This is a genomic window from Syntrophales bacterium (assembly GCA_026417625.1).
Taxonomy (GTDB): Bacteria; Desulfobacterota; Syntrophia; order Syntrophales; family UBA8958; genus JAOACW01.
Map to the genome: position 1 here is coordinate 1 of JAOACW010000003.1, position 57,671 is coordinate 57,671.

General features: G+C 43.7%; 56 protein-coding genes (1 of these 56 running past the window's edge). 12 read left to right on the forward strand and 44 right to left on the reverse strand.

Annotated elements, in window-relative coordinates:
- The 5 genes from N2317_02750 to N2317_02770 form a co-directional block, all read left to right on the forward strand.
- On the forward strand, window positions 1-849 hold an 849-nt coding region (locus N2317_02750), incomplete at its 5' end, for a hypothetical protein (GenBank protein ID MCX7816418.1).
- Between the two features lie 12 nt (window positions 850-861).
- Window positions 862-1,146 carry a 4Fe-4S dicluster domain-containing protein gene (locus N2317_02755; GenBank protein MCX7816419.1) on the forward strand — a complete coding sequence of 95 codons (285 nt, stop codon included), beginning with the start codon at window positions 862-864 and terminating at the stop codon, window positions 1,144-1,146.
- Between the two features lie 43 nt (window positions 1,147-1,189).
- On the forward strand, window positions 1,190-2,329 hold the full coding sequence (locus N2317_02760) for an acyl-CoA dehydrogenase (GenBank protein ID MCX7816420.1): 1,140 nt from the start codon (window positions 1,190-1,192) through the stop codon (window positions 2,327-2,329).
- Window positions 2,330-2,345: 16 nt separating this feature from the next.
- Window positions 2,346-3,110, forward strand: coding sequence for an electron transfer flavoprotein subunit beta/FixA family protein (locus N2317_02765; protein MCX7816421.1), 765 nt, complete (start codon window positions 2,346-2,348; stop codon window positions 3,108-3,110).
- 24 nt (window positions 3,111-3,134) lie between these two features.
- Window positions 3,135-4,082, forward strand: coding sequence for an electron transfer flavoprotein subunit alpha/FixB family protein (locus N2317_02770; protein ID MCX7816422.1), 948 nt, complete (start codon window positions 3,135-3,137; stop codon window positions 4,080-4,082).
- A gap of 26 nt (window positions 4,083-4,108) precedes the next feature.
- On the opposite strand, the gene N2317_02775 is transcribed toward N2317_02770, so the two are convergent.
- The 20 genes from N2317_02775 to N2317_02870 form a co-directional block, all read right to left on the reverse strand.
- Window positions 4,109-4,981, reverse strand: a complete 873-nt coding sequence (locus N2317_02775; GenBank protein MCX7816423.1) for a D-alanyl-D-alanine carboxypeptidase — start codon at window positions 4,979-4,981, stop codon at window positions 4,109-4,111.
- Between the two features lie 3 nt (window positions 4,982-4,984).
- Window positions 4,985-5,605 carry a carbonic anhydrase gene (locus tag N2317_02780; protein MCX7816424.1) on the reverse strand — a complete coding sequence of 207 codons (621 nt, stop codon included), beginning with the start codon at window positions 5,603-5,605 and terminating at the stop codon, window positions 4,985-4,987.
- Complete coding sequence (gene coaE, locus N2317_02785; protein ID MCX7816425.1) at window positions 5,602-6,270, reverse strand: dephospho-CoA kinase; 669 nt, start codon at window positions 6,268-6,270, stop codon at window positions 5,602-5,604. Before coaE ends, N2317_02780 begins: the two co-directional genes overlap by 4 nt.
- A gap of 6 nt (window positions 6,271-6,276) precedes the next feature.
- Complete coding sequence (locus N2317_02790; GenBank protein ID MCX7816426.1) at window positions 6,277-7,044, reverse strand: type III pantothenate kinase; 768 nt, start codon at window positions 7,042-7,044, stop codon at window positions 6,277-6,279.
- A 14-nt stretch (window positions 7,045-7,058) separates the two neighbouring features.
- A complete protein-coding gene (locus N2317_02795) occupies window positions 7,059-7,835 on the reverse strand; it encodes a biotin--[acetyl-CoA-carboxylase] ligase (GenBank protein MCX7816427.1) in 777 nt (258 codons plus the stop codon).
- Window positions 7,832-8,674: a carboxylating nicotinate-nucleotide diphosphorylase gene (nadC, locus tag N2317_02800; GenBank protein ID MCX7816428.1), complete on the reverse strand. Its 843-nt coding sequence runs from the start codon at window positions 8,672-8,674 to the stop codon at window positions 7,832-7,834. Before nadC ends, N2317_02795 begins: the two co-directional genes overlap by 4 nt.
- Complete coding sequence (locus N2317_02805; protein ID MCX7816429.1) at window positions 8,667-11,327, reverse strand: valine--tRNA ligase; 2,661 nt, start codon at window positions 11,325-11,327, stop codon at window positions 8,667-8,669. Before N2317_02805 ends, nadC begins: the two co-directional genes overlap by 8 nt.
- A gap of 35 nt (window positions 11,328-11,362) precedes the next feature.
- On the reverse strand, window positions 11,363-12,565 hold the full coding sequence (locus N2317_02810; GenBank protein ID MCX7816430.1) for a tetratricopeptide repeat protein: 1,203 nt from the start codon (window positions 12,563-12,565) through the stop codon (window positions 11,363-11,365).
- A gap of 70 nt (window positions 12,566-12,635) precedes the next feature.
- A complete protein-coding gene (miaA, locus tag N2317_02815; protein ID MCX7816431.1) occupies window positions 12,636-13,571 on the reverse strand; it encodes a tRNA (adenosine(37)-N6)-dimethylallyltransferase MiaA in 936 nt (311 codons plus the stop codon).
- A gap of 9 nt (window positions 13,572-13,580) precedes the next feature.
- On the reverse strand, window positions 13,581-15,341 hold the full coding sequence (gene mutL / locus N2317_02820; GenBank protein MCX7816432.1) for a DNA mismatch repair endonuclease MutL: 1,761 nt from the start codon (window positions 15,339-15,341) through the stop codon (window positions 13,581-13,583).
- Between the two features lie 15 nt (window positions 15,342-15,356).
- A complete protein-coding gene (locus tag N2317_02825) occupies window positions 15,357-16,088 on the reverse strand; it encodes a J domain-containing protein (GenBank protein ID MCX7816433.1) in 732 nt (243 codons plus the stop codon).
- Between the two features lie 82 nt (window positions 16,089-16,170).
- Window positions 16,171-17,082, reverse strand: a complete 912-nt coding sequence (locus N2317_02830) for a hypothetical protein (protein ID MCX7816434.1) — start codon at window positions 17,080-17,082, stop codon at window positions 16,171-16,173.
- A gap of 56 nt (window positions 17,083-17,138) precedes the next feature.
- Window positions 17,139-17,405 (reverse strand): hypothetical protein, encoded by a 267-nt coding sequence (locus tag N2317_02835; GenBank protein ID MCX7816435.1) that lies wholly within the window; start codon window positions 17,403-17,405, stop codon window positions 17,139-17,141.
- Window positions 17,402-19,912: a DUF799 family lipoprotein gene (locus N2317_02840; GenBank protein MCX7816436.1), complete on the reverse strand. Its 2,511-nt coding sequence runs from the start codon at window positions 19,910-19,912 to the stop codon at window positions 17,402-17,404. Before N2317_02840 ends, N2317_02835 begins: the two co-directional genes overlap by 4 nt.
- 41 nt (window positions 19,913-19,953) lie before the next feature.
- Complete coding sequence (locus tag N2317_02845; protein MCX7816437.1) at window positions 19,954-22,254, reverse strand: hypothetical protein; 2,301 nt, start codon at window positions 22,252-22,254, stop codon at window positions 19,954-19,956.
- Window positions 22,255-22,285: 31 nt separating this feature from the next.
- A complete protein-coding gene (locus N2317_02850; GenBank protein MCX7816438.1) occupies window positions 22,286-24,277 on the reverse strand; it encodes a tetratricopeptide repeat protein in 1,992 nt (663 codons plus the stop codon).
- A gap of 28 nt (window positions 24,278-24,305) precedes the next feature.
- Window positions 24,306-25,400 (reverse strand): flagellar assembly protein T N-terminal domain-containing protein, encoded by a 1,095-nt coding sequence (locus N2317_02855; protein MCX7816439.1) that lies wholly within the window; start codon window positions 25,398-25,400, stop codon window positions 24,306-24,308.
- 58 nt (window positions 25,401-25,458) lie between these two features.
- On the reverse strand, window positions 25,459-26,331 hold the full coding sequence (gene rfbD, locus N2317_02860; protein MCX7816440.1) for a dTDP-4-dehydrorhamnose reductase: 873 nt from the start codon (window positions 26,329-26,331) through the stop codon (window positions 25,459-25,461).
- Window positions 26,328-27,077, reverse strand: a complete 750-nt coding sequence (truA, locus tag N2317_02865; GenBank protein MCX7816441.1) for a tRNA pseudouridine(38-40) synthase TruA — start codon at window positions 27,075-27,077, stop codon at window positions 26,328-26,330. The genes rfbD and truA overlap by 4 nt, the downstream gene beginning before the upstream one ends.
- Before the next feature lie 14 nt (window positions 27,078-27,091).
- A complete protein-coding gene (locus tag N2317_02870) occupies window positions 27,092-28,279 on the reverse strand; it encodes a phosphoglycerate kinase (protein ID MCX7816442.1) in 1,188 nt (395 codons plus the stop codon).
- Between the two features lie 191 nt (window positions 28,280-28,470).
- Between N2317_02870 and N2317_02875 the strand changes: the two genes are divergently transcribed.
- Entirely contained in the window at window positions 28,471-30,039 is a 1,569-nt protein-coding gene (locus N2317_02875; protein ID MCX7816443.1) for an acyl-CoA carboxylase subunit beta, read from the forward strand.
- Between the two features lie 51 nt (window positions 30,040-30,090).
- Here the strand turns inward: N2317_02875 and gltX are convergent, their stop codons facing one another.
- The 9 genes from gltX to N2317_02920 form a co-directional block, all read right to left on the reverse strand.
- A complete protein-coding gene (gene gltX, locus N2317_02880) occupies window positions 30,091-31,518 on the reverse strand; it encodes a glutamate--tRNA ligase (GenBank protein ID MCX7816444.1) in 1,428 nt (475 codons plus the stop codon).
- A 4-nt stretch (window positions 31,519-31,522) separates the two neighbouring features.
- Window positions 31,523-32,005 (reverse strand): 2-C-methyl-D-erythritol 2,4-cyclodiphosphate synthase, encoded by a 483-nt coding sequence (ispF, locus tag N2317_02885; protein ID MCX7816445.1) that lies wholly within the window; start codon window positions 32,003-32,005, stop codon window positions 31,523-31,525.
- A complete protein-coding gene (ispD, locus tag N2317_02890; protein MCX7816446.1) occupies window positions 31,998-32,705 on the reverse strand; it encodes a 2-C-methyl-D-erythritol 4-phosphate cytidylyltransferase in 708 nt (235 codons plus the stop codon). Before ispD ends, ispF begins: the two co-directional genes overlap by 8 nt.
- A 40-nt stretch (window positions 32,706-32,745) precedes the next feature.
- Window positions 32,746-33,792, reverse strand: a complete 1,047-nt coding sequence (locus N2317_02895; protein ID MCX7816447.1) for a TRAM domain-containing protein — start codon at window positions 33,790-33,792, stop codon at window positions 32,746-32,748.
- Between the two features lie 142 nt (window positions 33,793-33,934).
- A complete protein-coding gene (locus tag N2317_02900) occupies window positions 33,935-34,420 on the reverse strand; it encodes a CarD family transcriptional regulator (protein MCX7816448.1) in 486 nt (161 codons plus the stop codon).
- A 69-nt stretch (window positions 34,421-34,489) separates the two neighbouring features.
- Window positions 34,490-35,641: a radical SAM protein gene (locus N2317_02905; GenBank protein MCX7816449.1), complete on the reverse strand. Its 1,152-nt coding sequence runs from the start codon at window positions 35,639-35,641 to the stop codon at window positions 34,490-34,492.
- A 43-nt stretch (window positions 35,642-35,684) separates the two neighbouring features.
- Window positions 35,685-36,521 (reverse strand): M23 family metallopeptidase, encoded by an 837-nt coding sequence (locus tag N2317_02910; protein ID MCX7816450.1) that lies wholly within the window; start codon window positions 36,519-36,521, stop codon window positions 35,685-35,687.
- Between the two features lie 36 nt (window positions 36,522-36,557).
- Window positions 36,558-37,214 carry a protein-L-isoaspartate(D-aspartate) O-methyltransferase gene (locus N2317_02915; GenBank protein ID MCX7816451.1) on the reverse strand — a complete coding sequence of 219 codons (657 nt, stop codon included), beginning with the start codon at window positions 37,212-37,214 and terminating at the stop codon, window positions 36,558-36,560.
- Window positions 37,215-37,216: 2 nt separating this feature from the next.
- Window positions 37,217-37,600 carry a hypothetical protein gene (locus tag N2317_02920; GenBank protein MCX7816452.1) on the reverse strand — a complete coding sequence of 128 codons (384 nt, stop codon included), beginning with the start codon at window positions 37,598-37,600 and terminating at the stop codon, window positions 37,217-37,219.
- Window positions 37,601-37,728: 128 nt separating this feature from the next.
- Here N2317_02920 and N2317_02925 point away from each other — a divergent pair, with 128 nt between their 5' ends.
- A complete protein-coding gene (locus tag N2317_02925) occupies window positions 37,729-39,312 on the forward strand; it encodes an alkaline phosphatase family protein (GenBank protein MCX7816453.1) in 1,584 nt (527 codons plus the stop codon).
- Between the two features lie 20 nt (window positions 39,313-39,332).
- On the forward strand, window positions 39,333-39,863 hold the full coding sequence (locus tag N2317_02930) for an O-acetyl-ADP-ribose deacetylase (GenBank protein MCX7816454.1): 531 nt from the start codon (window positions 39,333-39,335) through the stop codon (window positions 39,861-39,863).
- On the opposite strand, the gene N2317_02935 is transcribed toward N2317_02930, so the two are convergent.
- From N2317_02935 to N2317_02945, 3 genes are all read right to left on the reverse strand, one after another.
- Entirely contained in the window at window positions 39,849-40,520 is a 672-nt protein-coding gene (locus N2317_02935) for an endonuclease III domain-containing protein (protein ID MCX7816455.1), read from the reverse strand. The genes N2317_02930 and N2317_02935 overlap by 15 nt on opposite strands.
- Before the next feature lie 23 nt (window positions 40,521-40,543).
- On the reverse strand, window positions 40,544-42,013 hold the full coding sequence (locus tag N2317_02940; GenBank protein ID MCX7816456.1) for a DegQ family serine endoprotease: 1,470 nt from the start codon (window positions 42,011-42,013) through the stop codon (window positions 40,544-40,546).
- A gap of 87 nt (window positions 42,014-42,100) precedes the next feature.
- Complete coding sequence (locus N2317_02945) at window positions 42,101-42,904, reverse strand: fumarylacetoacetate hydrolase family protein (GenBank protein MCX7816457.1); 804 nt, start codon at window positions 42,902-42,904, stop codon at window positions 42,101-42,103.
- A 122-nt stretch (window positions 42,905-43,026) separates the two neighbouring features.
- On the opposite strand from N2317_02945, the gene N2317_02950 reads away from it, so the two are divergent.
- From N2317_02950 to N2317_02965, 4 genes are all read left to right on the forward strand, one after another.
- Window positions 43,027-43,827, forward strand: a complete 801-nt coding sequence (locus tag N2317_02950; GenBank protein MCX7816458.1) for an ABC transporter permease — start codon at window positions 43,027-43,029, stop codon at window positions 43,825-43,827.
- A 155-nt stretch (window positions 43,828-43,982) separates the two neighbouring features.
- Entirely contained in the window at window positions 43,983-44,297 is a 315-nt protein-coding gene (locus tag N2317_02955) for a hypothetical protein (GenBank protein MCX7816459.1), read from the forward strand.
- The gene (locus N2317_02960) at window positions 44,282-45,208 is read left to right on the forward strand and encodes an MlaD family protein (protein ID MCX7816460.1); all 927 of its coding nucleotides are present in this window, start codon (window positions 44,282-44,284) and stop codon (window positions 45,206-45,208) included. The genes N2317_02955 and N2317_02960 overlap by 16 nt, the downstream gene beginning before the upstream one ends.
- Before the next feature lie 161 nt (window positions 45,209-45,369).
- On the forward strand, window positions 45,370-45,912 hold the full coding sequence (locus tag N2317_02965; GenBank protein MCX7816461.1) for a hypothetical protein: 543 nt from the start codon (window positions 45,370-45,372) through the stop codon (window positions 45,910-45,912).
- Between the two features lie 16 nt (window positions 45,913-45,928).
- On the opposite strand, the gene pdxT is transcribed toward N2317_02965, so the two are convergent.
- The 12 genes from pdxT to N2317_03025 all read right to left on the reverse strand — a co-directional run.
- Window positions 45,929-46,567 carry a pyridoxal 5'-phosphate synthase glutaminase subunit PdxT gene (gene pdxT, locus N2317_02970; protein ID MCX7816462.1) on the reverse strand — a complete coding sequence of 213 codons (639 nt, stop codon included), beginning with the start codon at window positions 46,565-46,567 and terminating at the stop codon, window positions 45,929-45,931.
- 5 nt (window positions 46,568-46,572) lie between these two features.
- Complete coding sequence (gene pdxS / locus N2317_02975; protein ID MCX7816463.1) at window positions 46,573-47,457, reverse strand: pyridoxal 5'-phosphate synthase lyase subunit PdxS; 885 nt, start codon at window positions 47,455-47,457, stop codon at window positions 46,573-46,575.
- Between the two features lie 84 nt (window positions 47,458-47,541).
- Entirely contained in the window at window positions 47,542-48,564 is a 1,023-nt protein-coding gene (locus N2317_02980) for a zinc-dependent alcohol dehydrogenase family protein (protein MCX7816464.1), read from the reverse strand.
- Window positions 48,565-48,569: 5 nt separating this feature from the next.
- Entirely contained in the window at window positions 48,570-49,349 is a 780-nt protein-coding gene (gene hisF, locus N2317_02985; GenBank protein MCX7816465.1) for an imidazole glycerol phosphate synthase subunit HisF, read from the reverse strand.
- Entirely contained in the window at window positions 49,339-49,992 is a 654-nt protein-coding gene (hisH, locus tag N2317_02990) for an imidazole glycerol phosphate synthase subunit HisH (protein ID MCX7816466.1), read from the reverse strand. Before hisH ends, hisF begins: the two co-directional genes overlap by 11 nt.
- A complete protein-coding gene (locus N2317_02995; GenBank protein MCX7816467.1) occupies window positions 49,947-50,960 on the reverse strand; it encodes a TIGR01212 family radical SAM protein in 1,014 nt (337 codons plus the stop codon). Before N2317_02995 ends, hisH begins: the two co-directional genes overlap by 46 nt.
- 5 nt (window positions 50,961-50,965) lie before the next feature.
- Window positions 50,966-51,433 (reverse strand): MGMT family protein, encoded by a 468-nt coding sequence (locus N2317_03000; GenBank protein MCX7816468.1) that lies wholly within the window; start codon window positions 51,431-51,433, stop codon window positions 50,966-50,968.
- A gap of 122 nt (window positions 51,434-51,555) precedes the next feature.
- Complete coding sequence (locus N2317_03005) at window positions 51,556-53,265, reverse strand: DUF6178 family protein (GenBank protein MCX7816469.1); 1,710 nt, start codon at window positions 53,263-53,265, stop codon at window positions 51,556-51,558.
- A gap of 22 nt (window positions 53,266-53,287) precedes the next feature.
- Window positions 53,288-54,238, reverse strand: a complete 951-nt coding sequence (locus tag N2317_03010) for a glycoside hydrolase family 130 protein (GenBank protein ID MCX7816470.1) — start codon at window positions 54,236-54,238, stop codon at window positions 53,288-53,290.
- The gene (locus N2317_03015) at window positions 54,225-55,577 is read right to left on the reverse strand and encodes a glycosyltransferase (protein MCX7816471.1); all 1,353 of its coding nucleotides are present in this window, start codon (window positions 55,575-55,577) and stop codon (window positions 54,225-54,227) included. The genes N2317_03010 and N2317_03015 overlap by 14 nt, the downstream gene beginning before the upstream one ends.
- Before the next feature lie 10 nt (window positions 55,578-55,587).
- Complete coding sequence (locus N2317_03020; protein ID MCX7816472.1) at window positions 55,588-56,529, reverse strand: glycosidase; 942 nt, start codon at window positions 56,527-56,529, stop codon at window positions 55,588-55,590.
- 60 nt (window positions 56,530-56,589) lie between these two features.
- Window positions 56,590-57,671, reverse strand: partial view of a hypothetical protein gene (locus tag N2317_03025; protein ID MCX7816473.1) — the 3' portion only. 124 nt of this gene lie beyond the right edge of the window; the window shows 1,082 of its 1,206 coding nt (coding positions 125-1,206); the start codon falls outside the window, past its right edge; the stop codon is at window positions 56,590-56,592.

Below are 57,671 nucleotides of genomic sequence, written 5' to 3' on the forward strand. Positions count from 1 at the left end.
GATGAGTTGAGGGCTGATGTGGTAATGGCGTGTGATGGTGTTCTTTCAGTGATTGCGGAAAAGGCAGGTATCGGTAAAGAAGCGCATGTTAGGAGTTTTGCTATTGGTGTTAAAGAGGTGATAAAACTCGATGAGGGAACCATAAATGAGCGTTTTAACCTCAAAGGTTTGGATGGTGCTGCCCATCTTTACATAGGAGACGTAACCCAAGGACGTTTTGGAGGGGGCTTTTTGTATACGAACAGGGATAGTCTCAGTTTGGGTATTGTTTTGGGTCTGGGTGTTGCTGAGGAAGATGTGTTGGATTTTGATATCCCATCGCTATTGGAAGATTTTAAGTTGTCACCGGCAGTGGCGCCCTTAATTAAGGGTGGAACAACTGTGGAATATGCGGCCCACCTGATCCCGGAAGGTGGCTTTTGGGGTCTGGGTAGATTGTTCGGTGATGGGATAATTGTGGCAGGGGACGCTGCTGGGTTCGCGCTTAATCTAGGGTTTACAGTGCGAGGCATGGAATTTGCGATGGCCTCCGGTTGCCTGGCGGCAAAAGCGTTCCTGGAGGCTAGGAAAAAGGGAAGGTTTGATGCGGATGCCCTTTCGTGCTATAGGGAGTTACTCGAAAACTCGTTTATTATGAAAGATTTTAAAAGGTTCAGAAACAGTGCCAGAGTTGTTATGAACCCCCGATTTTTTACCTACTACCCTGAGAAACTCACTCAGATTGCAAGGGAAATGTATACAGTAAGTGAGACAGGGAATGTTAGACTTTTCGATCTTGTGAGGAAACATTTTACTTGGCGGGATCTTTGGATGGTAGCGAGGGATGTTCGCGATTTTATGAAAATGTGAGGCAGTAAGTGGATGGACGAGGGAATTTTGAAAGCAAAACTCGGTTTGAATGTTTTTAAGCTGGGTGGTGGTCCACCCCATATCAGTATTAGAAAAGGAATGGAAAAGACCCGCAGACTTCGTCATATGGTTTCCCTGTGTCCCGCAGGTCTTTATCGAGAACAACCTTCTGGAGAGGTTACCCTTCAGCTTGAAGGCTGTTTAGAATGCGGTACATGCCGTATTGTGTGTGGGAACTCGGTGCTTGAGTGGGATTATCCGGAAGGGGGTACTGGTGTGCAGTATCGTTTTGGATAACAACCGTAAATCGCCATACAAATAGAAAAGGGAGGGTATAAAGATGAACTTCAGGTTAACGGAAGAACAAGAGCTGATAAGAAAGAACATGAGGGAATTTTGTGAGAAGTATGTTGATCCAATTGCGGCAGAGATTGACGAGAACAGTCGTCATCCAAAAGAGGTGTTTGATAAACTTGCTGAGGGTGGTTGGATGGGTATTCCTATACCAACGGAATACGGGGGGGGAGGATCGGATTATCTCACTCACATAATAGCTGTAGAGGAACTTTCACGTTCCTGTGCGTCAACAGGGTTTACTCTCTCTATCCATGTCGGTATTGCGTGTATGCTCCTTTTACTTTTTGGCAATGAGGAACAGAAGAAGAAATATCTCGTTTCTATGGCGAAGGGGGAAAAGTTAGGAGCGTTTGTTCTTACGGAGCCGGGAGCGGGCACGGATGTTATGGCTGCCCAGTCGACGGCTGTAAAAGATGGTGACTTCTATGTCATCAATGGTAACAAGACTTTTACATCAAACGGTCCCATCGCCGATGTTTACTTCGTTTTTGCCTGGACAGACAAGAGTGCGGGACGGAAGGGAATGAGTGCTTTTATAGTTCCTCGGGGAACAGAGGGTATGACGGCGGGTAAGCATTTTGCGAAGATGGGTCTGCGATCCTCCCAGACCTCCGAGATGATATTCAAGGATTGCCGTGTGCCAAAAGAAAACCTCTTAGGGGTAGAAGGAAATGGCCTTGCAATGGCGATGACTGGATTTGATCACGGACGTGTGGGTATTGCAGCACAATGTGTGGGTATTCTTCAGGCAGCTCTGGATGAGTCCATACGATACTCAAAGGAGAGGGTGCAGTTTGGTCAACCTATTGCTCGTCATCAGGCTATATCCTGGATGATTGCGGATATGGCAACTGATCTCGCTGCAGCCAGAATGCTTACTTATCATGCCGCTTGGTTAAAGGATCAGAATCAGCCTTTCACGAAAGAGGCTTCGATGGCTAAGCTTTTCGCGTCTGAAGCAGCCATGCGCCACACTATCAAAGCAGTGCAGATCCAGGGTGGTTATGGCTACTGCAAAGGTGCTAAAGTGGAGAGACTGATGCGGGATGCGAAGGTGACAGAAATTTATGAAGGAACCTCCGAGGCCCAGAGAATGGTGATTTCCGGTAATTTACTACGGTGAGTGGAAGAGATTCGATATGCTTAACATAATAGTTTGTTTCAAATGGGTTGTTGATGAGTTGTACATCAGGAGAACGGCCCGAGGTGAATTAGATTTTTCTAACGTTGATTACAAGATAAGTGATTACGATCGTAATGCTATAGAGGAAGCCGTTCGGCTAAGGGATGTTCATGGTGGTAGGATTCTGGGTGTGACTGTGGCTTCCACCGACATAGGAAAAGGGGTAAAGGATGCGTTATCTAGGGGTTTAGATGAGGTTTTTGTAGTGGTGGACGAACGCCTGACCGGTATCGATCCCCACGTTACTGCTTCCATTATAGCGCGTGTGATAAATTCTCGAATGAGTCCTTTCGATTTGATCCTGTGCGGGGAAGGGTCGAGTGATGTGTATGCACAACAAGTGGGTCCAAGAGTGGCAGAACTCTTGAACATCCCTTGTGCAACTTCTGTGTCTTCACTCAAATTCTATGATGGTAAAATCTATGTGGATGTGCGGACTGAAGAAGGTTTGGAGGAATGGGAAGTCGAGTGCCCAAGTTTGGTCACAGTTTTGCCCGAGATTAACACACCGCGCATACCCGGAGTCAAAGATACTCTTTTAGCTTCAAAAAAGCCTTTTGTGAGGTTGAGTTTGGATGATCTTAACCTGCAAGAAGAAGCACCTTTGAGGACGCTGCATATGGTGGGCGCACCAATTGAGCGCGTTTGTGAGAAATTTGGCACAAAAGATGAAGATATCAATCGATTTATCGATGCTTTGAAACGAAAGGGTGTTTTATGACCACGGATTTTCAATGGTGATTATATGGCTGGGGTTTGGATTTTTTCGGAAGACAGACGTTTGGTTTTGGAGATGCTTCACATTGGCCGTAGGCTTAATGATGCCTTTGGGTCAGCAATTACCGTTTTTACTCCGGCTTCTCGTGAGGAGACACAGGTTTTCTTTGAATATGGTGCCCATGAGGTGGTTATTCTTCCCCCTCTACCTGAGAAACGGACCATCAGAGACTATGCAGTATCTCTAGCTGATGAGGCTGAAAGATGTAGTCCTAACGTTTTTCTCTTCGGTTCTACGTACATAGGGAGAGAAATGGCGGCCCGGGTTGCGGCAAGATTGAAAGCTGGGCTCTGTAGTAACTGCATTCATGTAGAATGTAATCGGGAGTCAGGAACGATCATTATGGAACGTTATCTTTACGGTGGTATGGCTATACAGAGGCTCGTCTGGGATCGGGTTCCGATAATGGCCACTGTTCCGCCCCGTGTTTTCCCTTCTGCCACACCTTTGGAAGCGGGCGAGGGTACAGTTAGAGAGTTGTTACCTCCACCTGCTTCTTCAGTTAAGGTGTTGACGAGAAAAATAAAACCAAAGGAAACACGAGATATTACGGGGGCGAAGGTCATAGTCGCAGCCGGGAGGGGTGTAGAGAAAAAAGAAGATCTTGATCTTGTGCAAAAACTTGCGGATTCTTTGGGTGGTGAATTGGCCTGCACTCGCCCCCTTGCAGAGGAGTTAAACTGGTTACCTGCGGAACTCTGTATCGGTCTTTCGGGTGTTACGGTAAAACCAGAATTGTACGTTGGTGTAGGTGTTTCAGGTCAGGTACAGCATATGACAGGTGTTAGAAATGCGAAAGTAATTTGTGCAATAAACAAAGACCAAAATGCCCCGATTTTCACGCAGGCTGATTTGGGGATAGTTGGTGACTTATACGACGTTTTACCCAAACTGATCGAAGCGTTGAGGAAGTGAGTAGGTGTATGGGAGTGGGGCTGACATCACGCCCCCTTGCCATTCATTCTCAGGAATCCTAAGTCAAGAAGGCGTGTTGTTTCTTTCACTCTTACCCATGGGTCAGATGCACCCATCACAACTGCGATTATTCTTACATTGCCTCTTTTTGCAGTGGCGGATATGTTGTAACCTGCTTTGGCTACGTAACCAGTTTTTATTCCATCCGCACCCGGATAGGTACCGAGAAGGCGGTTTCGGTTCCTTAGCCTTACTCCTGCGTATGTGAAGTACTTAATGGAGTGGATGTGGAGGGAGTTGGGAAACCTCTTCAGATAAGCCCGCGAAAGTATCAATAGATCTTTGGCAGTTGTCACTTGGCCTTTTGCTGGAAGTCCATTTGAGTTTCTGAAACAGGTGTTGAGCATACCTAATTGTTTTGCTTTTTCATTCATGAGAGATACGAAATTTTCCACACTTCCGGATAAGTGTTCGGCTATCGCAGTAGCTCCATCGTTGGCAGAGGCAATGGCAATACCTTTGATGAGGTCATTTATCGTAACCAGATCATGGGCCCTTAGATTCATTCTTGTGCCTTTTGTATTTGCAGCTCTTTGACTGACATGCACGAGGTCGGAACCTTTGATTTTCCCGGATTCGAGGCTTTCGAATACTAAGTACAAAGTCATGATTTTCGTCAAAGATGCTGGGGGAATGGGTTTATCTGGGTTTTTTGAGTAAAGGATCGTCCCTGTTTCCATATCGGCAACAATAGCTGATTTAATGGAGGGTGAAGAGTGGGTTTTCGCTTTGTGGTGTTTTGTACATTTTTCTCTGCGTATTTCCCGTTTCCCCCAAGCATCTGGGACGCCAGAGGTTATCAGTAGAGTAATAACCAGATAGAATGCCCACCGTTTCATTGGTTATTTGTTGCTTTCCTGTTCGCTGTATCCTTTTGCGAAGGCAGTGTTTACGTGCACTACTCCTTTGTTAAGATTTAAGAATGGGTAATCTTCGGTGATGATGGGAAGGGAGTCAGCCTGATTCTGCGTTGTAACTGTACTTCCTGCAGGAACATATCTGTTGTCACTTATGCGAACGCCGATTATGGTACTTCCCGGTTCAAGAACACAGTTTTTCCCCACGAAGGATCGGAAAACAAGAACCTTCATACCCACGAAAGTGTCATCCAGAACGACGGCTGGACCGTGAATTTGGCATTGATGGGCTAGAGATACCCGATTGCCTATAAACACCGCATATTTTTTTCCTTCTATTTCGTATAGATTTTTCTCAACAGGTTTACCATCAGTCTCCGTTTCTAAAGCATGAATCACCACGCCATCCTGCACGTTGGAATTGTCTCCAATGTAGATGGGTTGTCCTTCGTCCCCTCTTATGGATGCAAAAGGTGCCACAAATACATGTTTACCGATTAATACGTTTCCTATAACAGCGGATAAAGGATGGATAAATGCTGATGGATCTACGGAAGGAGTGGAGATTTTTGAGCTGAAATCCGTTAATACGTTTTTCCCAATCATCTACTATACCTCCTTGTTGTTATGATATTTTTAGGGACCGGATTTTTTCCATGTCTTTTCTTTTCTTCTAACGCGAGGAGATGTTGCCAAACCGTATTTACTGTTTCCTTTGTTTCTTCAATGGATCCGTTGTTGTCAATCACAATGTCTGCTCGTTTAATTTTTTCGTAAATGGGTAACTGGGAGTTCAGACGTGCTCTGGCCTGTTCTAATGTGTATCCATTGCGTGACATCAGTCGTCTGATCTGTTCTTCGGGCGAGGCGTAGACAACGATCACAACGTCAAAATAACTTTGCATGTTTATCTCGAAAAGAAGAGGGACGTTGGAGATCACAATTGCGGTGGGGTGTTCCACCTGAATTGCTTTAAGCCGTTTTTCCCATATATTGATAACCGCAGGATGAACGATGGTGTTCAACAGTTTAAGTTTATCCCAATCTCCAAAAACGATCTCCCCCAATTTTCCCCTGTTGATGGATTTATCTTCTCGCAGTATTTCTGTCCCGAAATTGTTAACTATGGTGTACCACACTTCACTGTATGGTTCGGCTACTTCATGTGCTATTCTATCGAAATCGAGGTGAAAAGCTCCTTTTTGGACAAACATATCGGCTACTGCGGATTTCCCAGAGGCGATTCCTCCCGTAAGACCCACGTTAAGCACTTTGATTCACCTGTTCCGCTGGTAGATTATTTTCAGGCCTTCAAGTGTAAGCAGATCATCCACGACCTCTATGGTTTTTGTCTCAGGGGCAATGATTCTTGCCAGTCCGCCTGTGGCGATTACTTTAGGATTTCCTTTTGATTCGCTACGCATACGTTCTACTATCCCGTCCACCAGACCAGCATATCCGTACATGATGCCCGCCTGCATGCTGGTCACTGTGTCTTTGGCGATTACCGTTTTTGGTGTGCACAGTTCCACCCTGGGAAGTTTTGCAGCTTTTTGAAAAAGGGCTTCGCAGGAAATCATTATTCCCGGTGCTATACATCCACCCATGTACTCTCCCTTTGGTGAGATGTAGTCAAAAGTGGTTGCTGTGCCGAAATCCACTATAATGAGTTCTTGGCGGTATTTTTCATATGCGGCTACAGCATTGACGATACGGTCAGCACCCACTTCTTTGGGGTTATCGTAATATATAGGCATTCCTGTCTTTATCCCAGGTCCTACAATGAGTGGCTTCAGGTTAAAGTACTTCTCACACATGGGGATCAGTATGTTTAGCATTGGTGGGACAACACAAGAGATGACGATCGCAGAAACTTTACGGGAGGTGCTTATACGGCTTGATTTGTACAGATTGTATATCAGCATGCCGTATTCGTCTACTGTATGATCCGTTACCGTTCGTATACGCCAGTCATGTATAAGAATATCACCGTCAAAAAGCCCGAGAACTGTATTTGTATTTCCTACGTCAACGACGAGAAGCATCATTACCTCCATCTTTATTCAAAGAAAATATCGCCTGATGTTATTTTATGGACTTTGCCTGTATCATCCTGAATCATAAGACAACCTTCGTTATCTATTCCCAGAATGTTCCCGCTTAGTGTTTCTTGTCCGTAAGTTGCCCGGATTCTTCCACTTCTTTTTGCATATTTTTCCCATTGTTCCTTTATGCATCCGAAACCTTGAAGGATGAAAACTTTATACCACTTTCCCAAGCCGTTGGCGAGTCCTTCTGTGAGCTTTAACAGGTCAATCACTTGTCCAGTTTCTATAATCAGAGATGTAGCTTTAGATTTAAGCTCTTCCGGCATATCTGCATAAACCATGTTTACGTTGATACCTATACCGATTATCACAAATTCCACTTTCGAGGCAGTAGTTTTACCTTCTGTGAGAATTCCACATATTTTTTTCCCCTTCACAATTATATCGTTGGGCCATTTTATTTCTGCTGCACAAAATGAAGATAGGAGTTCGGCGACAGCTACCCCTGCCACAAGTGTGAGTAGCGGGGCGTCTTTCGGTGGCATGTCCGGCCGTAGGAGGAACGATCCGTAAAAGTTACCCTTGGGGGGAGATTGCCAGGAATGACTAACTCTCCCTCTACCTTTTGTTTGCTCCTCAGCGATGACTACTGTTCCTTCGGGAGCTCCTTCTAGAGCGAGACGGTAGGCCTCAAGATTTGTGGAGTCTATGCTTTTGTAGAAGTGAACGTATGGAAAAGGGGTTGCCCTGAGAACTTTAGTAAGGTTTGGTCCGTCGAATGGTCTCACGGTACAATTTTTAGCGATATATCAGCAGCTTTCACGGAGTGTGTCAGAGCACCCACAGATATAAAATCCACACCAGTCATGGCAATATCCCTTACATTTTCAAGAGAAACATTACCAGAGGCCTCCAGTAGCACTCTACCTCTAGTAATCCGCACTGCTTCTCTCATTTCTGGAACGGTCATGTTGTCCAACATTACGATATCTGCTCCGGCTTCAATGGCTTCCACCAGTTCCTCCGTATTCTTAACTTCCACTTCTATCTTAATATCTGAGTGTACAGCCGCTCTTGTTCTTTTGATCGCTTCACTGATACCACCGGCCGCGGTGATGTGGTTGTCCTTTATCAGAACACCGTCGTAAAGCGCAAACCGATGGTTCATTCCACCACCACAACGGACTGCGTATTTGTCCAGGATTCGTAACCCCGGATTTGTCTTCCTTGTATCGAGTATTTTCGCATTTGTTCCTACAACTGCCAGGCAAAACTGCCTTGTAAGGGTAGCAATGCCCGACATCCTTTGTAGGAAATTTAGGGCTGTGCGCTCTGCCGTTAAGATGGACGCTAATTTTCCTTCCACGTATGCAAGTACGGTATCTGAAAAGACTTCCTGACCGTCCTCAACTTCGGTTTTTACCGTGAGAGTATTGTCCATTGTAAGAAATACTTCACGGAATATGTGAATTCCTGAAACTACGAGGTTTTTTTTTGCGATGGCTTTTGCTCTTCCCTTTTCTCTGCCAGTGAGGATAGACTTCGTGGTTATATCACCACTTCCTATATCCTCCTCGAGAGCTTTTTCGATAAGTGGGCGAACGGAATTTATGTCAAAATTAACCATAAAGTTCTGTAACCTTACGCAGGGCTTCCTCCAGTATTCTAAGTTTTTCCGTTAATTCCTTATGTCTTTCTTCTTCTCTGGTTACAACTGAAGCTGCTGCCCGTGTACGGAACTCCGGGTTCTCCAGTTTTTGTGAGCAAATTTTGAGGTCCTTTAAAACTTTGTTTAGTTCTTTTTCGAGACGGGTTTTTTCCATTTTGGGGTCAATGACACCTTCTAATGAAACATGTACTTTTACGTTTGAACCAGCCACGCCTGTAGCTACATTTGGTGGTTCCGGTAAATTTTGTCCGATTTGAAGATCTTTCAATCCGGCTAGGTTGAGAATGTAAGATCTTCCATCTAAAAGAATTTTCTCTGTGAGCCCATCGTTGGTCGATAAAACAACCTCAAGTTTCTTTGAGGGGGGTATCCTCATTTCTCCCCTAATGTTGCGAATCCTTGTGATGACATCCATGATTAGCTCCATATGCTGTTCTGCTTCTTCATCTACTTCAAAGCCATTGGGTACTGGGAAAGGACTCACCATAATTGAAGTTCCATCACCTACAATATTTTGCCACAATTCTTCAGTTACAAAAGGCATGAATGGATGAAGTAGTTTGAGAGATGTTTTTAAGACTTGGTATAGGGTATCCTGAGCTGCAAGGCGCTTACTTTCATCCTCACCACGGTACAGGACTGGTTTTATCATCTCGAGATACCAGTCACAAAGTTCGTACCAAATGAAATGGTAGGTGGTGGAAGCAGCTTCGTTGAATTTGTATTCATCTAGACCTCTGATGACACCACTTATTGCCCTGTGCGCTCGAGAGCGAATCCAGCGATCGTGGAGACCAAGGTCTTTTTTATGTATAATTTCACCTTCATTGTAGTCACTCAAATTCATCAGGGCAAACCGGGCAGCATTCCATACTTTATTAACGAAGAATTTGTAGCCCTCTATCCGCTCTTCAGACATGCGGATATCCCGACCCTGAGCGGTAAATGCGGCAAGTGTAAAACGAAAGGCATCCGCACCGTATTTCTCTATCATTTCTATGGGGTCAATGATATTTCCTCTAGATTTACTCATTTTCTCGCCGTGCTCATCACGCACAAGAGCATGGAGGTACACATCCCTGAAAGGAACATCCTTCATGATATATAGACCCATCATCATCATTCTGGCTACCCAGAAGAAGAGTATATCAAAACCTGTGATGAGCAAGGAAGTTGGGTAGAACGTTCTTAATGCAGGTGTGTCATCAGGCCATCCGAGAGTGGAAAAAGGCCAGAGGGCGGAACTGAACCATGTGTCTAGGACGTCTTCGTCTTGCCTCAGATCACTGTTATTACAATTTGGGCAGTAATCGGGATCCTCCACTTGAACTATGGTATTACCGCAATTATCGCAGTACCAGACTGGTATCCTGTGTCCCCACCAAATCTGGCGTGAAATGCACCAGTCACGGATATTTGCCATCCAATCGAAATACGTGGCTTCCCACATCGAAGGTACTATTCGCGTTTTTCCTGTTACCACAGCAGCTGTTGCCTCACGGGCGAGAGGACCAACTTTCACAAACCACTGTTTTGATATGAAAGGCTCGATCACAGTTTTGCAGCGGTAACAGTGACCTATGTTATGGGTATATGGTTCAACTTTAATTAAATAGCCCTTTTCCTTGAGATCCTGAACCACCTTTTCTCGGCAGATGTATCTGTCCAAACCTCTGTACGGTCCACCATTTTCATTAATTACAGCGTTACCATCCATTATCTTTATGATTTCCAGGTTATGACGCCCCGCAATGAGAAAATCAGCGGGGTCACAGGCAGGGGTAATTTTTACAGCTCCAGAACCAAAATCCATGTCCACGTATTCATCGGCTATTACTGGGATAGGCCTATCCATTAATGGTAGTATAACTTTCTTACCAACTTTGTCTCTGTAGCGAGGATCTTTGGGATTTACCGCAACCGCCGTGTCACCAAGCATCGTTTCAGGCCTGGTTGTTGCAACCACAATACTTCCACTTCCGTCTGCGAAGGGATAGCGGATGTGCCAGAGATGACCCGCTTCTTCCTCGTACTCCACCTCCAGGTCGGAGATCGCAGTGTGGCAACGGGGACACCAATTTACAATGTAGTCTCCCTGATAGATTAGACCATCGTTGTATAGGCGAACAAACACCTCTCGTACTGCACGTGAGCAACCTTCGTCCATTGTGAAACGCTCTCTGTCCCAATCACATGAACAGCCTAGACGTTTAAGCTGGTTGATGATTACGTTTCCATATTTTTCCTTCCACTGCCAGACCCTCTCCAAAAACTTTTCCCGACCGAGATCATTCCGTGTAAGTCCTTCCTTAGCCAGTTCCTGCTCCACTACGTTTTGGGTCGCAATGCCCGCATGATCGGTTCCTGGCAGCCATAGGGCATTGTAACCCTGCATTCTCCGGTACCGTGTCATGATGTCCTGAAGGGTGTTGTTGAGAGCGTGTCCCATATGAAGCATGCCTGTTACGTTGGGAGGTGGTATAACTATACAGAAGGGTTTTTTCTCACTTACATCCTCAGCACGGAATAGTTTTTTTTCCAGCCAGTATGAATACCATTTAGCTTCCGATGTATGGGGATCGAAATTATTGCCTAAGGTTCCTCGTGCCATTTATGCACTCCTTGTTTTCAGTTTTTATCCTGGATTTAGAAGATCTTAAGCTCTTCCTTGAATTTCTTTATTATTAGAAGTGCTTCTACACCCGAGACCTTATCCAGCGGAGCAAACTCACCTGTGGATATGTTTTTCGCCTGCATAACGCCCCTTGAGGTGACTACCATTACAGCGTTGAAATAGGGTAAATCGGAGCGTAAATCGGGGAAGGGTGAGGGTGAACCAATGTATTTTGTAGCCAGCGTATTGTCGCCTGTAATCTTTATGAGGATATCTTCTATCATCATAGCATAGGTAGCCCTGTCCACAAATTCATTGGGGTAGAAGTTTCCATCGGGATAATTTTCCAATCCTCGAACGCCAATCTGGAGTATACCTTCAATATCGGCCTTTAATGGATGTTCCGCAATGTCATTGGCTGTTACTGGTTTCTTGGTTTCCGATTGGTATTTTTCTGGTTCTTTAAATGAGGTATCAAAGGTCTTTGGTGTTCTTTTTTTGTACAGCACATCGATTTTCATTTCCTCCATAAAAAGTGCAGCCGCATCGGCACGAGTTATTTTCTCCAAAAGGGCGATTTTTTTACCAGTTACAGTTCCAGGCATTGCACGTTGTATATCTTGAACGATTTTCCACTGTTTTTCCGCTTCTGCCGTTAACTCCCCTTTTAAATCCATGACTTTGGAGAACATCTCTCCGGCTCGATGGAAGTCCAGTGCTGTTTTATAAGCAAATCCCATCCAGTAAAATGCGGGTGCGTATTTTTGATCAAGTTCTATTGCTTTGTGAAATTCCTCTTCACATTTATCGAGCCAGCTTTTATCCTGTTCGCAATCAGTTCCGATCTTTGTGCACGCTATTTTGCTCAATGTGTTTACTCTTATGAATCCAACGTGAATAAAACACTTTTCTTCATTTGTCTTCGCATATTTCCACCCTTTTTTCAGGTTGTCAAAAGCAGCTTTATAATCCTGAAGATAGGCCTTAACTAGAGCGAGTCCTCCGTAAGCTTTTGAAAAACTTGGTGATAGTTCAATGGCTCTGTTAAATTCTTTTTGTGCTTGCTCGAATTTTTCCTCGTCGAGAAGTTTCATCCCTGTGTAAAAATGATGCTCTGGTGTGTCCATTTCTGCCAAAGGTTTTGCTGGTTTTGGGGGTGCACAGGAAATGAACAAAAGAAAAAATCCCAAAAGACATAGCACTGATAAGAGATGGGTTTTACGGAGATTTGACATATTATTCTCCTTTCTAAGGTAAATGAAATTGATTTTCTTTTAAACTTTGACTATTTAGGTGGAAGCGATTTTATAATTCGCGGTCTATGAAGTCAAGGATTTTCCCCATTATTTTTTCTGTATCTTCTACGTGATACCATTGTATGTCGCTTTCCTTGTTGAACCAGGTCCACTGTCTCTTTGCAAGGTGCCGGGTGTCTCTGGACATGAGATGTATGGCTTCATCCAAGGAGATTTTCCCTTCCAGATAAGATATAATATGCTTGTAGCTGAGGGACTGGAGTGGTTTTAGTTGAGGATCGTACCCCATAGATAACAGGCATTCAGTTTCTTCGACCAATCCTCTACTCACCATATCTTGACAACGTTTTTCAATACGTTTGTAAAGCTTCTCTCTCTGTATATTTAGACCGAGGAATAGATAATTGTATCGTTTGTTTTTAAAACCGTGCGCTTTTTGAAACGTCTTTATGGATATACCCGTCGATAGAATCACTTCCAGTGCCCTTATAATGCGCACCCAGTCGTGGGGGTGGATGTGTTTGGCTGCTTCAGGGTCTTCCTTTTTGAGAAGTTCGAAGAGGGAATGCGTTCCTTCCTTTTCCATAAGTTCTTTCAGATGTTGCCGCAACGTTGGGTTTTGACCAGCTCCCCAAAATATACCCTTGATAAGGGCTCGAATGTAGAGGCCTGTTCCGCCAACGACGAATATATTCTTTTTTTCGTTCCACAGTTTTTCGATAGTTTTATCCGCCTCTTTGACGAAGCGTGCCACATTGAAATCATCACGGGGATCAGCAACATCTATTAAGTGATGGGGTACAATGGCGCGTTCTTCCGGAAGAGGTTTTGCTGTGCCTATATCGAGATAGCGATAAACTTGCATAGCATCTGCGCTGATTATTTCCCCTCCAATCTTTTTGGCAATAGATATGGCCAGTTCTGTCTTTCCAACGGCGGTTGGACCCGCAATGATAATGAGACGGGGAGATGATTTCTCTGCCATATTGAGTGCTTAACGGCGTAGGAAGGATGCTTCAATATTCCGTAAAGATAGATGAATTAAAGTGGGTCGACCGTGGGGACAGGTTAAAGGAGTTCTCGCATGGGAGAGTTCTTCCCACAAATTGCAGGCCTCTTCGGGAGACATGGGTTCTCCCGCTTTAATTGCACCTCTGCAGGCAAGGATACGGGTGATATCTAGTTTGATTTTTTCCAACCTGTTCTCAGTCTCTAGACCGTTTTCACATTCAGCAAGTATATCAAATATTGCATGCTCGATGTTTAAATTTGGTGTTTCTGATGGAACACTCCTTACGATCAGGGTATTTTCTCCGAAAATTTCCACGCTTAACCCTATTTTTTCAAACGTGGGTAAAATTCGTGTTATCTTTTCCATGCAGTGGGGAGGAAGGGTGATTGTCTCCGGGATGAGCAAGTGCTGAACCATGCCTGGAGATGAGGTAAGTTTTTTGTTGAGTTTGTCGAAGATGATCCGTTCATGGGCGGCATGTTGGTCAACTAAAATGATTCCCCGGTGGGTTGTGAAGACGAGATACGTGTTCTGGAGACTGCCGAGGTACTGTACATCAGAGGAAAAAAGCGTAAATACATCCATATCGGTTGGGGTATCAGGGTTGGGTAGCAACTCCAGTGACTGAAAGGAGAGAAAGTTCTCAGTGTTCAAGTAGGAGGTCTTTGGTTCGCATACGCTATCAACGTCTATTTTGGAGTGGGTAGTGTATTTCTCTTTTTGAAGTGGATAAACGTTACCTTTAAGTGAAAAAGTGCTACTAGAGAGGGCTTGAGATACGAGTTCCAGGATCAAGGAGTAGACTGTAGAGGGGTCACGGAAACGAACTTCTGCCTTTGCAGGATGAACATTGACATCAACTTCTTGAGGAGAGATGTTGACATGCAGGATGGCGACGGGATAACGCCCTGTGGTGAGGTATCCCCTGTAGGAGTTCATAAGGGCTTGGAGTAAAATATTATCTCTAACAGGCCGGCGGTTTACGAAGAAGTGGATAAACCGTGTGGAGTTTCGAGAGAGAGATGGATGGCCAATGAAACCTTTGAGATGGATTCCTTTTTTTTCGCCTTGTATTTCTAAGAGTTTCTTTGATATTTCTGGTCCTAAAACGAAGAACACTCTGTCCGCTAAGTTATAAGCGGTAGGTATGGTGAGGATGGTTTTGCCCTTACCCTTTACCTCAATACGTACATTCGGTACTGCTAGTGCTATTTTCGTGATCCTATCGAGACAGTAGCTCTGCTCTGTTGCCGCGGATTTCTGGAACTTCCTACGGGCAGGGACATTCTCGAAGATTTTGTCCACGGAGATTCGTGTTCCAAAAGGAGCATCCACGTCCCACACATCTATTATTTTTCCATTTTCTACCATAACACGGACCCCAAGGGGCATGTTTCTTGGTCTGGTTGTCATCTCCACACGGGCTATGGCTGCAATACTCGGTAAAGCTTCGCCTCTGAAGCCGTACGTATTTATGTTGAAAAGATCATCCACTCGGGAGATTTTACTTGTGGCAAAACGCTCAAATGCCAGAATTGCTTCTTGACGTGTCATTCCCTCTCCGTTGTCAATAACACTGATACTTTCCAGCCCACCATTTTCCAGAGTTATACTTATGTTTGTGGCACCTGCATCCAAAGAATTTTCAAGAAGCTCTTTTACAATGGACGCGGGTTTTTCTATAACCTCACCTGCGGCTATTTTGAGGGTCAGGTCATGGGGAAGAATTTTAATACGCGTCATATGTGAGTATAAATTTCAGCGTGTTTTTTTAGAATTTTTTATAGACGTTACCATCCAATTATGTAAAATATGATCTCTTAAGAGTTTTTTCAACTGTTCATGGGATATCAGCCCGTTTTTGACGAAGTATGATCCTATCTTTGGTTGGAGTAGTTGCTGTTTTCTCAGAAGTATTTGCAGTTGACGTTCGCTTAGGTACCCCAATCTGATAGCGCAAGCTCCGAACTTTTCTCGAGGTTTCTTAATTTTTAGGATGTGTGTTATTTCCCGATCGGAAATCAAACCGGCATTTCGGGCAAGTTGTCCAAGAGGAGGTCTTTGCCTTCTCTGCCAAGTGATGGCGTTTATCAGGGACTGAAAACTTACAATACCTGCGAAATAGAGATATCGACCGAACGGTAGTATTGTCTGTGGAATGCGACCTGTATAATAGTTTTGACTAGAGTTCCAATGGATGTTCTTTGTGAAGTTTTTGAAGCGATTTTTTTGGTCACGAGCCAATATGAATTTTTTTAGCTTTTCAAATGCTTCGTTTAATCGTTTTGTTTTTTCCTCCAAAATGGTGTTATCAATCTGCACGCTTTGGAAGAGATCTGGGTGACATTCCTTGATACGTTGCCGATAAGCGCTTTTTAAGCCTGAGAGTTGAAGCGAATGGTAAAGGAAGTTAGTGGGAAGATCATGTTCAATCCCAAATACTATTTTGCAGGCCTCTTTTAAATCGCTTGATGAATGTACAACACTCATGCGACAAACAGTTCATCCGTTTAAAGAAAACGATCCCCCTTGTGGGGATGAACAAGGGGGTGGGTTTCTAAGTTGTTTTGTTTTAGTCTAGTACGATCATAACGCGGCATTTTTTCATGAAGTCTATATTTTCTTTTGACGCTAGAAGTTTTGCTGCATCTTGATTGTTGATCTTTAGGTCAGATTTGGAAGCACCTGCTGTAGAAATTGCTTTGATTGTTATGGGATTTGTGGCAACTCTGGGGTTTATCTGCGCAGCTGTAAGATCTCTCGCGTATCCGCTTATTCCCTGCTGTACGGCGTACTCTTTGCTGACGAGCAAGGATCCGTATACCTCTCTTCCTTCTTCGTCAAATATTTTGGGGGACATGGCTGGACGAGCGCCTAAGCCACGGGCATCGATTACAAGGCCTGTATACACTTCCGCACCGGGAGGTGTTTCTATAGGCTTTACTTTGGGCGGAGGAGTGGCTGTTTTTTTAGCGTCGTCTATAGCTTTAGGAATGATCGTCTGCATGAATGGACCTCGCATAGACATACGGTATTTGACCTCACAGGTACCATCTGAAAGGTAGATAGGTTCGCCAACCTGCTGAATATTTTTCACAATTCCATTAACCGTAGCTTTAATGGTATCAGATTCCACGACATAGTCCTTCACAGTAGTTTCGGAATCGATTCTAACACCCTGGATGATTTCGAGAATGTCTCTCATAGCCACCACCTTAGAAGCACGTATGCACATTGGTCGAGCTTGAGGTTTACCATAGTATCTTTCTGGTGGTGCACCAATGGCGATTACTTCTATGTACTGATCCTCGTAGTTAACAAGCCCCTTATCCCCAATCCTTTCAGCAACTTTGTTCTCTAGAATTGTTGTCCACTCTTTCATACTCACCTGGGCATCTTTTTCCTGTGCCCAGATGTTGCCAAATGCCAGTGTTAAAATGATCATTGTCAGACCAATTGATAAACCAAAACTTCTGCGCTTCATGCGAGCCTCCTTCTTTTTTTAAATCTTATTAAAAGAAAAGCACGGGCAATGCAATGCTATTTTTCAGCTTTCTCTTGTTTGCCAGAATATGCTCTCTCTTCTCGTGCTTCGAGCCATGGTTTTATGTTTACATTTGTTTCCAGGTCACCAATAATCATGGATTCATCAGGAGGGGATTTTCCCCACCAGTTGTTGCGGGCATCGATGTAAATGGTAGAGCGGGCCTGTATGGCGAAGTCATTTTCATAGATGTTGTTGTAATTGATTTTGGGTCTTGAATTCCCAACACAGGTTATTGCCCCTTCGCCGTGATTTCTGGTCAACGTGTTGTAGGTGATCGGGGGGCCGCGTCGTTCCGGCAGTAAATTCCTGTTTGTCCATTGTTTGCAATAAAGCAATTTGTAATCTCTAGCTCACCGAAGTGGATGTCAAAGGCTGTCTCTGCATATTGAACGTCACAGTAAGCGAAGTAGCTGCTGAGTTTGGTTTTTTTGGTAAACCGCGCCGCTGCAGAATAAAAACCAGGAGCTGGGCTTGTTGCTGCAGCGGTAAAAACTATGGGTCTATCAGGTTGCCCTTTAGCATGAATGGCCCCATCTTCTATGATAATTGCTGCTCGTTGATCGTATTTGATAACCACACCCGGTTCAATGTAAATTGTGGCACCACCATCAACTGTGACGTTACCTGTAACAAGGTATGGACTGTTAGACAAGATTAAGAATCCATCGGATTTGATTGTTCCCTCCAACTTCGAAGGTAAAATGGGTATGTTAATTTGTTTACCCTTGGGGTAGGGAGCATCAAGAACCGAGTCAATTCTGATGCGTCCTTTGAGGTTATTGAGGATCGCCAAGACATCCTTTGTGCCCCACCAGTTGTTAATGGCGTTTACGGGATCACCGGTCATTGACGTGAGCATATTCAGCGGCTCGTTATCGTAGATGTTGTTTTCCTGAACTGACGCTTGACTCTCGTAGACGGTTATACCTGTACCTTTATTGCCCACTATTTTGTTGCCCGAAAGTGTAGGAGCTGCGCCTTTTATGTAGATACCCTCTTTTTCGTTTTCCTTTATAGTGTTGTGCTGTACAGTGGGGTGGGCTCCGTCAGTTATAGTTATACCTGTTCCTCTGTTTTTTTGAATGACATTTTTGGTTATCATGGGAGATGAAAAAGCCCCAGTAATGAAGATAGCAGTATCGTTTTCTGTGAATTCAGATTCATTGATCACAGGTGATGATGAAAGGCATTTAACACCATGGTGGGCATTTCTTATTCGATTGAAGCGTAATATGTTTGTTTTATCCTTAGTATTTCTAAAGACAATGCCACCCCATCTTGTTCCTGTTTCAGCCGTATCCCATGTGATTATATGCTCTCCATCTCCTTCTGCAATGAGGCTGCCTTCGACAATGAGCGACCCCCCTTTTGCGTGTATTTCTGTTCCTGGTTCAACTGTCAGTGATGCTTTATCCATTATCTTCACATTTCCTTCCAATATGTAAGGACTAGCACCGGCAAACCAGGTTGCATTGTCTTCAATATTATCTTTCACAAGTGTTGGCCCTGGCGCTACAGGAGTACCTATTCCTATTGTCTTTTCGCTCTCATTTCCCGCAGCGTCTATGGCGGTCACTGCATAGTAGTACCGAGTACCATTCGTGAGCCCTGTGTCCTTGTGTTCTGTTGTTTCAGTTTTCGCAATTTCCTGATATCCAGTTATCGGTGTGAGACTTCTGTAAATTTTGTACCCTACAAGCTCCAAATCCTTAGAAGCTCCCCAGTTCAATAGAACGGTACCGTTACGACCTACCGTTTTCAGGTATGGCGGTTTCTCAGGCGGTGTTGTTTTAAGGGTTACCGTACCGATCGCATCAACCCATTGGGCAGTACCCCCCGCTTCGTCTCTTAAATAACCTGTGATTACTGCCTTTCTGACGTTGTCGCCAGGTACGACCCGATAAACACCTAGATATACTCCGGGAGTGTCAGGTTGTTCGTACATTTCAATGTGTTTTTTATAATCCCCAATATCGAACCAGGCTTGCTTTTTAGGTGTTCCCTGAATTACAACCCGTATCTCATCACCAGCCTTTTTAGGGATGTTCTTTGTATCCTGTACAAGTAGGGTAATCTCTGGGGGTCGGAGTGCGTCTGCAATACTAGGAGTAGGAATTGTCTTCACCATATCCCGGAATAGGTCATCACAGGCCCGAAGTAGTTGGATATCTCTAACGTTCATCGCCGTTGCCACAATCGTGGCAGCGATTCCAATAGGATTCAATGAAATGCCACCTTCGTGAAGCCGGACAGTGTGTTCTCCTGTCCAAAGGAGTTCCCCTGATTTTGTATCGTACATCTTAATTTTGGCGCCGACAGCTACTTGAGAGTACATCACGGCAAACAACTTGTCGAAGTTAGATATTTCCCCATAAATGACAGCGTCCACCCCTAAGATTGCTCCCAATTCCTGAGGTGTTTTCTTGTTTATCTCAATGGGATCTGTAAGTCCTGCTTTTTCGAGTAGATTGTCTACCTGTTTTAGTTCCATATCTTTGAAAGGTAATGAACTGAAATGATTGTAGAATCCCTTCCGAACTGCAGTAGCACCCTGTTGGCTTTGAGAAACATCTACAAAAGGTAATACGGCCACAGTTTTGGGCATGTGCTTTTCCATATACGGGTAAACCTTATATGTGCCGAGAAAAAAAGATTTTATTTCGGGAGAGATGACGGTTTCTTTGGTAGCAACGACACAACCATAAGTGATTAAGGTGAGGAGACAAACTGTGGCAAAAATCAACTTTAAAATATATCTTTGAACCATCTTATACTCTTCACTTTCCTTTTTGTTCTATCTATGATTTGTTAATCTCTTTTTACTACAATGTCCTCACTTAGGTCACTTTCTAAACCATCCGCATCCACGGCGGTAACCACATAAGTTCTCTCTTTGCCTTTTTTCAAGGGCCGTTCGTCTTTATATATGGTATCTTTTAGCCCTTGAGCCAAAAGTTCAACTCTTAGGAAACCTTTTTCATAGATATTATAACCCACAATATCCTTTTCCTTCCCGTGTTGCCATCTCACTTCAATGAAACCGTTTTTGATTGTTCCCGAAATTGGCTTTGGAGGTTCAGGTCGCGGCTTCGTTGTTGCCACTACTTCTTCAGAGTATTCACTTTTAAGCTCGTCTTTGTCTTCAGCTAGTATTCTGTACCTATAAGTGCGACCGTCTTTAAGTTCCTGATCGACGTATGACGTTTTGTTTTTTACCTTTGCGATTAGGTTGAAGTGGTTTCCTATCTTCTCTTCAGTTCTGTATATGTGATAAACTGCAATATCCTTTTCAGGGTTGGGTTCCCAATGAAGAGGAATCATGCGTACTTTGCCACTTTCTGCCTTCAATCCTTTGGGTTTAACCGGTTTCGGTTTTGTGGTTGCAGATACGACGTTGGAAATGTCGCTTTCTACGGCTACTTTATTGAAACTTTTAAGTACATAGTGATAGGTAACGCCATCTTCTAATTTAGATGAACCTTCTTCTTCATCTGTGTAACTTGAGACTTCTCGCCCTCTTATCCTTTTGACCTCCAAAAATTTACCGCTTCTATCCCGTGAACGGAATAGGATGTAACCTTCTACATCGGGATCAGTGAGGGGCGTCCAAGAAAGTTCAACCTTTTTGACGAGGCCGCTAACTGCAGTGAAACCTGTTGGAACTGGTGGTTTGCCTTTTGTTATGGCGGAAACCGTAATTGACGGGGTAGTTTCTGTATCAGGAGTTTCAAAGGCTGTAACACGGTAGTAGTACCGGGTTGCGTCGGCAAGACCCTCTTTATCCATATATACGATCTTTTTTACATCAGTTGATGGCGCATCGAGACGTTTTATTTTGATGAAGCCTGAATCTGGTGACGTGCTTCTGTATACGTAGTACCCTTTTATGTAAGGATAATTGAGATTATTCCAGGTCACTTCTATTTCGCGAATCATATCTCCCTTTGCCGAAAGACCTTCTACTGGCGGGATCGTTGTCCCTTTTAGAGCCTTTGAAAAGTCACTCTCTATTCCTTTCTCGTTGTAGGCTGTTATTTTGTAATAGTAATCTTCCCCGTCGGCGAGATTGCGGTCAGTGTAGGACACTCGTAGTAGTTTGTCTAAAGCGGTATCGAGACCAAGTCCTACGTCTCTACCCATGATATTACCGATTTCTTGATATGGCCCTTCTTCCACCTTTGACCTGTAGATTTTGTAACCTTTCAGTTGTAGGGGATCATCCGAAGGCATGGGGTTGGGAGACCAGGTTATTGTTATACTTTTTACGTGACTTTCCGTTAACAAAATCACTGGGGGATTTGGCGAGGGAGCTGTTTCCGCTGTCACGATATTTGAGTATTCACCAGTAACACCTTGGATGCTTATCGGTCGAATTTTATAGTAATACGTTTTGTTCCTCTCAACGTTCTCATCAGTAAATTCAGGTTTCACAACTTGTCCCACTTTAGCGAAAGGTCCTGCCTCTTTGCTTGCGCGAAATACTTCATAGCCACTCACCTGGATGGGCAGTGGATTCCATTTAAGAAATACACGTTTGCTTCCGGGTCTAACTGTAATCCCCTCGGGACCTTTCAATCCTTCTTTTTCCTCTTCGTGTTGTACCCGTAAATTATGGGCTACAGCCTTTTTAATATCATCACTTAGCTTCCTTACTTCCGATAGAAGGGCTGCATCGCCTAAAACATTGATTTTTCTTCTGTAGATCGGGCGCCTTTTAGCGATGTCTATAACACTTGCCCTTATATCAATTATGGTTCCTCTTTTCTCAACTGATCCTGTTATTATAATATCTAACCCGAGGCGGGAACCTATGTTGAGAACATTCTGAAGGTCATCGTTTTGCTGTAAGTCATTTAGTGCGAGGAAGGATTCCAGTTCTTTTTTTTCCAAGATGTTAAAAGTAGCTTCACTACTCAAGGAGTTTGTTAACATATTCGATACTGTAGTTCCATAGCCGGCAGCTTCTATGTTAGTTGCCACAAAATTGAAAATGGATATTTTGACCTGCGCAGGCTGTGGATGGGCTGCTCGGGTAAGTGGCCAGCTTAGGAAAAAAATAAGAGATATTAATGTGGTTACAATCTGTACTTTTCTGTTTGTAAGTATCACAACCCATCCTCCCTTTTTGTGAGGGACTACGTCAGATTCTCAGCGATGATTTGATAATCTCATCGATCGCTTCCTGGGATTTTTTGGATATTGGGGTATTTATACCTTTGAGTTTTTCATCGTATACAGCGTCAATGTACTTTTCGATAGCGGATTCGAAATCCCTCCTTTTTTGGAGCAACTGTGCTTCGTTAAAATAAACTGTTTCTAGACTCTGAAAGTGTTTGAGGACACTCTGTCCAATTTCCTTGATCTTTTCGTTGGTTAGATCATCAAGAACCTCTGTTTCGGTGGGTAGTTCTAGTGGATCATGAGGAATATTGGCTACAGGTACGGCGTCTTGGTATTTATCCTCTTTAACCACTCTGCCTGATATGGTGTTCGTAAAGATATTTTCTCCGGTGAACGTATCAACTAATTTGTAGGACACTTCTATTATAGCGTTTACCTTTGCCACACCTTGCCTGTATGAGATAAACTGATAGTTTCTCTTTTTAATCGTTTTGGGTGGGGCAAGTTTCCACTCTTCCTCAGTAGGTTTCGGATGTTGCATTAACCATAGACTAAAGTCGGGGTTCGCTACATCCTCCTCGTCCACGAGGACTTTGGCCACAGAAGTACTCGGAGTATCTGTCATTTTGGAGGAGTAGTGAAGGACGTTTCCCATGATAAATGTATCAATTCCTCTCATCTTACCCACTGCCTGGGCTGATTTTATGTCCACAATGCCCGTTTGACCAAGTTGAAGTTCTCGGAGGATGGATTGTAAACTTTCCCTTTCGATAATGCGTATGTCGCCACTTGCGTTTTTATGCAAAAAAGATATCAGTTTGTCCGCAACAATACGACCGGCGTCTTTATTTGTGGCTGGACTCCCAAAGTCCACCACTGCTATGGATCTCCTGATACGTTTGTTTATTCTATCCTTCACGTCGATTATCTTCTGAAAGAGATCGGGATCTCCTGGGTTTAGTAATTCTGCCTTTTGCAACCAGACAAGGGCGTTACCCCACATTTCTCTGTCAATGTATTTGTTTGCCCTTTCTTTTAATTTATCGACAATAAGCTTCGCGGTGCTTTTATACAATGGATCATGAGTAATCACTGGTACATAAGACTTAGCCAATTCCATCTGCTTTACAGCCTCAGATAGCGGTCCCGTTTTTGCGAGCTGCACACTCTCTTCGAGGCATGTTTTACCTGCTTCTTCCTTGATTTTGTCTAGTTCAGATGCTAGTTCACCATTTTCGGGCTGGTACTCCAATGCCTTCTCCATAAGTGTAACAGCACGGGACCATTGTTTTTTCTGGGTGGCAGTTTTGGCTGCATTTCTGTAATAGTCAACATTGTCCTTATTTTTTGCATCTTCGTAGAGTTTAGCTGCATCCATATAATTGGGGTTAATGTCCAAAATGGCTTTAAAGGATTGCGCAGCTAATCTCCATTCCTCCTGAGATGCCATTTGAAGGCCCTGTTTGTACAGTTGCTTACAGCCCTCCTGCTCAGCCTTCGATAACTGAGTGCTAGTATCTTCATAGTTGGGAAACACCTGGTTTATTCGGCGGAGCTTTGTTATAGCGGCAAGCCAGTCTTCTTTTGATATGTCTTGCATTGCCTGGGCGTAGGTGGTTTTCAAAAATTCCTGCGTGCTTTTTATTTTGTCCTGAATTTTTTTGTTAAGGGCTACAATTTCCGGATTTCTGGGGTCGTAACTAAGAGCTTTATCGGAATGTTTCGCTATAGTTTCCAGATCTGCCATTGTGGGATCTGCAATCGATTCGAATTTCTCTTTTGCCCTTCTGTGAAAAATTATTGCTGCCTCCATCTTTGCTTTTGCAAGAGCGGCTTTGTACTCCTCATTTGCTGGGTCTTCTTTTAGGGCCTGTTCGAAATAACCAACAGCTTCATCTGGTCTGTTCTGGGCCATCATGTCCTGCCCTATTTTGTAAAGTTCACTCGGTGCACAGGCAAAACACATCAAACTAACGGAAATAAGAAGCAAAATTCTAAAATAATTTTTCATTTTAGCCCCCATTTGGCTTTGTACTTTTTTACTGAAGTTTCATTTCAGCATTTATTCTGTTTGATGAAACTCCCGTAATAAAAATTTTCTTGTTACCGATCTGGACCTGTAATAGATCATCTGCCAGTCCCTGTAGTGTTCCCCTTATCTCCAGATCCATCTCGAGCATACCGTTACTGTAGTTGCGCTGATAAATTGCTTTTAGTCCCTTGACCTTTTCATTTAGCTCGCTTTTGAGCTTATAAATATCAGAGAAGTCATTAAGTCCGGAAAGGACAAGCTGTACTTTTAGAACGTTTGCTAATTCTGACGACCACCGTTCTATTATATCTTCGTATATCTGTTTGGAGGCATTTTTACTGGCTGTCTCTATGGCTGTTATGAAGTCACCCTTTGCATTTTTACTTCCGGCGGTTATTATTTCACCAGTGTCCCCATATATGATCTTGTAAGAAACGGTTACATCATGAGTGGTTAGTTCTATTTCACCCATTTTGAAAGTCTTTGAAGTGTCATCGGATGAGAGCAGAACAAGCACCTCTGCCCCATGACGTTTTGCAAAATCTGTGGCGAAATTGCGATTCGCTGTTATAGCTTTATAATCATCAACGCCTCGGGAGGTGTAGTCTTTTAGAGTGAAACCCCTTTCAATAAAGAACTTGGTTACAACGGCCTCTGTATGTAGGTCCTTCTTCTCTTTGCCGTGTGTAATGAACATCAGACGAGGTTTGTCCTTGCGGACAGTTATTAATTGCGCTGCCTCTAATTTATCTTTCAATCTACCACTTTCCACCTCCGCCTCCACTGTAACTCTGTACACGGATCCTTCTCGTCCCTCGGAGATTATCCGGTAATTCTTTATAAAACCCTTTGATTCAGCGAGGATTTGGTCCATTTTTACCTGAAAGTTTTCCACTTCTGTGAAGCCTGAGATCATCGTGCCTGCTTTCTGCTCGACGGCGTTGCGGAGGGCGTTGTCTAGTGCTTTGTCACGGGCAATATCAATTAAATTTCCCGTAATGGTAGCCATGCCTGTGGACTGCACAATTTCCTGGGTGAGCGCAATTTTGGGCAAGTATGGTACTATGAAGAGAATGAAGGCAATGATTAGGCTCTTTTTCATTTTAGTAAAATACCATTTAGGGTGTTTTGGTAAACAGTATACGATATGAACCTTAATGTCAATGAGGTAGAGTATTGACCCTAAAATTTTTTGTGAATTTTTTTAAAAATTCTTCCAGTGCGAATTGCCAAAATCGTAGTGTTTTTCCTGTTGCTTCCGCAAATTTTCGGTTACTCAACACGCTGTACTGAGGTCTACGGGCAGGTCTGTTGAGTTGCACCGAAGAAATGGGTTCTACTTGTACGTCTGTTACTCCAGCGAACGCAAGTATTTTTTTGGCGAACTCATACCAGCTGCACGATCCGCGATTTGTTATATGGAAGATCCCTCTTTTGTTCCCTTCTAGGAGGAGCTTCACAGCACCTGCAAGATCCCATGTCCAGGTTGGGGATCCGAATTGATCACTAACAACCCTTAAGTTTTTCTTTTTTTGCGCCATTTCCAGAATAGTTTTCACAAAATTGCGCCCGTTTTGGCCGTATAGCCAGGCTGTTCTTATAATAAGGAAGTCTTTACAGTATTGAACTATGTATTTTTCACCTGCTGCTTTTGACAAGCCATATACGTTTACAGGATTAGGTGTATCCTCTTCTGTATAAGGTATGGACTTGGTTCCATCGAAAACGTAATCGGTGCTGAAGTGTACAAGAGGGATCGCTTTATCACCACATAACATCGCAAGATGCTTTACACCCTGAGTGTTTACTTGAAAACAATTTTCTCTGTCATTCTCTGCTTTATCAACGTCTGTATATGCCACTGCATTGATTACAATATCAGGTTTTGCCTCTCTTAAAATTTTTTCACATGAAGGCAGGGAGGTGATGTCAAAATAATCTCGGCCTATACCTGTCACTTCATAGTCAATCGACAGTCTCTTTGTAAGATCACTTCCTAACATTCCTCTGTGACCAAGAATGAGAATTTTCAATAGATTACCTCTTTTAGAAATAGTCCTTTAGCTGGGGCTGTAGGTCCTGCCTTCGTTCTATTACGAGCGGCGAGTATTATGGGTATGTCATCAGGCGGCATTTTTCCTCTGCCCACTTCTACGAGGGTTCCGGTAATGATGCGCGCCATGTAACGTAAGAATCCATTTGCTTCCATTGTGATATGTATTCTGTTGTCGTTGAGCTTATGTATTTCTAACTTACTTAGAGTTCTCGTTGAGGAGCAGAGATGTGTATGGGTGGAACAGAATGAGGAGAAGTCGTGTGATCCAACCAGGTAAGAAGCGGCAACTTGCATTGCTTTCAAATCCAGGGGATACAGGACGTACCAGCTGAAATTTCTCCAGACAGCCGAACGGGTTGGTCCGTTGTATATCTGGTAGAGGTAAACTTTTGCCCTTGCATCTTTTCGGGGATGAAAGGTAAGTGGTGCTTCTTCTGTTTGTTTTATAACTATATCTGAGGGGAGCAGACTGTTAACACCGGCCGTTATATTTTTGCAGGGAAGATTGGATTGTGTCCGGAAGACTGCCACCTGATTCAAGGCGTGAACACCTGCATCAGTTCTGCCCGCACCAATTATTTTAACCTGTTCACCAGTGACGATTGCAACTTTTTCTTCCAGCACCTGTTGAATTGATAAACCCGTTTTCTGCCGCTGCCACCCCTGGTAGTTTGTTCCTTCGTATTCGATGATCATCCTGATGAGGCGTTCCTTTGTCGCCATGGGGCTAATGCTTATTATTCAGTACATTTCTCAAGTGCAGCTACAGCTGGAAGCTTTTTTCCTTCAAGTAGTTCCAGGAAGGCACCTCCTCCCGTTGAGATATAGGTGATTTTGTCACTTTCTCCTGTTTTGTGGACGGCCACGTCTGTGTCTCCGCCTCCCACTATGGTTATCGCATAGGAATTTGCTATGCTATGAACAAGTGCCGAAGTTCCGCGACTGAAAGCGTCAATTTCAAAGACGCCCATCGGACCGTTCCAAACTATGGTTTTTGCGTTACTGAGTGCTTCTGTGAACAGCGTTATAGTGGCGGGACCGATATCCAGTCCCATCCAATTTGCATTCATCTCCTGTATGGGAACGATTTTAGTTTCTGCGTTGGGACTCATATTTTCGGCCATTACGCAATCGACGGGAAGATAGAAACGCACCCCTAATTCTTTTGCTTTGTTCATGACCTCTTTTGCCGCTGGGATGAGGTTGTCCTCCACAATTGACCTTCCTACTTCGTATCCCTGTGCTTTTAGGAATGTGAACGCCATCCCACCACCGATTATCATTTTATCCACCTTGGTTATTAGGTTAATTAGAGTCGCAAGTTTGTCTGATACTTTAGATCCACCAATTATGGCAACGAAGGGTCTTGCGGGATTTTCAAGACAGCGCTGAAAGTAATTCAGTTCTTTTTTCATTAGAAAACCACCAGCGCATTCTTTGACGAACTTTGTAATAGCCACGTTTGACGCGTGGGCTCTATGGGCGTTGCCGAAGGCATCGTCAATGTAAACGTCCGCTAATGAGGCGAGTTTCTTCGCAAATTCGTCGTCGTTTTGTTCCTCTTCAGGGTGAAATCGGAGATTTTCCAGCATTAACACATCCCCTGGTTTCATAGATTCAACGAGATGTTCTACCTCTGGTCCAATGCAATCGTTTGCCATTTTTACTTCTTTTTGCAGAAGCCGGGACAGACGTTTACATACGGGGAGGAGGCTTAATTCGGGTTTCCTTTTACCCTTGGGACGCCCTAGGTGGGAGATTATTATCACCTTTGCTCCTTCGTCGAGAGCATAGTTTATTGTTGGTAAACTTGCACGTATGCGGGTGTCATCCGTTATGTTTTGCATGGCATCGAGGGGTACATTGTAATCAAATCTGCACAGCACTCTCTTTCCTTTGAGATCCAATTGATCTATGAACTTCATAAGGCCTCCTTATTTAATCTTCGTTGCATAATTGGGAAAAACTGGATATTATAATTTTCAAATTTGGCTTAACGCCCTGTGGGGATTTGGGCCACATACTTTCGAACTTTTTGTTCCTATACCTAAATACGGTAATAGGTCAAGCGTATATATGCAAAGCGGTCAAAAAATAATTAGGAGAGGGTTGTTTTATGGCGAAAGAGGTACTTAAGAAAACGGAAGAGAAAATTCGAGAATTCGAAGCCCGCAGGGATGCCCTTATGCGTATGGGTGGCGAAGCAATGATTGCCAAGCAGCATGAATTGGGCAAATTAACAGCGCGTGAACGTCTGGATCTGCTTTTTGACAGGGGATCGTTTCAGGAAGTTCAGCTGTTTGTGAAGCACCGGTCCACACTTTTTGGGCTGGACAAGAAGGTGATTAACGCCGATGGAGTTATCGTGGGTTTCGGTACTGTGAATGGAAGAACAGTTTTCGCTGCAGCACAAGATTTTACGAGTGCCGGTGGTAGTCTCGGTGAGATGCATGCAAAGAAAATATGGAAGATAATGGATATGGCAATGGCAGCTCGTAAACCCTTTGTCTCTCTGAATGATTCAGGAGGAGCGCGCATTCAAGAAGGCGTACCAGCTCTTGATGGTTACGGCGGTATCTTTTACAGGAACACGCTGTGTTCGGGGTATATTCCTCAGATTACCGCTATAATGGGGCCAACAGCGGGAGGTGCTGTGTATTCTCCAGCCCTCACCGATTGGGTCTTTATGGTGAAAAAAACATCATACATGTACATTACTGGGCCTGATGTCATCAAAGCTGTGATCGGTGAGGAGGTGACCCATGATGAGTTGGGAGGAGCTCTGGCCCATGCGACAAAGAGTGGGGTATGTCATTTTGCAACAGAAAACGATGTGGATTGCATTGAGAAGATAAAGAAGCTGTTATCATACCTGCCCGATAGTTGCCACAGTCCTTTGCCCGTTATACCAAGCACGGATAATCCCGATCGGGAATGTCCTGAGCTTGACAAGATCATTCCCGACAGACCCACACGCGGGTATGATATGAAGGAGGTTATAAAGGCAGTGGCTGACAATAATGAGATTTTCGAGCCCCATGAACTCTGGGCACGAAACATCATTGTTGCATTCATAAGGATCATGGGTATGCCAGTTGGTGTGATCGCAAATAATCCACGATACAATGCAGGTGTGCTTGATGTTAATGCTTCTGACAAGGCGTCCCGTTTCATCCGATTTTGCGATGCCTTTAACATTCCCCTTCTTACTTTTGCCGACGTTCCCGGATATATGCCCGGCACTGAGCAGGAATGGTCGGGTATTATAAGCCACGGGGCAAAACTCCTTCATGCCTATTCGGAAGCCACTGTTCCTAAGATTACAGTTGTAACTAGAAAGGATTACGGTGGCGCGTACATAGGTATGTGCAGCAAATATCTAGGTGCGGATTATGTTATGGCCTGGCCTACTGCAGAAATCGCCGTTATGGGAGCGGAGGGAGCTTGCAACATCATATACAGAAGGGAGATTGCCAGTGCGGAGGATCCCGAGGCGAAGAGGTCAGAGTTGATTGAGGCATATGAAGAACAGTTTAATAATCCCTACTTTGCCGCGAGCATCGGTAGTATTGACGAGATAATCGCCCCACGAGATACACGCAAGAGAGTAGTTGTGCTACTTGAGGCGTTAAAAGACAAAAAAGAAATTAGGCTTCCCAAGAAACACAACAACATTCCCCTTTGATAGAATTGACATATGAATGGGAGAGGGGCTTCGTTAAGCGTGCCCCTCTTTTTATTGCTTAAGCGACATTTCAAGGCGTTTTTTTATCAAGTCGAGAGGGAGAAGGGGGAAAATCCTATCTAGTTCAGGCCCGTGGAGACGTCCGGTAAGCACAACCCTTATGGGAAGGAGCAAATCTTTACCTTTTAATCCTGTTTTCTTGGTGAGATACTCAACTAACTTTTGGAATGTCGGGTCACTTGTTTCCTCTAAATACTCTTTCATATGAGAGATAACCATGCGAGATGAGATGCTTTTTATAATGGGTAACGCACCGGTTTCAATGGAATAGGATTTATCGCTGAATATTTGCATATAGGATTCCACATCTCTCAATGTTGCAGCATTACCCAAAACAACGCTAACCATCTTTTCAATTTTCTCGTTTTCGTTCGAGAAAAATTCTGTGTTTTGTTGGTTCAGGGCCAATAATCGCCGCAAAACTTCCTGTGGCTTCAATTGTCGTAAGTGCTGAACATTGAACCATTTTAACTTTTGTTCATCAAATATCGCTCCACTTTTACCTATGTGTTTCAGATTGAACGAATGAATTATCTCCTGCAAATTCTTTATTTCTTTCCCGTTTTTCGAAGCAACTCCCAATGTAGACAGATAGTTCACGAAAGCTTCTGACAGGATTCCTTTATCGCGAAAGTGGTGAACTGATGTTGCTCTCTCACTTTTGCTGAACTTCGTTCCGTTTTTATCTAGAATTAGTGCATGGTGGGCGAAAAGGGGAGGGACCCAATTAAAAGCCTTGTATATCATTAATTGATAAGCGGTGTTGGTAAGGTGGTCCTCTCCTCTGATTACGTGAGTTATTTTCATGAGATGATCATCTACTACACAGGCGAAATTGTAGGCAGGCGTTCCGTTGGATCGGATGATTATAAAGTCGCCCAGGGTTTCCGAGTGAAATCTCATCGATCCGCGGATGAGGTCCTGGAAGGTGATTGCTCCCCCATCTATTTTAAATCGCCAGGTGTGTTTTACTCCTTTTTCCGTCAGTTTTAATCTTTCGTGATCGCTTAAATTCCTGCATTTACCGGAATATCGCGGTGGTTGCCCACGGGCTAGCTGTACTTTTCTTTCCATTTCCAGTTCTTCTTCTGAGCAGTAGCATGGATAGACTGCGTCCTTTTCCTGAAGTTGGCGCAGGTACAGTTTGTATATGGGTAGTCTTTCGCTCTGGCGGTATGGACCGTAAGGCCCACCGATATCTGGACCTTCGTCCCAAAACAGACCCATCCATCGAAGGTCTTCCATGATCTGCTTTTCATAAAGAGGGTCTGTGCGTGTTTGATCTGTGTCTTCGATGCGAAGTATGAATTGCCCGGTGTTTTTTTTAGCGAACAACCAGTTGAAGAGGGCTGTTCTTGCGTTGCCAATGTGCAAGTTCCCTGTGGGAGCGGGTGCGAAGCGAACTCTGACCTTTTCCATGGAGTCAATCATTTTCACACTTTACGGTAACCACGGCCATGGCTGCAACACCTTCACCTCGACCAATGAAACCCATGCCTTCGTTAGTTTTTGCTTTAATGCTGATGCGGTTCTTATCAATCATCACGATTTTAGACAGACTATCGATCATTTCTGGTATATATTTTTGAAGATGGGGATGTTCAAGAATAACAGTTACATCCATATTGTTGATACGGTAGCCTTTTTTTCGCGCAATGTCACATATTTTGCTGAGGATTACCGTACTGGGTGCATCTTTCCAACGGGGATCATTAGGTGGGAAGTGAGATCCTATATCACCTTCACTGATTGATCCTAAGATGGCATCACCGATAGCATGACAGATCACATCGGCATCGGAATGACCCAACAAACCCGAATTTGAAGGTATTTCTATACCGGCCAAAATCAATTTTCTTCCAATTTGCCAGCGGTGGCTGTCGTATCCAATGCCAACCCTAATCATGATATTTCTCTAATCCTGAAAGTATCAAATTCGCATGTATCAGATCGTAGGGAGTGGTGATTTTGATGTTTGTCGATTCACCTCGTATTATCTGTATGGGGAAACCGATTCTCTCCACTAGACTTGCGTCGTCCGTCCCATATATCCCATTTTTTAGAGCCTGGGTATACGCTTGCATAATGATCTCCCGACGGAAGGCTTGGGGGGTCTGAGCGATCCACAGGTTGTCGCGTGGTACTGTTCCCACAACAATCCCTTCATTAGAGCAGGTTTTTATGGTTTCATGGACGGGCAAACCCACGATTACTGCTCCTTTAACAGCGGCCAGTTTTATGCATTCTTCAATTGTCTTAGCGGTAATCAGAGGCCTAACTCCATCATGTATAACTATCACATCGGCATCAGGATCTGTTGCAAGAAGTCCATTCCACACGGAATCCTGCCTCTTTTTCCCTCCAGGTACTATTGCTCTTATTTTTGATAGGTTGTGAGGGATAACTATGTCTACTTTGAATTTCTCTTCATCTTCAGGGGGCACTACCACTATCACACTTTCGATTGATGGCGACGATTCAAAGTGTTTTAAAGTATGAGCTAATATGGGGATTCCTTTTAGAAGAAGATATTGTTTAGGTTCCAGTGAACCCATCCTCTCACCGGAACCCCCTGCAACTACTACCGCAACAGCTTTTAAATTCACGTGACTTAATGTATTATACTCTTCTCCTTTGCAGTAAAATTCAAGATTTAACCGCGGCGAGCCCCATTGTTTTCTTATCAGCTGGCGACGATTTGAGCTCTGTGAATATCATCCTTCCCGCTGCTGTTTGTAAAACACTTGTAACAGTTACTTCAACGGTCTGACCTATGTAATTATGGCCCTGGTCAACTATGATCATTGTGCCATCGTCCATATAACCAACACCCTGACCTGGCTCTTTACCTTCCTTTATAATTTTAACACTCATGGATTCACCCGGTAGGACTACAGGTCTTAGGGCATTTGCTAATTCGTTTACGTTCAGTATTTTGACTCCCTGTAATTCTGCCACCTTATTGAGATTGAAATCATTTGTTAAGATCACACCCCTCAGCTTCTGAGCCAATGCTACAAGTTTAGCATCAACGCCCTTGATTTTGGGAAAATCCTGATCAACTATCTCTATGCTTATTCCGGGAATCTTCTGCATGCGGTTCAGTATGTCTAATCCTCGGCGTCCTCTTGCTCTTTTAGTAGAGTCGGAAGAATCAGCGATGTGTTGTAGCTCGTTCAACACAAAACGAGGTACAAGCAATGTCCCTTCTATAAATCCAGTGGCGCAGATATCCGCAATTCTCCCATCGATAATCACGCTCGTATCCAAAATACGGGCCTGTTGTGGACTTTGGAGGCGATCCAGCACGAAGATGTTTATCTCCTCTACCTTTTTTGCGCCTATGACCAATCCTAAATAAGCCATAATTCCGGATAGAAGCACGTAAACCCAAGGTATTATAGCTTGATTCTCCTTGATTTTCCCAACGAAGTTCAGTCCGTGTGCTAAAAGAAGCGCTATGACTAAACCAATGATCATCCCACTCACACCACCCAGGATTACCCTGAGGTTGAGTTTTCTGATATCCTTTTCAAGTTTAATTACAAAGAGTGCTATTAACAACCCTGCAATGAATCCAATGGGTTTTGCCCACCAGCCCAACGTAGGGAACGGACTGGACGGGGATGAAAAATAAGCGATAAAAAAGCCACTAATAGAGCATGCCAAAACAAGAATTAAACGTATTACCACCCCTATTCACCTCCTTTCTTGGAATTTTCTTCTAAATAGCATGTTATTGTATTGAACTTACTCCTCTTTGGGTTAGTTTACAAGTGAATATTTGGGTAGGAATCTTACTAATTAACTCTTTAATATCGTTGCAATCTGGGGTTCATTGCAATGTGAAGATAGACTTTATATCCTGTTCTACCTTTTCCTCGTCAGAATTTGTTGCAATTGATATTTCTTTTACGAGAAGTTTTTTAGCTGTGTCTAACATTTTCCTCTCTCCGAAGGAGAGATTCTTGTCATTTTTCAGAATCGCAAGGTCCCGGAGAACCTTTGCAATTTCATAAACGGAACCTGATTTTATCTTTTCTAGATACGATCTGTAACGCTTATTCCAGGTTTGTTTATCAATAGTTACGTCTTTGCTTTTTAGAATCTCGTAAATTTTTGGTATTTCAGATTCAGATATGACTTCTCTGAGGCCTACAGATTTCGCACTTTTCACAGGTACCATTATCTTCATGCCATTTCCCATTATCTTTATTACATAAAACTCTTCTTTGTTTCCCATGATTTCCTTTTTTTCGATTGCTTCAATTACACCCACGCCTTGGGCTGGATAAACAGCTAAATCTCCTACCTTAAACATCCCCTAACCACCGAATTTTATTTATTTCGAATTAGCTATTTTATAATTAAAATCCAATAATTGTCAAGATCATATATACCTCTCTTTTATGTAATCCAGATCTCTATCCAAGCGTTCAGGCTCCCCGCTGCTGTAAGAATCTATTATATTTTTTATTCGCTGGTAGATGTATTTGTCGTTAATATCGGATAGTTTTCCCCATACCCCCATACGTCTTCCCACGCGGAACACCAGTCTATCCTCGGGGGATAAATCAAAGTATTTGTCAATAACCTCGATCATTTTTTCTTTGTCTCCCGGCAGTTTCCCCTCTATCTCTTCAAGAAGGTTAAGGATATGATCACTTACGACCCAACTTGTGATGCCTTCTAGTCTTGTTAGAAAATCTTTTATTTCCAGGAGTGTTTCATCCTCATTCAATTTTTCGAACTCTCCTTTCTGGAACTTCTCGTAAAGGGGAGTTCCCTTTACTATCTGGAGTGTTCTGAGTCTTATGAAATCGGGATTAATAGCATTTAGCACTTTTGCTGTGTCTGCAGCGTGGGCAGCGCTCCACGTTTTGCCACCAAGGCCAGGCATAACGTATTCCGAAAGTTCAATTCCTGCTTCTTTTATTTTTCTGCTCCCCTCAATGATTTCCCTTGCAGTTACACCTTTGTTGATAAAGTTAAGTACCTCATCGTTCCCGCTCTCCATCCCTATGTGGATTCGGGAAAGACCTGCGCTTTTTAAACGTTTCCACTCTTCTGTGGATTTCCGTGAGGCTGTTTTAGCACGGCAGTAAGATGTTATACGTTCCACGTAAGGGAAGGATGTTCTTATGTACTCAAGTATCTCTGCCAGATCGTCAGTTTTTATAATCGGGGAGTCAGCATCTTGAATGAATACAGTTTTTCCCCCTGAGTATAGCCAAAAACAGACGTATCTGTGAGGTTCACCGTACTTTTCTTCGTTAGTGTACACTCTCCTGAGAACGGAGTTGGTGATGTGACCACCTTCACCTATACTCCATGAGAGTGTTTTTATTTCATCAACTATAGCCTTCACGGTATCTATATCTCTTTTTATTTCCTGAACGGTACGTAGTTCAAAGCGTTGTCCTTTGTATGTATGGCAGAAGGCACATCTGTTCCACGGGCAATTTCTCGTTACTCTTATTAAGAGACTTTCCGATTCACTGGGTGGGCGAATTGGACCAACCTCAAAAGATAAATGACACAATTATTCATCCCTCCCTATCTTCGATATTTAGACTAATATAAAGTTATCCCGGCAAAAAGGAAAGGGGGTTTTGAGGTTTGTTGTTGTACCTTATTTCGAAGTGAATGAACGATTCTCCTTTTCTATTTGAGGGACTTGCTGTCCCTATTATCTCACCCTTTTTCACTCTCTGTCCTGTTCTAACTTTCAGATGCTTAAGGTGGGTGTAGACAGTAGCATAGCGTTCATCATGCTTAATAATAATGGTACCACCGAAGTCTTTAAGGAAATTTGAAAAGATTACTTTACCAGATGCAGCAGCATGAACCGAATTGTCAGACTGTGTCGTGATACAGATGTGGTTGTGGATGGTTCCATCTGGTTGGAGACCGTAACGGGATGTTACCTTCCCTTTGATGGGCCATATAAATTCTACCTTTCCTGGAGATTCCCGCCTCGTTTTATCAACCTCTGGTGTTATTTTTGGAGGTTTCTCTTCTGGTAGTTGTGTATGATGTTTATTTGATACCGCATCTGAAACAGCTTGTTTTTCCTTTGTATGAACTGTCGAATTTGTTTTCTTTGCTGTTACCACCTTCTTTGGGGTTTGGGGATCTTTTTTCTGTGGCTTGCCATTTGTGATACGACTCCCCGTTTGGGGTATGAAAAGTACCTTACCTTCCTTGAGTGTTTCTGTATTTTTGATTCTATTAATCCGGGAAATCTCTTCGGGACTTACGTTATAATTCTCTCCTATATCCTTCAGAGTTTCGCCGCTTCTAACCACGTGGTAAATTCCTTTTACATTTGAACTGCAGCAGGCGATAGGAACTGTGAAGATAACTATTAGTAAAGCTTTTGCGAATTTTGATATGATCTGATTGAAGTACTTGCTTTTCAAAGATTTTGCACTCATCAGAAAAGGGAAAGGTGGTTTTCAGCCTTTCCATCCGTATTCGCCTATAAGGTCCACGAAACGGCATCCACAGAGGTGTTCTTTAATTATATCATCGGAGTTTTCCGATTTTTTTGTTATCTTTATGAGCTCCTGCGAGAACCTTCCACCAACAGGGATGACCATTCTCCCCCCAGTGACCAGCTGTTCCACTAAGGTTTTGGGGATACGTGGCGCTCCTGCGGTGACTATTATCGCATCAAAAGGGGCTTCCTCTTTCCAGCCGAGTGTGCCATCCCCCACCCTTATAGCAACGTTATAGTAACCAAGCTGGTCGAGTATCTTTCTGGCTGCATTTGCCAGGGATGCAATTCTTTCAATACTGAATACGGAATCGCAGAGTTCAGCCAGAATAGCTGTCTGGTAACCTGAACCAGTGCCGATCTCGAGCACCTTTTCCTTCCCCGTGAGGGCGAGGGCTTCTGTCATTAGAGCAACTATATATGGTTGAGATATGGTTTGCCCTTCTCCAATTGGGAGGGGATTGTCGTTATAAGCTTGATCTGCAAGGGCTTCCTCAACAAAGAGATGTCGGGGAATTTTTTCCATTGCAGAAAGTACCCTCTCATCCCTTATGCCCCGGGCCCTGATCTGTGTTTCTACCATTTTTTGGCGCTGTTTTCGGAATCGGTCAATCATTATTATTTTTTTTCAATGTATCTCATTTTCGGTGGTATCTTATAAATCTCTTCTACTCTGTGGTGGCGTCGAAAACCCAGGGCCTCTCTCGTTACAATTAAATAGTAGTAGCGTAGTTTGGCGTATTCCCTCTGCTTATTGTATACTTGTATATCGCGATTAATCGCTTCGATTATCTTTCCCCTCAATTCTTTTACTTCTAGATCGCTATTCGCATGGATTTCTTCTAGCTTCTCGAGAGCTAGTTTTCTTTCCTTGATAATTTCTTCAATTTGTTTGAGCTTTAAAAGGGCTTCGTCTAATTTTGAACCTGTACGGCCGAGGACCTCCGCTTTTTCTTTTAGAATTTCTTCCTGGATTTTCTCCTCTGGAGACTTGTCTGTCATTTTACATTATGATTTTTTTAAGATTACTAACATTTTATAGTGGAACGTTCAACCCCAAAACTCATTCTTCACTCTTTTGGGGATCTGTTGTATTGCAAAATAAAACTTTGAGGAATCTTTGGTGGGTTATGGTGTCTTTTCACTCTAAGTGTGCAATGGCTGACGCAGTTAAAAGAGCTTACATGATGGGAGAAGAAGATGAAACGCTTGAGCCGCGGGTGCTCGTAGGGGATTCAGGTCCTTTAGGACGAGTTAGGGATGGTGACGCAGTTATTTTTTATAATATAAGAGGGGAGAGGGAGATAGAACTAACAAGGTGTTTTGTGGATAGAAATTTCGATGTTTTCCCCATTGTCAAGTTTAATGATCTACTATTCGCTACAATGATAGAGTATGCACCAGAGCTGCCAGTAGAGGTTATTTTCCCAAGCGAAGGGCCAATCTGTGAAACACTATGTGAAGTTTTGTCCATTGCCGGCAAGAGGCAGGTCAAGATCACGGAAGCCGAAAAGGCTATTCACATAGGTTATTTTTTTAATGGTAAGAGATGGGAACATTTTGAGGGAGAGGATCGAATTATAGTTCCTACGAGGAAGGATGTGGTTCTTTTCGATGAGGCACCAGAAATGTCTATTCATGGAATAATTGAGAAAACGTTAGGGGTCCTCGAAGATTCTATTTACGACTTTATTGTGGTTAACTTTCCGAATGTGGATGTAGTAGGACACGTGGAGAACAGAGAAGCGATTTTGAAGGCTGTAGAAGCGGTTGATAAAGCGACAGGTACACTTGTCGAAGCGGCAAAGCAACAGGGAGTATGGGTAGTCATAACAGCTGATCACGGTACCGTGGAAAAATGGTTATATCCCGATGGAAGTGTTGACACGGGACACACGGATAGTCCTGTACCGTTTATCATTGTCCCGCCCTCTGGTATTGTAGATGTCATACCTGAAGGGTCTCTGATTGATGTGGCTCCAACGGTTCTAAGCTTGTTTGGTCTTGAGAAGCCCCGCTTAATGACGGGTAGGTCGCTTATTAGAGGCTCCTACGGATGTTCTGGTTTTAAGTGTATTTTGATGATAATACTCGATGGATGGGGATATCGGAAAGGGAAAAAGGGTAATCTCATTGCATCCGCCCACACTCCTGTTATGGATCATCTCTTGAACAGCTATCCTTTTTCACTGCTTAAGGCAGCGGGCGAATATGTGGGACTACCCCCTGGCACTGTAGGAAATTCTGAGGCTGGTCATCTCCACTTGGGTGCGGGGAGAGTGATTCTATCGGACCGCCTCAAAATTGACAGATCGGTGGAGCGGGGTCATATTTACAAGAATGAAACCCTCAAGAGGATAATGGCTGCTGTAAAGGAAAGAGCATCGGCGCTACATCTTATGGGTATAGTTTCTTTTTTCAGTTCCCATGGTTCACTTAAACATCTTTATGCTCTGTTGGAAATGGCAAAACAGGAGGGTATTGAAAAAGTGTACATCCATGCTATGCTGGGAAGGAGGGGAGAGCTGCCAGAGAGTGGGACGCGGTACATCCGTGATCTGGAAATGTTTTGCAAAAAGATAGGTGTGGGTAAAGTAGTGTCCGTGATTGGTCGCTACTGGTCATTAGACAGGGAGGAGAATTGGGATCGTATTGAAAAGACGTACAGAATGTTAGTCTATGGTGAGGGTTTTCCCGTTTTTGAATCAAATTAAATTATCGAAGGGGTGAAACGGTGGAGTTTAAAGTTGGAAAAGCGGTGATTTCACTTGTTCAGGGTGATATTACCAAAGAGGAGACAGAGGCAATTGTAAACGCGGCAAATTCCAGCCTTGCTGTTGGTGGGGGGGTAGATGGAGCCATCCATCGCGCTGGCGGGCCGGCTATCATGGAGGAATGCAGAAAGATTGGAGGTTGTCCTACGGGACAGGCTGTTATTACCACTGGGGGGAATTTAAAAGCGCGTTACGTGATACATGCCGTTGGTCCCGTTTATCAAGGGGGGAACAAGGGGGAAGCAGAGCTTTTGAGTAGTGCCTATCGCTCGAGTTTAAAAATTGCGCAGGAGAGGAACCTTAAGAGCGTTGCATTTCCTGCTATTAGCACAGGAGCTTATGGCTATCCCGTGGATGAGGCAGCCCGGATCGCTCTTAAGACAGTTATTGAGTTTCTTAGGGAACACGAAGGTATTGAGCTGGTCAGGTTTGTTCTGTTTGATAAAAAGACGTACGATGTTTTCGTTTCAGAACTCTCAAAGTTGATTTGAAGGCAGGAGGTCATTTAGGGGACAACTTTCACATTTAGGTTTCTTATTGCAGTACTGTTTGCCTGTCTCTACGAGAAGGGCGTGGTATTGTTTGAAGAGCTGGGCATCTAGGGGCAAGTTTTCCGTAAATAGCAATTGAAGAGTTCTATAGGGTGTATTTTCTGGCATTATTTTGTGTCTATCCAGTATCCGTCGGGTATACGAGTCGATTACAAAAACTGGTTTCTCACCTGCATATAGAAGAATGCTGTCTGCTGTTTCGTCACCAATGCCTTTGATTTGGAGGAGCTTTGAGCGAAGAACAGGGGCATTTTCTTCAAACATCTTCTCTAACCTTCCTTCGTAGTGTTCGTAGAGCCAGTGCACAAAATTTTTTAACCTTATAGCTTTTACGTTGTAGAACCCGGCAGGGCGGATGAGATTTTTAAGCCTTTCGAGGGAGATATCCAGGAGTGACTGGGGGAATAAGACTTCGTGTTTCTTGAGATTTGTTATGGCTTTTTCCACGTTACTCCACGCGGTATTTTGCGTAAGTATAGCACCTACTATTATCTCTATTTTAGAGTCTCCAGGCCACCAGTGAAGATTTCCAAAGTGCGCATCCATCCTATTAAAGGCGACATTGATCCACCTTTTTATCTTTTGACTCTCTGACATGGTTCTGGAGAACCTCAAGAGGTCTATCTTTTCAGGACTACGTAGAAGGTTGCCGATCCTCTCTGTATGCGCAACATTACTGATTTTTTGGCCGCCGGTTTTGATATCTCCCGGTTGTATTCTTTTGTGGAATTAACTTTCACTTTGTTCACTTCAAGTATGACGTCACCAGGTTGGATTCCCACTTCGTCTGCGATACTGTGCCTTTTCACTTTGACTACAACTACTCCACTTTTTCTAGAGATGCCGAAGTATTGGGCGATTTCCGGTGAAATGTCCTCCACTATTAATCCCAAATCATCCTTTGTACCCTTAGAGATAACTAATTCAGGGTGTTCCGGTCTTTCGGCCACCACAACGTTCACTGTGAGTTCCTTACCATCCCTAAGTACTTTGACGTTTATAGTTTCACCAACACGACAAGATGCGATTATTAAAAGCAATTCGTGGGAATTTTTTATTTTTTTGCCGTTGATCTCTGTAACTATATCTCCGGCTTTCAAGCCGGCCCGTTCGGCTGGCTCACCTTGAAAAACTTCCGAGATTATTGCACCTCTGTTTTCTTTTAGATTTAAGGCACGGGCTATGTCATCGGTTACATCCTGGACTGAAATGCCGAGCCAACCGCGGGTCACTTTGCCCTTCGATTTCAAGTCCGCAAGGATGTTCTTTGCCATGTTTATGGGGATCGCGAAACCTATGCCCTGGGCATTGGCGACTATCGCTGTGTTGATACCTACGACCTTACCTTCCATGTTAAAAAGTGGACCCCCGCTGTTTCCGGGGTTAATGGAAGCATCGGTTTGAATAAAATCATCGTACGGTCCTGCTCCAATTACGCGCCCTTTAGCGCTTACTATGCCGGCTGTAACTGTGTGTTCTAGACCGAAGGGATTTCCGATGGCGATTACCCACTCACCTACACGGAGTTTATCCGAGTCTCCCAATTCTGCTACAGGCAACGTCTCACGAGGCTTGATTTTTATGAGAGCTATATCTGTTTTGGAATCACGGCCAATGATCTTGGCCTCGTATTCCTGTCCGTTAGACAGTTTTACAATTATTTTGTCAGCTCGCTCCACAACGTGATTATTCGTGAATATGTATCCATCGGAGCTTATGATGAATCCTGAACCTAGACTGTGTTGTTTGAATTGACGTCTAGGTACGTCGCCAAAAAACCGTTCGAAAAATTCATCGCCGAAAAAGAATTTATCAAAAGGGAAATCCCAGAAAGGAGAAGGGTAACGGCGTTCCTTTATGATCTTGGTTGTGCTTATATTTACCACCACAGGCTTTACTTTTTCGGCGAGATCGGCAAAAGACAGGGGCCTGCTACTGTCCCCAGATATAGCCGAAGCTGACTGAACATCAGGGCCTACTGGAGTCTGGAAGGTTGATCGGAGAACCTCAACAAGGGACACAATAGTGAACCCAACGAGGCACGCCAGTAGAAACATCAAAAAGGTAGTTTTTTTATTGCGCTGAGACATACTGTTATTTTCCTCACCAGCAGATAAATATATTTAAACAAAATATATGCACGTTACTTGGCATGTCAAATACTCATATATTTGTTTTCATTTTTCTCGAACCACTGGGTTAGTAAGACTACCAAGGTGTTCGATCGATACCGTCACTGTATCCCCCTCTTTCAGAAAGACGGCTGGTGTTCTCGTGAAACCTACGCCTTCGGGAGTTCCTGTGAGAATGACGGTTCCTGGAAGCAGGGTTAGGGAACGACTCAAGTCTGATACAATCGCAGGGATGGAGAACAAAAGTTCGGCTGTGGAGGCATCCTGCATAACCTTTCCGTTTAGTATTGTTTGAATTCTCAAATTGTGAATATTTTCTATCTCGTCTTTAGTAACAAGGAAAGGACCTAAGGAACAAAAGGTATCAAAACTCTTACCCCTAGTCCACTGTCCCTCCTGTTTTTCGAATTGCCAATCTCTTGCACTAATGTCATTTGCACACGTAAATCCCAAAACATAATCCATTGCTTCCGAAGGATTTACGTTTTTTGCACGCCGGCCTATAACGACAGCCAGTTCACCTTCGAAATCTACCTTTTCCGGGCCAGCCAATGGGAGTAATATGGGGTCATTGTGGCCGATGACGCTGGTTGTGGCTTTCATGAATACAACTGGACTTACAGGCTTAGCTGTGCCTGTTTCTTCCGCGTGTTTTCCGTAACTGAATGCCAGGGCAAACACGTTAGGAGGTAGCACGGGGGGTAGCAACTTTGTTATACTATATTTTTTATTTGTTACCTTCCAATCCCCGAAAATGTCACCTTCGATGATGTATGCGTATCCCGGATTTTCTGGATCAACTGTTCCCAAGAATACTTTACTCTTTGATTCAAAACGGCATATTTTCATGTTCGTGTGCCCTATAGATGGTTTTTCCAGTTTCGTCAATGAATTCTTAGGTGCCGTTTGCCAATCGAGGGGCGATATGGTAATGATTCATAAATTATTTGGTTAAGTTGGGGTCTGGCGTAGTGAGAGACTTGATTGAAAATGTGGGAAAGGGGGCTATAAGCTTCGGCCAATTATGGTACGAAACCTTCTTTTTTTCTATTTTAGTTTTGCGCCGAATGATATCGCCTGGAACGTATAATAGTGCTGTTTGGATGGTGTTGATTAACCAGATTTACTTTACTTCTATCCAGATTTTGCCGCTTTTTTTATTTGTCTCTGTCATTTTTGGGATTGTTTTTATTGGTTTTCTGGGACATTATCTGAGGGAGATAGGGCTCTTTGGATTTTTTGGTCATATGTTGATGGTTTTCGTCGTTAGGGAGTTTGCACCGTTTATTACTGTCTTGCTTGTTGCCCTTCGTTCAGGGTCGGCTATCAATACGGAGATGGCGGTTATGAAGGTCAACAGAGAAATAAAATCTTTGGAGTTATTTGGTATTGATCCTCTGAACTACCTCTACGTGCCTCGAGTATTGAGTGGGATAATTTCCATCTTGCTCCTCAGTGCTATATTCTCCATAGTGGTCATTGTCAGTGGTATCTTCTTTTCGAATGTGTTTTTCGATATGAGTATAAGCGACTATACTTCCATATTGGTGGAATCGGCGTCTTTTACCGATATTTTGGTGATGTTTGTTAAGTGCGCCATCTTTGGATTTTTTATAGTTTTGATTCCCCTTCGTTTCGGTTTGCAAGCAACCCAGGAGTTGACCAGTATTCCCATTTCAGTGTTGAATGGTATGATAAATGTGTTCATTGCAATAGTTTTTATTGAGGTGTTCTCATTAATTCTCGGATCCTTGCTAGAAAAGTTGAGCTGAAGCTTTTTGACAACGAAGAGTCTCTGGATCAGGCTCTTAAGGAGATTTTAGAAGAAAGACCGCCCAATCTTGGTCTGGTGTCACTGGACGCGCCTCTTATTTCTAATCTGAATGTGATTGACAATATCGCACTTATCCTTCAGTATCATGGGAAAATGTCCCAGAAGCACGCGTATGCGGAGGTAATGAGATATCTTGCGGTTTTAGGTTTAGAGGGGATTGCGGGAATACGCAACAGTTTCCTGAATGACAGGGAGAGATTCGCTGTGATGTTACTGAGGGCTGTTATGGTTCATGAAAATTACGTAGTGATCGATAGGCCTTTTAAAATAATGCCCAGTTTGGTTGATTGTAGATATGTTATTGAGTTACTAAAAAAAATCGATGATCGACTGCATAGGTGTTTGATTATGGATTATTCATGGAACGAGGGCCGATACATGGGGATTGAAATATGTCCAGAGAGCTAAAGGTAGGACTGTTTGTTGTCGTCACGTCGGTTCTTATAGTAGCTGGAGTTGTTTTTATGGCTTACAAAAAGGGTCTTTTCCAGGCAGAGATAACCTATCATCTTGCATCCAGAACGGGCAGCGGGTTGACTGTAGGAATGCCCCTTATGTTTTCAGGATTTAAGATAGGTAAGGTTGTCAACCTGGAACTGAATGATCAGGGCATCGTAGTGGTAACTATTCGAGTTCCCTCCCAGCATAAGAAGTGGTTACGCAAGGACAGTAAATTCATTTTGGAAAAACCGCTGATCGGATCACCACAGTTGAAGGTTGTTACAGTAAACATGGACAGCCCTCTTCTTTCCGCACATGAGGTGCCCACAATATATGAAGTGGACGATATCAATGATGCAATAAAGAAGTTTCAACCGATAATCGAGAAAGTTACGCTTATAACAGAACATATCGAAAGGATAACGGCATCCTTAGCTGATCCCCATGGTGATGTGCGTAAGATTCTACGCCATTCGGGTGAGGTTACAGAGGCACTTGCTCAGAAAAAGGGACTTGTGGATTTTGTACTAGGTGAGAAGGAAAGTGTTGAAGCTGTTCATGCCACGCTACGTAATGCCCGCACTATCTCTGAACAGGTAAGTGTCTTGTTAAAGAAAACGGATGAAGAGATTTACGGGAAAGAAGGGGTTATTTCTATTGTCATTAAAGTTCTTAAGGAGGTCACTGTCAATCTTACCAAGTTGGGTAGGGTGATGGATAACGTTATTAAAATAAGTGGGGACACCGCAGAGGCGACAAAGGATCTAAAACTGTTGAGACATGAACTGGACATAACGGTGAATTCATTGAACGAGCTTATAAATGAGCTCAACCGAAAGATACCGTTCAAATTGGAACCGGAGATAAAGTTGCCATGAATGTTTCTCCATTGAAATCTACAGGTTTTTTTTGTGATCTCATAAGATTCTTTTTTTTAGTTTTTTTGTCGTTTTCGCTTTATTCTTGTGGAGGAGGTCGGGAGGTACCCAGTTGGACCGTCGCGGGGTACAATTATCTTGAGGGTTTCAAGAAGAGTTACATGGGGGGGAATGAGGATCATGCGGATTTGTACTTCCGTCGGGCACTTGAGGAAATCAAGAAAAGTGGTGATTTGGAAACGCTAGCCAGGGCCTTTCTTATACGTATGGCGCTTCAGCGGGCTGTTTTGTCTAGGGTGGAAACTGAAGAGTTTGTTAAGATCGCGGAACTTTCTCCCAACGAAAGAAACGAAACTTATTTTTATTTTCTCCTGGGGGAGACGGACAAAGTAAAACCTAATCTTCTTCCCGGTTATTACATAACTTTTTTCGAAGCTCTTTCTAAACCCGACGCTCTTCAAGTGGTTCGGAGTGTGGGTTCCATAGATGACCCTCTTTCCCGTTTAGTTGCCTGTGGGATTGCCGTGGAGAAAGGAATTGTGTCAGAGGACCTTCTAAAAATTGCGATCAACACTGCTTCCCATATGGGATGGAAAAGGGCTCTTGTCTCATATATGAAGTTCACGGTTGATTTTTACGAAAAGAGGGGCAAGAAAGAGCAGGCGGAGAATGTCAGGGCGCGGTTGAAAATCATCGAGAAGTAGATTTGGAAGTTACCAATCAACACACACGGCAGTACTTAGTCCAAGAAGTCAAGGTCCATGAGTCGTCTTTATAATAGGGCAAATCCGGCACAGTAATACCGCATTTCAAAGCAAAGTATCGATGAAAGGCGAGGGATTCTGTCATTTCTGGATGAAACACTGTTGCTAATGCTCCTTCTGATTCTGCAGCGGCTATGTAATCTTCCAACTGTAAGAGGACCCGCACACCAGGACCTACAGCTTTAATTTTGGGAGCTCTGATGAAAGTTAGAGGGATTGGTTCATCGGATACAGCAGGGATACTGGCGTAGGTGAAGAAACTGTCCAGTTGGCTCCCGAAACTATTTCTCTCCACCACTATGTCCATTAAGCCAAGATAAGGTTTTTCGCCTATGATAGATGTGGCGATAATTATGGCACCCGCACATGTCCCCCACACCTTCATACCTTTGTTGAAAGCTTTTTTAATAACTTCGTCGAGGCCAAAAGTTTTCAAAAGTCGCCCGATACAGGTGCTTTCACCGCCCGGTATTATAAGCCCCTTCAGTCCTTCGAAATCAGCGGGTTTTTTTACCCTGATATTTCTTATACTTAGGCGGTCCAGATGGTCCAAATGTTCAACTACGTCTCCCTGGAGATCAAGCACGCCAATCATAACAATTACCACCCTCGGGTCGCGAGTCTTTTTTCTTCGGGTATTGTTTTGATTTCCAGTCCAAGCATTGGATCACCCAAATCCATCGAAACTTCAAGCAGCTTCTGTGGATCGTTGTAATACGCTGTGGCTTTTACAATAGCTTCAGCTCTTTTTGCGGGATTGGCAGATTTGAAGATTCCAGAACCCACAAAGATACCGTCACAACCCAACTGCATCATCAGTGCGGCATCGGCAGGCGTGGCTATACCACCCGCTGCAAAGTTCACAACGGGCAGTCTGCCCAGTTCTCTTACCTGAAGTGCTAACTCATAGGGTATTCCGTTCTCTTTGGCGTATCCCATGACTTCTTCTTTTGACATCACTCTCAATTGGCGGATTTCACGATTTATGGTCCTTATATGGCGTACCGCTTCGACGACATTGCCCGTTCCAGCTTCTCCCTTCGTCCTGATCATTGCGGCACCTTCAGCGATTCTTCTTAGAGCTTCACCAAGGTTGCGAGCACCACAGACAAAAGGAATGGAGAATTTTGTCTTGTCAATATGGCACTCTTCATCTGCAGGTGTTAGTACTTCGCTTTCATCGATGTAGTCTATTTTTAAAGCTTCAAGTATCTGTGCTTCCACAAAATGTCCTATTCGCACTTTGGCCATTACCGGTATGGAAACCGCCTTTTTGATCTCCGCTATTAGCGCTGGATCAGACATTCTAGCTACGCCCCCCTGAGCTCTGATATCCGCAGGCACCCTCTCCAGCGCCATCACCGCCACTGCTCCGGCTTCTTCAGCAATTTTTGCCTGCTCTACGCTGGTGACGTCCATTATGACACCACCTTTTAACATCTGGGCAAGCTGTATGTTTAATTCGTGTCTCTTTTTACTATCCACTATGGTTTTAGCCTCCTTTTCGGGGTTTTTTATAAATTTATGACAGGATAGTTTGAGCGTCAAGATTATTTGTTGTGGAAAAAATCAATTAATTCTCAGGACTTTTGCTCCCCTGATGCTACCTTTCTTCAAATCCCATATAGCTCTGTTAGTTTCTCCGAAGGGATACACTTCTACTTCAGGTTTAATGGGGATCTGTGAGGCAATAGATAAAAATTCTTCAATGTCTTTCCGAGTTACGTTAGCTACGCTCTTTATCTGTTTCTCCATCCAGAGGTGTAGAGGATAGGTAAGGCTCAAGAGTACGTGCTTATCTGTGTCTTCTTTTCGGATGGCGTTTATAATGAGACGACCACCTGGCTCCAGATTTTCCAGGGCTTTCAGGACAGGTGTCCACGCAGGTGTTGTGTCGATTATGGCCTTCAATGGCTCCGGAGATTTTTCTTCTGTGTGGCCAGTCCATACAGCTCCCAATTCTTTTGCAAAAACCCTCTCTCTGGGATTCCTTGCGAATACAAAAATTTTTGTATCGGGTAATAGGTACTTTGCCAATTTGACAACCAGATGGGCAGAAGCGCCGAAGCCCGTTAACCCCAGATGCTCGCCATTTTTTATACCTGTAAGGCGTAGAGATCTATATCCAATGGCACCGGCGCAGAGCAGTGGTGCAGCCTCTTCATCTGTGTATATTTCGGGAATAAGGTATGCGAAATCTTCAGGGACGGACATATACTCTGCGTACCCACCGTGTTTATCTCTTCCAGTAGCAATGAAGGATGGGCAAAGGTTTTCTTGCTCTGACATACAAAAAGAACAGGTTTTGCATGCAGAGTATATCCAACCTACCCCTACTCTTTGACCAACTGTGAAGCGGTTTACCTTTGCCCCCCGGAAAACCACCCTTCCCACTATTTGATGACCGGGAACTACGGGAAGATAGGGTGGTGGAGTACGTCCCTCAATTTCGTCCAATTCAGTATGGCAGACACCACATACAGATATTTTTATAATGATATCCTTTTCGCCAGCTACTGGTTCCGGTAAATCTACCTGTAGGAGAGAATTTTCATCTACTGTTTTGATGCGCTCAATTACATACGCTTTCATATTGATTACCAGTTTAGGCGCACCTTAATATCTTTTTCAGCAAGATACTTCTTTATTTCGAAGATTGTATACATTTTGAAGTGCACGATTGATGCCACTAAAGCGGCATCAGCTTTACCCTCCGTGAGGATTTCTGCGATGTGTTCAGGTCTGCCTGCTCCACCTGATGCTATTACGGGTATCTTCACGGTATCAGAGATCATACGGGTAAGTTCAACATCGTAGCCTTCTTGTGTTCCGTCGGCATCTATGGAGTTCAAACAAATCTCTCCAGCTCCTCGGGATTCCCCTTCCTTTGCCCATTGCAGGGCATCCTTACCTGTGGATGTCCGTCCACCGTGGATGTATATTTCAAATCCCGAGGGGATGGATTTTGAAGGGGGGACCCTTTTCACATCCATTCCGAGAACGATGCACTGACTTCCAAACATACGTGCACCCTGATTTATAAGCTCTGGATTTTTTACTGCCTCTGTATTTATACTTACTTTGTCTGCCCCTGCTAGTAGTACAGCTCTCATATCCTCGATGGATCCGATTCCTCCACCTACTGAAAAAGGAATAAATATGGTTTCGGCGACACGCTCGACCATATCGAGCGTTACCTTTCTGCCTTCGGGGGAAGCGGTAATATCGTAGAAGACTATTTCATCAGCCCCTTGTTCGTAGTACAATTTTGCAGCTTCTACAGGATCACCGATATCTACGTTGTTTTTAAATTTTATCCCTTTCGTAAGTTTACCATCCCTTACATCTAAGCAGGGTATTATTCTTTTACTCAACATCAGTTCCCTTCCATTTGCTGAAATTAGATAAGAGATGAAGTCCCCACCGCCCACTCTTTTCAGGGTGAAATTGAACGGCGGCAAGGTTTTTTCGTCTGAGGGCAGAACAGAATTTAACGCCGTAATCAGTTATGCCTATTACTGTTGCAGCATCTTCTGGTTCAGGGTGGTATGAATGTGCGAAGTAAAATTCCGTCCGGTCCGGTATTCCTGAAAATAGAGGATGTTGCTTTTGAAGATGAACTGCATTCCAGCCCATGTGAGGCACCTTTATGTCCCCGCCAGGTGATTGGAGTCTACGCACCGTTCCCTCGATGAGGCCAAGGCAAGGTGTGTGGTTTTCCTCGCTTCTTTCAAGGATGATCTGTGAACCAAGACATATACCGAGAATTGGTTTCCCCTCCCAAAACCACTGGTAAATCCACTTGGCTAGACCTGTATTCTCTAAATTTTCCATGGCTTGTCCAGCGGCTCCCACACCAGGAATAATTATTCTTTCACATTTATCCAGAACTTGCCCCTCGTGGGATATCACGTAGGACAACCCTAGATAATCTAAGGCGTTAGATATACTTTTGAGATTACCCGCCCTGTAATCTATGACACCGATCTTGTATGACCCGAATATTTTATTCCTTGCCACGAATTGCGCCTCTTTAATTCTTTATCTATGCTATTTAGGACATCCATCTTATTTACAGCCCATTGGGGACCAAGAAAAATATCTTTGTACCCATCTGCTGTGAGGCGTTGGATAACCATTGTCGGTGGAAGTATTTCAAGAATATCGCATACAGTGTCAATGTACTCCCTTTTGCTCATCAATGATATTTCCCCATTTTCATACCAATCACCGAGTTTTGTCCCTTTAAGTGCTAACAACGAATGAATTTTAATACCGTCTATGGGGAGAGAAGCGATAACCTTCGCAGTTTGTAGGATATCATCCCTTGTTTCTCCAGGTAGTCCCACGATTATATGAACGCAAATATGAATACCCCGACCTGCTGTGCGCATTATAGCGTCTATGAAAGTTGCAGCGTCGTGGCACCTGTTGATCAGAGTAAGGGTCCTGTCATGAATGGATTGTAGGCCATATTCAACCCATACGTGGTATTTTTTTGCGTAACTTTCTAATAGATAAAGTACTTCTGGTTGAACACAATCCGGCCGTGTGCCTATGGAAATACCTATGACATTCTCTTGATTCAGCGCTTCGTCGTACAGTGCTTTCAAATGTGTGAGGGGACCGTAGGTGTTTGTAAAAGTCTGAAAATAAGCGATGAATTTCCCAGCCTGTTTGTGTGCTGAGTAGTAAGCTTTACCTTTGGCTATTTGATCAGTAATCGAAGGTAGAGGACCTTTCTGTCTCAATTGGGATCCTCTGCCATCACAGTAAACACACCCTCCCCATCCTACCTTTCCATCTCGATTCGGGCATGTAAATCCAGCGTCGATGGGAAGCTTGTAGACGTTGCAACCGAATTTGTTTTTCCAGTAACTTTTCAGGTCGTAGTAACGCTTGCTGTTATTCCAGAATGAAGGACGAGTGTCGTTTTTTTCACTTTTATTAACGGTTATTTTTATGTTTTCACCTGGGCGTTCGTTCATGGTTGTTAGAAATCAAACAGATAATTCTCCATTCGGATTCTATCTTTGCTAATGTATATCCCTTCGTTTTTCAGAAGCCAAAGCTTCATATCCTTCCCGGCACTGAACCCACCGATATAACCATTAAAGTATACAACACGATGACAGGGGATTACAATAGGAAAGGGGTTTTTTGCCAGCGTTTGCCCAACTGCCCTGGATAGGCGCATGTCTCCTAGATGTTTGGCAAGAGTTCCGTAGGTGATCACTTTACCTCTGGGAATAGTAGTACAGGCCATAAATACTTGTCTCTGAAACGGGCTACATATGTCGTAGTGGAGCAAATGAAGGGGAAAATTGACGTCTTGTCCCTGGAAGTATTGTTTTAGTGTTTCGCACAGCGACATAAGATCTGTCGGTATATTTTTTTTTACTGGTATACGTGTCACATAGTTGTCTACCTCACTTTTGGAGGGAAGTACTAGGCGGATCACTTTGGTTAGATTTTCCTTCTGGAACCACAGAATTGAGAGAGAACCCTTGAGGGTGTCAACGTTCAAGCGGTAAATTTTTTGAGGTGATTTTTTGTTATAAGATTCAAACAGGAATAGGGACATTATTTTGAACTAGCGATCAGTAAATATGGGGAATACCTACTATCGAGGTGTTCTTCTCGAATGTTTTCATACTCTTCGCAAAAGATATTCCAGATGAAATTCAGCGCATCTTTTAATGAATTTTTCTCCATCTCAGAATATTCGTAGGCTCCCTCCATTAAGGCAGTTATGAAATGTTCGCGGAATTCGTCCATTCTATAGGGTGGTGCGGACTGCCCCTTCCTGACTATTCGGAAGAATTGCTGGGCTTCCTCAATGCTCAGGGGATCCTCTTTTGCTTTTTTGCCCAAAATGCTCCGTGCCCAGCGGTTGAAAATAAGGGGGTAAAAGGTTCTGTAAAGTTTGCGTGCTTCACTCTGGGTTATGGAAAGTGTCATTCTGGATAATAGTTTGTCAAGTGCCTGTATCTGCCTGCATCTATGCCGTGCCGAATCGATTTCCTCTTTACTTTGAAAGTCACGGTGCAATTCTTTGTTTTTCTCAATTGTGTAAAAGAGGGGTCGTATTGCAAGAAGCCCATTTAGCGTTTCTTCCCAGGGTTTACCCCAGAAATCAATGTTCCACCCCATATTGTGGAACCAGCTTTCACGGCGCCAGTTCTTTATTTCTCTTTGCAGTTTAACGGCGAAACCATAACCTACTCTGAATAGAGAGATTATATTGTGAATTTTCAAAAGCAACGCCGCCTCATCCTCGTCTTTGGAGAGAAATTCTAAGGCAATATTGAGGTATCCACTTGCCCTCTGACAGTAGAAACTTAGGATTTCACGATCTTCAACTTTAAAGCCATCGGCCGCAATTAGACTGTTGCAGAGATTGGAAAATTCAAGGCGGAGACGGTCTACGATTAGTGAGTCTTCTATTTTTTGTATTGCTTTAGTTAGAAGAGTTTTGCCACGAATATGCGCTAACGGTAATACTGGAACCGATGTTGCTTCTTCTGTCGACGTTAATCTACCAGGTAGTACTGATGAAGATTCTCTTTGTAACTCGTGAGGTTCCATAGGGGCATAAACAGCGAGTGCCTCTTCATAGGGCACGAAGCCATATTCTGCGAGTCTTGAATTCCTCATGCGGTAGAGTTCCTCTTCTGATTCTGCTGGGATAACAGAGGCTAGTGCAAGAAGAAATTTTTGGTATCCAATGTGGTTTTTATGAGCAAGTAAGCTTAAGAGATATTCAATCCGTTGTTGATCATCATCTTTAATGGATCGGATGTAGTACCTTCCATCTAACGTGAAGTATCCTTCAGGGATAACAGCTTCAGCATCATCGTCTACTATAATTACATGGGCACGTCGAACGAGAAGTAAGGAAAACAGAGTGCCACCCTCACTTAAGATCCAATCGGCCAATCTTTCCGGATCGGCATCACCGAGACAGCTCAACCAGGAGAGGGTTTTGTCATGGTTTATGAGGTCTTTGTCCCAGATCTCGAGGTCTAAAAGGTATTGCCATTGTTCCTCTGAGGCGAGTTTTAAGATTATGGCGGAGTCTTCCATTCCCACTTTTTTGATCATCCAGTAGAAATCTTCAGCAGGCAATTGTCTAACAACTTCTTCGGGATTGTCATGTTTCAGTAACCGGTTCAAAAGGGTACTCCCCGAGAGGGATAAAATGTCCTTCTGTAAAGCCCGTATACCAACTTTTTGTTGAATTGGACGTTCCGAGTTTCCTCTTACTTTCTTCCTTTCTGCTTTTTTTGGCATTTCGATTTCTTTCTAGTTTTCCTTAATAACCCAGAGGAGGACGTGGATTTTGGAGACACATTTCTACAAGTTCTGTAATCTTCGCAGTGCCCGCGCAAACTACAGTGTCTGCTCCTCCCCAGTATATTTTTAATGTTCCATCGTCTTCAGGAACAGCTCCGCAGGAGAATACCACATTATGAACATATCCCGTTATCTCCCAAGGATCCTCAGGTTGCAGTACCCATTCATCTGCCACGCCTATTAATCGCGAGGGATCTTTTAGATCGTGTAATGCTACGCCCATTCTATATATGGAACCATCCATTGTTTTGAAAACTCCGTGGAACAAATTAAGCCATCCCTTTTCCGTTTTAATGGGTGTTGCTCCTGGACCTACTTTCATTTCATCCCAGTGGTACCTTAGAGGTTTTATGAGAATCTTTGAATCCCCCCAGTGAATAAGATCGGGGGAATAAGATATCCATATGGACCACGGTGAAACCTCCGTATGAGGTCTGTCAAGACGAATGTATCTGTTGCCTATTTTTTCTGGAAAGAGTACCACATTACGGCAGTCAGCTTGGGTAATAATGGCTATGCGTTCCAAGTTTTCAAAATCTTCAGTTGCGGCAAGTACAACACGGATCCCATGCCTGGAGTAAGCGCTATACGTAATAAGATATCGTCCTTCCATGAAACATATGCGTGGGTCTTCAACCCCATATTCTTCATAGGTAGCGAACGGCTCCTCCTCTGCGGGTATAATAAATGGTTTTTCACTAACTCTGAAGGAAAACCCATCTTCACTCTCTGCCAGTCCGATGATTGAGCGGCCATTGCGGAGGTGGGATCTAAAGAGCATGATGTATTTACCGTTGTACTTTGTAACCCCGGCGTTATGTACCGTTTCTACCGGGTAAGGAACATCGTGTTTCGTGAGAATGGGATTTTTATTGTATCTTTTTATAACGGCTTTTTCAGGCCCTCCCATAATCATCCTCAGCTCTCTCAATGTCGTCTTCTCCAAAGTAATCACCCGTTTGTACCTCAATGAACACGAGTTTGTCCTTCCCGTTATTTTGTATCCTGTGCCATGCTCCTACGGGGATATTTACCGCGTCACCTGGGGACATAGATCTTTCAGTACCATCGATGGTTACTGTGCCACTTCCTGAGATAACATACCAGTGTTCGGAACGGAATTTGTGTCTCTGATAACTTAAACGCTCCCCTGGGTATACTGTAATTCTTTTGACTTTATGGTATGAATGGTCGGACAGAATTTCATAGAACCCCCACGGTCGGTGGTCCTCTCTTTTTCTGCATTCCAGGATTTTCTCGTACACTTTAATGTAGTCATTTACCATCCTATCCACACTGAAACGTTCTTCTACCCAGAGACGGCATTGGCTCCTATCGAGGTACTGGACTAGGGGGACTTTTTCTAGCATCTCATCCACATTGGTTGTCAGAAACCCGGTGACACCATCAACAATCACCTCAGGCATACTACCTCTGTTGATGGCGATAACTGGTGTTCCGCAGGCCATTGCTTCTACTACAGAAAGACCAAACGGTTCATTGAAGTTTATGGGGTGTAAGAGCGCATAAGCACCTCCAAGGAGACGATCTCTCTCCTGGGGCCCTGCACTACCAACGTAAACTATATCTATACCATTTAGTTTTGGTTTCACGTAGAGGTTGAAATAATCTTCATCCTGAATGATTCCTGCTATGATGAGTTTAAACCCAGTTTTTTCTGCGATTTCTATACATTCCCTCGTTCCCTTTTCGTGGTGAATTCGACCAAAAAAAAGGAGATAATCTCCTGGATCTTTCTGAAATGTGAATTTTGTTAGATCTATACCATGATGAATTGTGGCGATGTAATCAAGGGAAGGGTGTTTATCAGCCTCACTGATAGCGACGTAGAATGTTTTATTATTGTATTTTTGGTAGACAGGCAAGATCTTCGGGGAGGAAAAACCATGGATAGTGGTAACCACGGGTGTACCTGTTAGTCCGGAGTATGTGAGAGGCAGAAAATCGAAATGATTGTGGATTATATCGAATTCATTACTCCTTTCAAAAACCTCCGATATATGTAGACATTCCCATACTTTTGGTAAAATTGATTTGTCTTCTTCGTATCCCCGAGGGCATACGCTCACCAATTTCCCCTTTGTTTGGGAATCACCTGTGGCAAATAGTGTCACGTCTATGCCTTTTTCTACAAGACCCTCTGTGAGTAGAGAAACTACGTATTCCCAGGGACCATAATGTCTAGGAGGAGTTCTCCACGCTATTGGTGCCAACATTGCAACTTTCATTGAGGTACCCTTAACCCTGTTGCGCTAAATAATCCAGTAAGTCCGATAGTTTGGCGGTCGCAAGAGAAATGCTTTTGTCTGCCCCTCCATAATATAAGCGGATTTCGCCGTCCGTCAATATCCAACCACAGGGAAACACAACTTTATCGACATCTCCTACCATTTCATAAGGCTCTTCCGGCGCAAATATCCATTCATCTGTTCTGGCAAGAACTCGGGTAGGGTCCTTCAGATCGAGAAGAGCAAGTCCTAGACGATAAATGCAACCACTCACCGTGGTTTTCACTCCGTGGTATAATATGATCCATCCTTTTTCGGTTTTTATGGGAGGGGGGGATAGTCCGATTTTTCGCGCATCCCACCAAGCACCTTCTCTTGCCATGAGAAGAACCTTGTGTTTACCCCAGTGGATTAGGTCTGGAGAATAGGAAATCCACATATGTGCCCCTAGACTTGGAAATGTTGATACAGGACGGTGGATCATAATCCAGTTCCCGTTTATTCTTTCCGGAAAGAGAGCGGCGTCTTTGTTTTCCGGAGGTAGGATTACGCCGTGTCGCTCGAAGTTATTAAAGTCTTTTGTTGTCGCCAGAGAAACCACAGGGCCTAGGCGAGAGTATGCTGTGTAAACAATTGCCCAGCAGTTTTTTTCTTTAAGGTAGGTAATTCTCGCATCTTCAATCCCCCATTCCTCTTCAGGATGTCTTTTGGGATCAGGTATCAATGTGGGTTTAGGGTCTATCGCCCAGTTTTTTATGCCGTCTTGGCTCCTTGCTGCAGTAAAATGAGAAATACCACGTCGGTCCTCCACCCTCATTAAAAGGAGAGTGGCTCCGTCGACAAGTGTAGCTCCCGCGTTGAATACTGAGTTTGCTGAATATGGAAGATCATCTACCTGTATTATAGGATTTCCAGGATATCTTACGAACAGCTCTTTCTTCGTGTACTTCATGTTAATTTTATACTTCTTTACTTTTAGAGAACTACCGAGTATTAGACATTTGGTAATAACTCAGAACTCTGATTCCAACTCCACAGGTTTGCCCGTTTTTACAGCTTTGTTGGCGAGTTCGTAAGCCTCATTGTACTTCTTTGCGATTACTTCCCAGGAGACAACGTTTTCGAGGTAATGTTTTAAATTTTTTCTGAGCTTCAGGCGGAGTTCCTCACATGAGGCTAGGAGAACGATTTTATCCTTTAGCATTTCTCTATTTGTGAACAAGAGTCCTCCTTCGCTTTCAATTGTTTGTGCCGTTAAACCTTCCATCGGGGCTGTTGTTATGTACGGCCTGTTGACCGATATTATTCGCGCTAATGTTCCGGATTGTGTTTCATCAACCGTGGGTAGTACTACAAAATCACAAACTGCTATCATTTTGTAGTAATCGTCACCACGGGGTATGAATTCTCTGTAGTGGGCAATGCCTTTTTTCTCCAGGTATTTTAGTTCTTGTGTCCAGACTTCGTAATCGCTTCGATGTGCGGGATCGCGCATAGCTCCCGCCGCCAATAAATCCCAGTCTTTACCCGTTTTTTCTTTCAGAATTTGGTAAAGTTCCTCCCACATTTTCAGTAAGATGTCCCATCTTTTATTCGACTGTATCCATCCTACCATGCCCACTATATTCTCTGCCATTCCTACTAGATCCAGTCCGAGTTCCTTTCTAAGAAGAGGGATTTCTTCGTCGCTCCACTGTTTATCAGGTCGAGCCCCGTGAGGAACTACCATTATGTTCTGTGGTATGGGCCATTCTCTGCACCGGAAGTTCCAGTCAAGTCGCCATCTCTGGTAGTGGCATTTAAAAAGGACTACGTGGCTTCGTTGACATACTTTGAATATAAAATCTGCTTCAAAATCGCTGAGTCTACCGTGTACTGTATGGGGCTCAACTACGATAGGACGGTCTCCTATGGCTTCCAGCAGGGCAAGAAAACCATCATTGCCATCACCTATGCCACGGCTATCACAGTGTTCATACAGGCCGTATTCGTGTTGGATGTGTACTACGTATGGGTCCAGCTCTTTAACTTTATCGGCAACTGGTTTCCACCAGTTGCTCTGCTTGGGGTCTATAATTGGAAAGACCCCATCGC

Bases quoted from the DNA above. Each gene is read 5' to 3' on its own strand.
- N2317_02755 (MCX7816419.1), top strand. From the start codon at position 862: ATGGACGAGGGAATTTTGAAAGCAAAACTCGGTTTGAATGTTTTTAAG.
- N2317_02760 (MCX7816420.1), top strand. From the start codon at position 1,190: ATGAACTTCAGGTTAACGGAAGAACAAGAGCTGATAAGAAAGAACATG.
- N2317_02765 (MCX7816421.1), top strand. From the start codon at position 2,346: ATGCTTAACATAATAGTTTGTTTCAAATGGGTTGTTGATGAGTTGTAC.
- N2317_02770 (MCX7816422.1), top strand. From the start codon at position 3,135: ATGGCTGGGGTTTGGATTTTTTCGGAAGACAGACGTTTGGTTTTGGAG.
- N2317_02775 (MCX7816423.1), bottom strand. From the start codon at position 4,981: ATGAAACGGTGGGCATTCTATCTGGTTATTACTCTACTGATAACCTCT.
- N2317_02780 (MCX7816424.1), bottom strand. From the start codon at position 5,605: ATGATTGGGAAAAACGTATTAACGGATTTCAGCTCAAAAATCTCCACT.
- N2317_02790 (MCX7816426.1), bottom strand. From the start codon at position 7,044: ATGCTTCTCGTCGTTGACGTAGGAAATACAAATACAGTTCTCGGGCTT.
- nadC (MCX7816428.1), bottom strand. From the start codon at position 8,674: ATGGTTAATTTTGACATAAATTCCGTTCGCCCACTTATCGAAAAAGCT.
- N2317_02805 (MCX7816429.1), bottom strand. From the start codon at position 11,327: ATGGCACGAGGAACCTTAGGCAATAATTTCGATCCCCATACATCGGAA.
- N2317_02810 (MCX7816430.1), bottom strand. From the start codon at position 12,565: ATGTCAAATCTCCGTAAAACCCATCTCTTATCAGTGCTATGTCTTTTG.
- miaA (MCX7816431.1), bottom strand. From the start codon at position 13,571: ATGGCAGAGAAATCATCTCCCCGTCTCATTATCATTGCGGGTCCAACC.
- mutL (MCX7816432.1), bottom strand. From the start codon at position 15,341: ATGACGCGTATTAAAATTCTTCCCCATGACCTGACCCTCAAAATAGCC.
- N2317_02825 (MCX7816433.1), bottom strand. From the start codon at position 16,088: ATGAGTGTTGTACATTCATCAAGCGATTTAAAAGAGGCCTGCAAAATA.
- N2317_02830 (MCX7816434.1), bottom strand. From the start codon at position 17,082: ATGAAGCGCAGAAGTTTTGGTTTATCAATTGGTCTGACAATGATCATT.
- N2317_02840 (MCX7816436.1), bottom strand. From the start codon at position 19,912: ATGGTTCAAAGATATATTTTAAAGTTGATTTTTGCCACAGTTTGTCTC.
- N2317_02850 (MCX7816438.1), bottom strand. From the start codon at position 24,277: ATGAAAAATTATTTTAGAATTTTGCTTCTTATTTCCGTTAGTTTGATG.
- N2317_02855 (MCX7816439.1), bottom strand. From the start codon at position 25,400: ATGAAAAAGAGCCTAATCATTGCCTTCATTCTCTTCATAGTACCATAC.
- truA (MCX7816441.1), bottom strand. From the start codon at position 27,077: ATGGCGACAAAGGAACGCCTCATCAGGATGATCATCGAATACGAAGGA.
- N2317_02870 (MCX7816442.1), bottom strand. From the start codon at position 28,279: ATGAAGTTCATAGATCAATTGGATCTCAAAGGAAAGAGAGTGCTGTGC.
- N2317_02875 (MCX7816443.1), top strand. From the start codon at position 28,471: ATGGCGAAAGAGGTACTTAAGAAAACGGAAGAGAAAATTCGAGAATTC.
- gltX (MCX7816444.1), bottom strand. From the start codon at position 31,518: ATGGAAAAGGTCAGAGTTCGCTTCGCACCCGCTCCCACAGGGAACTTG.
- ispF (MCX7816445.1), bottom strand. From the start codon at position 32,005: ATGATTAGGGTTGGCATTGGATACGACAGCCACCGCTGGCAAATTGGA.
- N2317_02900 (MCX7816448.1), bottom strand. From the start codon at position 34,420: ATGTTTAAGGTAGGAGATTTAGCTGTTTATCCAGCCCAAGGCGTGGGT.
- N2317_02915 (MCX7816451.1), bottom strand. From the start codon at position 37,214: ATGATTGACCGATTCCGAAAACAGCGCCAAAAAATGGTAGAAACACAG.
- N2317_02920 (MCX7816452.1), bottom strand. From the start codon at position 37,600: ATGACAGACAAGTCTCCAGAGGAGAAAATCCAGGAAGAAATTCTAAAA.
- N2317_02925 (MCX7816453.1), top strand. From the start codon at position 37,729: ATGGTGTCTTTTCACTCTAAGTGTGCAATGGCTGACGCAGTTAAAAGA.
- N2317_02935 (MCX7816455.1), bottom strand. From the start codon at position 40,520: ATGTCAGAGAGTCAAAAGATAAAAAGGTGGATCAATGTCGCCTTTAAT.
- N2317_02940 (MCX7816456.1), bottom strand. From the start codon at position 42,013: ATGTCTCAGCGCAATAAAAAAACTACCTTTTTGATGTTTCTACTGGCG.
- N2317_02945 (MCX7816457.1), bottom strand. From the start codon at position 42,904: ATGAAAATATGCCGTTTTGAATCAAAGAGTAAAGTATTCTTGGGAACA.
- N2317_02955 (MCX7816459.1), top strand. From the start codon at position 43,983: ATGTCCCAGAAGCACGCGTATGCGGAGGTAATGAGATATCTTGCGGTT.
- N2317_02960 (MCX7816460.1), top strand. From the start codon at position 44,282: ATGTCCAGAGAGCTAAAGGTAGGACTGTTTGTTGTCGTCACGTCGGTT.
- N2317_02965 (MCX7816461.1), top strand. From the start codon at position 45,370: ATGGGGGGGAATGAGGATCATGCGGATTTGTACTTCCGTCGGGCACTT.
- pdxT (MCX7816462.1), bottom strand. From the start codon at position 46,567: ATGATTGGCGTGCTTGATCTCCAGGGAGACGTAGTTGAACATTTGGAC.
- N2317_02980 (MCX7816464.1), bottom strand. From the start codon at position 48,564: ATGAAAGCGTATGTAATTGAGCGCATCAAAACAGTAGATGAAAATTCT.
- hisF (MCX7816465.1), bottom strand. From the start codon at position 49,349: ATGTTGAGTAAAAGAATAATACCCTGCTTAGATGTAAGGGATGGTAAA.
- N2317_02995 (MCX7816467.1), bottom strand. From the start codon at position 50,960: ATGAACGAACGCCCAGGTGAAAACATAAAAATAACCGTTAATAAAAGT.
- N2317_03005 (MCX7816469.1), bottom strand. From the start codon at position 53,265: ATGCCAAAAAAAGCAGAAAGGAAGAAAGTAAGAGGAAACTCGGAACGT.
- N2317_03010 (MCX7816470.1), bottom strand. From the start codon at position 54,238: ATGGGAGGGCCTGAAAAAGCCGTTATAAAAAGATACAATAAAAATCCC.
- N2317_03015 (MCX7816471.1), bottom strand. From the start codon at position 55,577: ATGAAAGTTGCAATGTTGGCACCAATAGCGTGGAGAACTCCTCCTAGA.
- N2317_03020 (MCX7816472.1), bottom strand. From the start codon at position 56,529: ATGAAGTACACGAAGAAAGAGCTGTTCGTAAGATATCCTGGAAATCCT.